The organism is Pseudomonas sp. GW456-E7, assembly GCF_059424105.1.
The window spans coordinates 1-43,334 of sequence record NZ_JBWKZB010000025.1; the positions used below are offsets into that span (position 1 = coordinate 1).

At 59.7% G+C, this 43,334-nt stretch carries 40 protein-coding genes, 1 pseudogene and 1 riboswitch; of the genes and pseudogenes, 18 read left to right on the forward strand and 23 right to left on the reverse strand.

What is annotated here, in order from left to right; translation table 11 throughout:
• Nucleotides 1–73: 73 nt before the first annotated feature.
• Nucleotides 74–1,210 (reverse strand): acyl-CoA dehydrogenase family protein, encoded by a 1,137-nt coding sequence (locus AC07YV_RS16940; protein ID WP_015096781.1) that lies wholly within the window; start codon nt 1,208–1,210, stop codon nt 74–76.
• Between the two features lie 221 nt (nt 1,211–1,431).
• Here AC07YV_RS16940 and AC07YV_RS16945 point away from each other — a divergent pair, with 221 nt between their 5' ends.
• From AC07YV_RS16945 to AC07YV_RS16965, 5 genes are all read left to right on the forward strand, one after another.
• A complete protein-coding gene (locus tag AC07YV_RS16945; RefSeq protein WP_172435712.1) occupies nt 1,432–2,352 on the forward strand; it encodes a GlxA family transcriptional regulator in 921 nt (306 codons plus the stop codon).
• A gap of 267 nt (nt 2,353–2,619) precedes the next feature.
• Nucleotides 2,620–4,566, forward strand: coding sequence for a flavin monoamine oxidase family protein (locus tag AC07YV_RS16950; protein WP_102701925.1), 1,947 nt, complete (start codon nt 2,620–2,622; stop codon nt 4,564–4,566).
• 207 nt (nt 4,567–4,773) lie between these two features.
• Entirely contained in the window at nt 4,774–5,661 is an 888-nt protein-coding gene (locus tag AC07YV_RS16955) for a nitrilase family protein (RefSeq protein ID WP_102701924.1), read from the forward strand.
• 16 nt (nt 5,662–5,677) lie between these two features.
• A complete protein-coding gene (locus AC07YV_RS16960; RefSeq protein WP_102701923.1) occupies nt 5,678–6,871 on the forward strand; it encodes a threonine/serine exporter family protein in 1,194 nt (397 codons plus the stop codon).
• Between the two features lie 77 nt (nt 6,872–6,948).
• Nucleotides 6,949–7,932: an asparaginase gene (locus AC07YV_RS16965; RefSeq protein ID WP_102701922.1), complete on the forward strand. Its 984-nt coding sequence runs from the start codon at nt 6,949–6,951 to the stop codon at nt 7,930–7,932.
• A 106-nt stretch (nt 7,933–8,038) separates the two neighbouring features.
• Here AC07YV_RS16965 and zapE read toward each other — a convergent pair whose 3' ends face one another.
• The 3 genes from zapE to AC07YV_RS16980 all read right to left on the reverse strand — a co-directional run bounded on the left by zapE (nt 8,039) and on the right by AC07YV_RS16980 (nt 11,233).
• A complete protein-coding gene (gene zapE / locus AC07YV_RS16970) occupies nt 8,039–9,133 on the reverse strand; it encodes a cell division protein ZapE (protein WP_033047639.1) in 1,095 nt (364 codons plus the stop codon).
• Between the two features lie 90 nt (nt 9,134–9,223).
• Entirely contained in the window at nt 9,224–10,579 is a 1,356-nt protein-coding gene (locus AC07YV_RS16975) for a tryptophan--tRNA ligase (protein WP_102701921.1), read from the reverse strand.
• Nucleotides 10,580–10,603: 24 nt separating this feature from the next.
• Nucleotides 10,604–11,233 (reverse strand): alpha/beta hydrolase, encoded by a 630-nt coding sequence (locus tag AC07YV_RS16980; protein WP_102701920.1) that lies wholly within the window; start codon nt 11,231–11,233, stop codon nt 10,604–10,606.
• Nucleotides 11,234–11,377: 144 nt separating this feature from the next.
• Here AC07YV_RS16980 and AC07YV_RS16985 point away from each other — a divergent pair, with 144 nt between their 5' ends.
• The gene (locus AC07YV_RS16985; RefSeq protein WP_102701919.1) at nt 11,378–11,812 is read left to right on the forward strand and encodes a Z-ring associated ZapG family protein; all 435 of its coding nucleotides are present in this window, start codon (nt 11,378–11,380) and stop codon (nt 11,810–11,812) included.
• Nucleotides 11,813–12,078: 266 nt separating this feature from the next.
• On the opposite strand, the gene AC07YV_RS16990 is transcribed toward AC07YV_RS16985, so the two are convergent.
• The 7 genes from AC07YV_RS16990 to AC07YV_RS17020 form a co-directional block, all read right to left on the reverse strand.
• Nucleotides 12,079–12,819, reverse strand: a complete 741-nt coding sequence (locus tag AC07YV_RS16990) for a YiaD family glycine zipper/OmpA-like lipoprotein (protein ID WP_007972558.1) — start codon at nt 12,817–12,819, stop codon at nt 12,079–12,081.
• A 102-nt stretch (nt 12,820–12,921) separates the two neighbouring features.
• Entirely contained in the window at nt 12,922–13,563 is a 642-nt protein-coding gene (locus AC07YV_RS16995) for an MBL fold metallo-hydrolase (RefSeq protein WP_007972557.1), read from the reverse strand.
• A gap of 88 nt (nt 13,564–13,651) precedes the next feature.
• Entirely contained in the window at nt 13,652–16,390 is a 2,739-nt protein-coding gene (locus AC07YV_RS17000) for a winged helix-turn-helix domain-containing protein (RefSeq protein WP_102701918.1), read from the reverse strand.
• A 176-nt stretch (nt 16,391–16,566) separates the two neighbouring features.
• Nucleotides 16,567–17,931 (reverse strand): DUF1329 domain-containing protein, encoded by a 1,365-nt coding sequence (locus AC07YV_RS17005; RefSeq protein ID WP_102701917.1) that lies wholly within the window; start codon nt 17,929–17,931, stop codon nt 16,567–16,569.
• A 28-nt stretch (nt 17,932–17,959) separates the two neighbouring features.
• Nucleotides 17,960–19,864, reverse strand: a complete 1,905-nt coding sequence (locus AC07YV_RS17010; RefSeq protein ID WP_102701916.1) for a DUF1302 domain-containing protein — start codon at nt 19,862–19,864, stop codon at nt 17,960–17,962.
• Nucleotides 19,865–20,203: 339 nt separating this feature from the next.
• On the reverse strand, nt 20,204–21,886 hold the full coding sequence (locus AC07YV_RS17015; RefSeq protein ID WP_102673408.1) for a fatty acid--CoA ligase: 1,683 nt from the start codon (nt 21,884–21,886) through the stop codon (nt 20,204–20,206).
• Between the two features lie 257 nt (nt 21,887–22,143).
• The gene (locus AC07YV_RS17020; RefSeq protein WP_007972540.1) at nt 22,144–22,773 is read right to left on the reverse strand and encodes a LysE family translocator; all 630 of its coding nucleotides are present in this window, start codon (nt 22,771–22,773) and stop codon (nt 22,144–22,146) included.
• 92 nt (nt 22,774–22,865) lie between these two features.
• On the opposite strand from AC07YV_RS17020, the gene AC07YV_RS17025 reads away from it, so the two are divergent.
• The 3 genes from AC07YV_RS17025 to AC07YV_RS17035 all read left to right on the forward strand — a co-directional run bounded on the left by AC07YV_RS17025 (nt 22,866) and on the right by AC07YV_RS17035 (nt 25,712).
• Nucleotides 22,866–23,831: a 2-hydroxyacid dehydrogenase gene (locus AC07YV_RS17025; RefSeq protein WP_102701915.1), complete on the forward strand. Its 966-nt coding sequence runs from the start codon at nt 22,866–22,868 to the stop codon at nt 23,829–23,831.
• A gap of 33 nt (nt 23,832–23,864) precedes the next feature.
• Nucleotides 23,865–24,863, forward strand: coding sequence for a methyltransferase (locus AC07YV_RS17030; RefSeq protein ID WP_007972538.1), 999 nt, complete (start codon nt 23,865–23,867; stop codon nt 24,861–24,863).
• A 50-nt stretch (nt 24,864–24,913) separates the two neighbouring features.
• Nucleotides 24,914–25,038: riboswitch (yybP-ykoY riboswitch) on the forward strand.
• Nucleotides 25,039–25,127: 89 nt separating this feature from the next.
• Nucleotides 25,128–25,712, forward strand: a complete 585-nt coding sequence (locus tag AC07YV_RS17035; protein WP_007972537.1) for a TMEM165/GDT1 family protein — start codon at nt 25,128–25,130, stop codon at nt 25,710–25,712.
• Nucleotides 25,713–25,835: 123 nt separating this feature from the next.
• Here the strand turns inward: AC07YV_RS17035 and AC07YV_RS17040 are convergent, their stop codons facing one another.
• Complete coding sequence (locus AC07YV_RS17040; RefSeq protein ID WP_102701914.1) at nt 25,836–26,654, reverse strand: M48 family metallopeptidase; 819 nt, start codon at nt 26,652–26,654, stop codon at nt 25,836–25,838.
• A 1,361-nt stretch (nt 26,655–28,015) separates the two neighbouring features.
• Between AC07YV_RS17040 and AC07YV_RS17045 the strand changes: the two are divergent.
• Nucleotides 28,016–28,213 (forward strand): annotated as a pseudogene (locus AC07YV_RS17045) (HAMP domain-containing protein); the annotation flags it as partial.
• Between the two features lie 111 nt (nt 28,214–28,324).
• Nucleotides 28,325–29,068, forward strand: a complete 744-nt coding sequence (locus AC07YV_RS17050) for a methyl-accepting chemotaxis protein (RefSeq protein WP_371317821.1) — start codon at nt 28,325–28,327, stop codon at nt 29,066–29,068.
• A 113-nt stretch (nt 29,069–29,181) separates the two neighbouring features.
• Here the strand turns inward: AC07YV_RS17050 and AC07YV_RS17055 are convergent, their stop codons facing one another.
• From AC07YV_RS17055 to AC07YV_RS17065, 3 genes are read right to left on the reverse strand one after another with little or no spacing between them, the layout of a single operon-like run.
• On the reverse strand, nt 29,182–29,805 hold the full coding sequence (locus tag AC07YV_RS17055) for an SOS response-associated peptidase (RefSeq protein ID WP_102701912.1): 624 nt from the start codon (nt 29,803–29,805) through the stop codon (nt 29,182–29,184).
• Between the two features lie 35 nt (nt 29,806–29,840).
• Nucleotides 29,841–30,101, reverse strand: coding sequence for a putative signal transducing protein (locus AC07YV_RS17060; protein WP_007979315.1), 261 nt, complete (start codon nt 30,099–30,101; stop codon nt 29,841–29,843).
• Nucleotides 30,102–30,110: 9 nt separating this feature from the next.
• On the reverse strand, nt 30,111–30,293 hold the full coding sequence (locus AC07YV_RS17065) for a CPXCG motif-containing cysteine-rich protein (protein WP_053159662.1): 183 nt from the start codon (nt 30,291–30,293) through the stop codon (nt 30,111–30,113).
• 142 nt (nt 30,294–30,435) lie between these two features.
• On the opposite strand from AC07YV_RS17065, the gene AC07YV_RS17070 reads away from it, so the two are divergent.
• On the forward strand, nt 30,436–31,599 hold the full coding sequence (locus AC07YV_RS17070) for a 1-acyl-sn-glycerol-3-phosphate acyltransferase (RefSeq protein WP_173900855.1): 1,164 nt from the start codon (nt 30,436–30,438) through the stop codon (nt 31,597–31,599).
• Nucleotides 31,600–31,700: 101 nt separating this feature from the next.
• Here the strand turns inward: AC07YV_RS17070 and AC07YV_RS17075 are convergent, their stop codons facing one another.
• Nucleotides 31,701–31,979 carry a hypothetical protein gene (locus tag AC07YV_RS17075; RefSeq protein WP_007979321.1) on the reverse strand — a complete coding sequence of 93 codons (279 nt, stop codon included), beginning with the start codon at nt 31,977–31,979 and terminating at the stop codon, nt 31,701–31,703.
• A 190-nt stretch (nt 31,980–32,169) separates the two neighbouring features.
• On the opposite strand from AC07YV_RS17075, the gene AC07YV_RS17080 reads away from it, so the two are divergent.
• Nucleotides 32,170–32,376 carry a hypothetical protein gene (locus tag AC07YV_RS17080; RefSeq protein WP_033052291.1) on the forward strand — a complete coding sequence of 69 codons (207 nt, stop codon included), beginning with the start codon at nt 32,170–32,172 and terminating at the stop codon, nt 32,374–32,376.
• A 158-nt stretch (nt 32,377–32,534) separates the two neighbouring features.
• Here the strand turns inward: AC07YV_RS17080 and AC07YV_RS17085 are convergent, their stop codons facing one another.
• Nucleotides 32,535–33,119 (reverse strand): YajG family lipoprotein, encoded by a 585-nt coding sequence (locus AC07YV_RS17085; RefSeq protein WP_102701910.1) that lies wholly within the window; start codon nt 33,117–33,119, stop codon nt 32,535–32,537.
• A gap of 204 nt (nt 33,120–33,323) precedes the next feature.
• On the opposite strand from AC07YV_RS17085, the gene AC07YV_RS17090 reads away from it, so the two are divergent.
• Nucleotides 33,324–33,563, forward strand: a complete 240-nt coding sequence (locus AC07YV_RS17090) for a hypothetical protein (RefSeq protein ID WP_102701909.1) — start codon at nt 33,324–33,326, stop codon at nt 33,561–33,563.
• A 741-nt stretch (nt 33,564–34,304) separates the two neighbouring features.
• Entirely contained in the window at nt 34,305–35,813 is a 1,509-nt protein-coding gene (mqo, locus tag AC07YV_RS17095) for a malate dehydrogenase (quinone) (RefSeq protein ID WP_102701908.1), read from the forward strand.
• 118 nt (nt 35,814–35,931) lie between these two features.
• Here mqo and AC07YV_RS17100 read toward each other — a convergent pair whose 3' ends face one another.
• The 4 genes from AC07YV_RS17100 to AC07YV_RS17115 all read right to left on the reverse strand — a co-directional run bounded on the left by AC07YV_RS17100 (nt 35,932) and on the right by AC07YV_RS17115 (nt 37,971).
• Nucleotides 35,932–36,219, reverse strand: coding sequence for a PA4642 family protein (locus AC07YV_RS17100; RefSeq protein WP_007973850.1), 288 nt, complete (start codon nt 36,217–36,219; stop codon nt 35,932–35,934).
• Nucleotides 36,220–36,281: 62 nt separating this feature from the next.
• On the reverse strand, nt 36,282–36,767 hold the full coding sequence (locus AC07YV_RS17105; RefSeq protein ID WP_102701907.1) for a hypothetical protein: 486 nt from the start codon (nt 36,765–36,767) through the stop codon (nt 36,282–36,284).
• Between the two features lie 169 nt (nt 36,768–36,936).
• The gene (locus AC07YV_RS17110; RefSeq protein WP_102701906.1) at nt 36,937–37,410 is read right to left on the reverse strand and encodes a WbuC family cupin fold metalloprotein; all 474 of its coding nucleotides are present in this window, start codon (nt 37,408–37,410) and stop codon (nt 36,937–36,939) included.
• A gap of 3 nt (nt 37,411–37,413) precedes the next feature.
• Nucleotides 37,414–37,971, reverse strand: a complete 558-nt coding sequence (locus AC07YV_RS17115) for a hypoxanthine-guanine phosphoribosyltransferase (RefSeq protein ID WP_008016649.1) — start codon at nt 37,969–37,971, stop codon at nt 37,414–37,416.
• Nucleotides 37,972–38,136: 165 nt separating this feature from the next.
• On the opposite strand from AC07YV_RS17115, the gene upp reads away from it, so the two are divergent.
• Both upp and AC07YV_RS17125 read left to right on the forward strand, forming a co-directional pair.
• A complete protein-coding gene (upp, locus tag AC07YV_RS17120) occupies nt 38,137–38,775 on the forward strand; it encodes a uracil phosphoribosyltransferase (RefSeq protein WP_007973856.1) in 639 nt (212 codons plus the stop codon).
• A gap of 2 nt (nt 38,776–38,777) precedes the next feature.
• On the forward strand, nt 38,778–40,052 hold the full coding sequence (locus AC07YV_RS17125; RefSeq protein WP_007973857.1) for a uracil-xanthine permease family protein: 1,275 nt from the start codon (nt 38,778–38,780) through the stop codon (nt 40,050–40,052).
• A 103-nt stretch (nt 40,053–40,155) separates the two neighbouring features.
• Here AC07YV_RS17125 and hemH read toward each other — a convergent pair whose 3' ends face one another.
• Both hemH and AC07YV_RS17135 read right to left on the reverse strand, forming a co-directional pair.
• The gene (gene hemH, locus AC07YV_RS17130; protein WP_102701905.1) at nt 40,156–41,178 is read right to left on the reverse strand and encodes a ferrochelatase; all 1,023 of its coding nucleotides are present in this window, start codon (nt 41,176–41,178) and stop codon (nt 40,156–40,158) included.
• A gap of 13 nt (nt 41,179–41,191) precedes the next feature.
• Nucleotides 41,192–42,094: a TIGR01777 family oxidoreductase gene (locus tag AC07YV_RS17135; RefSeq protein WP_102701904.1), complete on the reverse strand. Its 903-nt coding sequence runs from the start codon at nt 42,092–42,094 to the stop codon at nt 41,192–41,194.
• A gap of 196 nt (nt 42,095–42,290) precedes the next feature.
• Here AC07YV_RS17135 and AC07YV_RS17140 point away from each other — a divergent pair, with 196 nt between their 5' ends.
• Nucleotides 42,291–43,277, forward strand: coding sequence for an NAD(P)/FAD-dependent oxidoreductase (locus AC07YV_RS17140; protein ID WP_008016642.1), 987 nt, complete (start codon nt 42,291–42,293; stop codon nt 43,275–43,277).
• Nucleotides 43,278–43,334 lie beyond the last annotated feature (57 nt).

Genomic DNA, 43,334 nt, shown 5'->3' on the forward strand with positions numbered 1-43,334 from the left:
CTCCTACAGGGTTTACGCCAAACCCATGTAGGAGCTGCCGCAGGCTGCGATCTTTTCAGCCATCAAAAATGAATCAAAGCGACCGCGCAATGATCTCCTTCATGATCTCGTTCGTCCCGGCATAGATCCGCTGCACGCGCGCATCCGCCCATGCCCGCGCGATCGGGTATTCCCACATGAACCCGTAGCCACCGTGCAACTGCACACACTCGTCGAGCACCTTGCACTGCAGGTCGGTGCCCCAGTACTTGGCCATTGCCGCCGTCGGCACGTCGAGCTTGCCTTGCAGGTGCAGCTCCAGGCAGCGGTCGACGAAGACACGGCCGATCTGGATTTCCGTGGCCATCTCCGCCAGTTTGAACCGGGTATTCTGGAAATCCGCGATCGACTTGCCGAACGCCTTGCGCTCGCGGGTGTAGTCCAGCGTCCATTGCAGCGCCGCTTCGGCCGAGGCCAGCCCGCCAACGGCCACCGTGAGGCGCTCCTGAGGCAATTCCTGCATCAGGTAGGCAAAGCCCATCCCGGCCTGGCCCAGCAGGTTTTCCTTGGGCACACGCACGTCCTGGAAGAACAGCTCCGAGGTGTCCTGGGCTTTCATCCCAACTTTTTCCAGGCGCTTGCCCTTGTCGAAGCCCGGCGTATCGGCTTCCACCAGAAACAGACTGGTGCCCTTCGCGCCGGCCTTCGGATCGGTCTTGGCGACAACGATCACCAGATCGGCCAGGTAGCCGTTGGTGATGAAAGTCTTGGAGCCGTTGATCACATACTCATCGCCATCGAGCACGGCCGTGGTTTTCACGCCCTGCAGATCGGAACCGGCGCCCGGTTCGGTCATGGCGATCGCGGTCACCATCTCGCCGGACACCAGTTTCGGCAGGTACTTCTGCTTCAGCGCCTCACTGCCGTAATGCAGGATATACGGCGCCACGATGTCCGAGTGCAGGGAGAAACCGATGCCCGTCAGGCCAAGCCGGCCTACTTCTTCGATTACCACCGCGCTGTAGAGAAAGTCCGCCCCCAGGCCACCGTACTCTTCCGGCAGGTGTGAGCAGAGCATCCCCGCCTCCCCTGCCTTGTTCCACAGCTTGCGGTCGATATAGCCTTGTTTTTCCCATTGCCCATGGAAGGGCACCGCCTCCTTTTCGAGAAACGTCCGCACGCTGTCGCGGAAAAGCTCGTGCTCGGAACTGAACAAGGTTCTGGGGATCATGCGGCACCTTTTCTTTGTTTTTAGAAGGAGTTGACCTTCAGAGACTATGCCTCGCTTCCGATACAGGACACTGGACACATCCGACAAAAAATAAGACGATCCAGCCGTCTGGTGACCACTTCCCCCTATAAAAATAAAGTTGAATTATGTCTAACCAAGCCTCCACGCCCCTGCGGCGCGTCAGCATCCTGGCCATCGACCGGGTTTTCGCTTCCACCCTCATGCAAGCCAAGGATTTCTTCCACCTCGCCAGCCTGCGCTACGGCAAACAGCTGGGCCAGGGCCTGACACCGGCGTTCGAAACCCGCCTGGTCAGCCCCGATGGCAAACCGGTCAACACCTTCAGCGATGTGATGATTCCGGTGGACGGCGGGCTGGAAAACGCCGACATCATCATTCTTCCCGCGTTCTGGGACGATTTTGAAAGCCTCTGCAAACGTTACCCGCAAGTCCTGCCCTGGTTGCGCCAACAGCATGCGCGCGGCGCCGTGCTGTGCGGCGAGGCCACCGGTGTGTTCTGGCTGGCCGAAGCCGGGCTGCTCAACGGCAAGGAAGCGACCACCTACTGGCGCTTCTTCAATGCCTTCGCCGAACGCTTCCCACAGGTCCAGCTCAATCAGGACAAACACCTGACCGACGCCGACAACCTGTACTGCGCCGGCGGCACCACCTCGGCGTGCGACCTGTACATTTACCTGATCGAGCGTTTCTGTGGCGCCAATGTGTCCCAGGCCGTAGCGCGGGACATTCTGTATGAGGTGCAGCGCAGCTACTCGCCGGGACGCATCGGTTTTGGCGGCCAGAAGCTGCACCAGGACGTGATCATCCTGCAGATCCAGCACTGGCTCGAAGAACACTTCGCCGACAAGTTCCGCTTCGAAGACGTCGCCCGCGAACACGGCATGAGCATCCGCAACTTCATGCGCCGCTTCCAGACCGCCACCGGTGACAAGCCACTGCATTATCTGCAGCGCCTGCGCATCGAAACCGCCAAGGGTTTGTTGTCCGGCAGCCGCAAGAGCATCAAGACCATCAGCTATGAGGTGGGCTATGACGATGCGAGCTTCTTTGCACGGCTGTTCCGCCAGCACACGGAGCTGTCGCCGAACCAGTATCGGCAGCAGTTTCAGCAGGCTGCATAAAATCCCGCAAACTTGCTCTGGCTGCATTTCCACGTTCACGTGCGAATGCAGCCAGAGACGCTCTGCGTTCCGCTTTGACATGCGATAAAAAAGGTCATGGCGTGCATTCCCACGCTGGGCGCGGAAACGCCAGTGACCTCCATACAGCGTCTTTTCTTACGATAAAAAACGAATATAGAGCATCAACGCATCTCGTCCGACTAATGTACGCAGGCCATCCAGAGCTTCAACATCTTCCCCTTCAAACACCATCAGGGAAGATCAAAGGTGACTATCGGATCAAGCTACAACTACCCTTCATACATCGCCAAAGAGGCCGCCCGAACAAAGCGTTCGGCTAAAAACAAATGGGCAGCTCGCTTTCCCAATCCGCCGGATTTGTGCTTTGACTATCGTGCACTGGTAGAACAGGAAAACGGCATCGCCAGGGCAACTGACCCGCAACATAAAATCTGCATCATCGGCGCCGGCGTCACAGGCCTGACCGCCGCCAGAGAACTCTATCGCTGCGGTTTTACCCATATCACTCTCATCGAACAATCCAGACGCATCGGCGGCAGGCATCTGACCGTTCCCGGTAGCCGAAACTCAGCAACAAGTCATACACCGTTTGAAATGGGTGCCATGCGCATGCCCTTCTTCAACCGGGCGGATGAGTCGCCGACAGAAGGTCGGTCGCTGATGGCTTACTACGCCAATCAATTTGAATTGGCGTTTTCAGACTTCGCCAACCCCGGTAGCCAATGGGTTAGCTCGACAGGCATCTATCTCCGGGAGGGCAGCATGGGCGGCGGATCGGCGCCGCAAATGTTGATATGGAAAAACGAAGACGGCGAAACACCGCCTCCCGGCGATGAATTGCAAAAGGTTTATTCCAAGTGGAAAACCTTTGCCGATCGCATGACCCGCCACGTTGCGGAGCTTTATGCGAGCCAGGAATGGGAGAACACATGGGCTTCTATCGTCGAAAAATACGAGAGTATCTCGTTCCGTGACCTGGTCAGCATGCCAGCACTGGAAGCTTGGGATGGCCGCTCACCCGGAGATTTCGGCGGAATGGGAATGACTGCGCAAGAGTCCGCAATTTTTTACGCGATAGGTATCGGTGACGGTAGCTGGGGAGCTTTTTACGACGTGTGCTGCCTCTACCCCCTGCGTACCGCGATTTTCGGTTTCAGCAGCCAATTGCAACTAATCCATGGTCGAGTGGACTCAAACGGCGATCCACTGGATTCGCCCTACCTGAATAGCAAAGCCGTTTTTGACTCAATGGGGCAGAGTTTCGACAAGCCCCGCTACATCGGCCTCGCCGCGTTGGACGAATGCCTGCTGTTTGTGAAAACCGACGAAACCGGAAGGTCCATCTACGAACATAGCCTCGAAAGAAGCAATGGGCTTCTCACCGACTCATCCGTCACAAAACTGGAAAAGCTGACCAATCAAAAAATACGCGTCTATTACAACTGGAAACACAGTCAACCCGAGCACATCCAGGAGCAATTTGATGACTATGACTCGGTCATCATGACACTACCCTCCTGGCTGATTGAAACTCGAATCAAGCTCGAAAACTTCACCCGGGAGATGCTGCCTTTCGAGACGATTAACGCTTACAAAACCGCACACTGGGAAACTAGCTGCAAAGTGTTTGCACCGCTGAAGAAATCATTTCTCTCGAAAAACAAAAACATCCCGCAAGCCATCGTAACCGACAGTTTTATCCACGATGTCTATACCTACCGCTACAACGACAACTACAGCTATGACTGCATCCTGCTGAGTTATACCTGGGAAGATGATGCAACCAAGCTTGCCTCATTCAGCGATAAGGAATTGGTATCAAAATGCGCCGAAGAGCTGGATCGCATACTCATGAACTCTACCAATATCCAAGAGAGAATTTCTCCCTACATCGGCATTGATCAAGCGGTGGTTCAGCGTTGGATCACCGATAAAAATGCTCTGGGCTGTGCCAAGCTTTACCGACCGGGCACCTACTACGATGCCGTCGGCCTGATGAAGTACAACCGGGACCTCGCCCATGTATCAGGCTTGTATTTGTCTGGTGAATCATTTTCTGTCGATGCCGGTTGGACGGAGCCATGTTTTCGCGGTGCTGTCGATGCAGTGATTCATATCTGCAACAAAACCGCCGCGACCTTCAATGGCGGATTTTCCTTGAGCGACTACCCGCACTACCAACTCAAAACCTGATCACATCCCCGCTCCAGAGCCATGCACGCAATACATGGCTCTACCTCTCGTGCCTGCCACCCACTGCCATCAAACATCACGCTGATCCATTTTCGGACAAGGACTACGACCTAAACGGAAGTAGCTGACTTACACCCCATTCCTGATTCCCCTCTTATACACACGCCATTTAACAGCTTGAAAAACAATAAAAAGAGGAACGACGGAATGTCTGAGCCAACAAGCCCTGCTCGTGTAGCAGTCGTGCAATTCGATCCACAAGTCGGCATCGAGAAATGTGCAGGTAATCTGCGTCGCAGCCTGGAATTGGCGCTTGAAGCGGTAAACGGCGGGGCGAATCTCATCGTTCTGCCCGAGCTTTCCAATACCGGCTATTTCTTCAGCAATCGACAGGATGCCTTCGCCCATGCCGAAGCGGTTCCCGACGGACCAAGCGTGCAGTGCTGGATCGACTTCGCCCGCGAACACAACGTTTACCTCGTGGCCGGTCTGGCCGAACGCGACGGCATGCGACTCTTCAACACCGGTGTTCTGGTGGGACCAGACGGTTTTATCGGCAAGTACCGCAAAGCCCATTTGTGGAATCTGGAGAAGCTCTGGTTCACCCCCGGCGACCTGGGTTTCCCGGTTTTCGACACACCGATCGGCCGCATCGGGCTGTTGATTTGCTGGGACATCTGGTTCCCGGAAGTGCCACGGATCCTCGCCCAGCAAGGCGCGGATATCATTTGCAGCCTGAACAACTGGGTCTGGACACCGCCGCCGCTATTCGACGATGCCGGTAAGTGCATGGCGTCTTATCTGACAATGACCGCCGCTCACGTCAACAATGTGTTTATCGCTGCTGCCAGCCGGATCGGCGAGGAGCGCGGCGCGCGCTATCTGGGTTGCTCGTTGATTGCCGGAACCAACGGCTGGCCGATTGGCACCGTGGCTTCGGCAGACAGGCAGGAAATCCTGTTTGCCGATGTCGACCTGACCAGCTCCCGTAGTGCGCCCATCTGGAACAACCTGAACGATCTGCATCGCGATCGCCGATCCGATCTTTACGATCAGATGCTCGGCTACACCCAACACCCTTGCCTCCCACGTTGATCAGGAGGCCTATCGCATGGAAGTTACAACCGACAAAAACCAACCATCGCGCAAATCACCAATTGATACAGCCGTCGTCCTGCTAATAATCGGCGCGACACTGCTGATCGTCTGGCTTTCTTTCAGCAACCGTACTTTCTGGGGAGCGCATTGGCCCGGCTACGGCGACATGGTATCGCTGCTACCCGAACCGAGTGCCTGGTTGCGCTGGGTGTTAGGTGACATCAGCGAGGTGGCTTTCTACAAGCACGAGTTCGCCTCGATCGGGCTGCTGGCGGGCGCTTATCTGGCTTACTGGGCGAATCGAACGGGGAAATCCTGGCAAGGATTTGCCATCTCCTATGGAACGGGGCTTTGGCCCTGGCTGGTCACCAGCTCGTTGCTCGGGCTGCTGCTGAGCAATCTGCTATGGGGCTGGACGGTGACAGCCACAACCTGGCAACCCACATTCGTAGCATTCGTCTCGCTGCCAGCAGCGATGGTGTTGATGTTTGGCGGAGGCTGGAAGGTCACGATCAACGGCGCACTCATGGGCGCCGTACTCGTTACACCGATGTGCCTGCTGATCGTCAATTACGTGTGCCAACCGCTGGCACTGCCTGCGGTAATTGGCAATGTACTGGGCATGGCGATTGCCAGCGTCCTGGCGTTTCTGTTCTGCCGCTATTGGCCGAACCTGGTGAAATCCAGGTCTTCGGAAGCGCCCCCCGCCTTGATCGCCACCGCCAAGGCGCCCGACTATGGCGTCATCTGGAGCCTGCGCCGGATTCTGGCGGACTTTTCCGAAGCACCATTCTTCGGCAATGAGCTGGCCAGCCTTGGCCTGATACTGGGTGCATTGCTGGCGTACAGCTTGAACCCTTCAAGCCCCGCGTACGGATCGGGCCTGTTACTGCACATCATTGGTGCGCAGGCATTGGCCTCGGCCATCGGCGTGCTGATCTGGCGTCGACAATGGATGTTGCGCGGCTGGTATCCCACTTACATCCCGTTGGTTTCAGTGGTGCCCGCGGCGATTCTGGCCTATGGCGGCAGCTGGCAGATTATCGTCTCAAGTGCACTGCTGGGGGCATTGCTCGCACCACCGCTGGCTTGTGTGATTGCCAAAAAATTACCGGCCGACATGCACGCCTACATCGCCAATGTACTGTCGATGGCCATCAGCACACTGCTGATCGTGCCGCTGATCGGCTCTCTGATCGCTGATTAATGTCCCAGCCATTCGGCTATATCGCGGCCTCAAAAGCGAATACAGCCACTTTTCATTACAAACAAGCGAGGTATCCCATGGACCTGCCCAAACTGTCCATCGCGGCACTTGGCGGCACGGTAAGCATGCAAGCGAGCAATGCCGGTGAAGGCGTCATCCCGACCGTCAGCGGCGAAGCCCTGCTGACCTCCATACCGGAACTGACGACGCTGGCCGGAGTCACCGTTGAGACCCTCGGCCTGCTGCCCAGTGCATCCCTGGATTTCGAGTTTTTGCTGGACGTATTGTCCTGGGCTGAGTTTCAGGTCAAAAAGGGCGCTACTGGGGTCGTGATAACCCAAGGCACCGACACCCTCGAAGAGGCCGCAGTGTTTTTGGATTACCTGTGGCCCTACGACACCCCCTTGGTGCTGACCGGCGCCATGCGTTCCGCAGCGCAGCCAGGTGCCGATGGACCGGCCAATCTGCTGGATGCATGTCGCGTTGCCCTGGCGCAGATCAGCCGGCAGCGCGGCGTCCAGGTCGTGATGAACGGACAGATTCATCAAGCGTGCAGCGTTCGCAAAACCGATTCGCTGGCATTGCAGGCGTTTTCCTCTCCGGTTGTGGGGCCCGCAGGCCTGCTGCTGGAAGACCGTGTTCGCTACCTGCGCCCGCCGGGGCCACGCACGGTGTTGCCTTTGCCGCAACAGACCACACAGAAAGTTGCGCTGCTTGAAGCCTCACTTTCGGCCGACACCCTGCTACTGGAGAATATTTTCGCACTCGGTTACGACGGGCTGGTGATCAGCGGTTTTGGCGCCGGCCACATCTCGCAGCGCTGGGCGACAAGGATTGAGCATATTGCCGAACGAATCCCCGTGATCATTGCGACCCGAACCGGTTCCGGCTCCACCGCACGTGCCTCTTACGGTTTTGACGGCGGGGAGATGGACCTGATCCGCAAGGGTGCATCGATGGCGGGTTTTCTATGTCCGCGAAAGGCCCGGATTCTGCTTTGGCTGCTACTCGGTTGCCAACGGCAGCACGAGCTTGAGCGGTATCTCAACGAAGGCATTTGACTTCAAAACAATGTACAAACCTGTGGGAGGGCGATTTTCGCTGACAAAAAAGGCCTGCATTTGCAGGCCTCTTTCATTTTCCGAATCGCTCGACCGATTTAAACGCTTACGGCTTGTGCGCCCGGGCCAGGAATTCGTGGGATTGCATTTCCAGCAGACGGCTCAGGGTACGCTGGAACTCGAAGTTCAAGCGCCCGCCGGTGTACAGATCCTTGAGTTCGACTTCGGCAGAAATGATCAGCTTCACGTTACGGTCGTAGAACTCGTCGACCATGTTGATGAAGCGCCGGGCGATGTCGTCGGTGGTGACGCTCATCTGCTCGACATCGCTGAGCAGCACGGCGTGGAAGATCTTGCCCAGTTCGATGTAGTCGTTCTGGCTGCGCGGGCCGTCGCACAGTTCACGGAAGTTGAACCAGGCCACGTCATCGCAGGTGCGCAGGGCACGAATTTCACGGTTTTCGATCATCAGCACGTCATTTTCGACCGCTGCCGTGCATTCCGGCGTCAGCGCACGGAAGCTCTTGCGCAGGCTTTCGTTGGCGGCTTCGTCGAGCGGATAGTGGAACAGCTCGGCTTGTTCGAGGTGACGCAGACGATAGTCGACGCCGCTGTCGACGTTGACGATCTCGGTATTCTGCTTGATCAGCGCAATGGCCGGCAGGAAGCGTGCGCGTTGCAGGCCGTCCTTGTACAGGCCGTCCGGCACGATGTTCGACGTCGCGACCAGGGTCACGCCGTTCTTGAACAGTTCTTCCATCAAGGTGCCAAGGATCATGGCGTCGGTGATGTCGGAAACGAAGAACTCATCGAAGCAGATGACCCGGGCTTCGGTGGCGAAACGCTTGGCGATGATGGTCAGCGGGTTTTTCTCGCCGCCCAGGGTTTTCATCTCTTCGTGCACGCGCTTCATGAAGCGGTGGAAGTGGGTACGGGACTTTTCCTTGAACGGTAGCGCTTCGAAGAAGGTGTCCACCAGGTAAGTCTTGCCGCGACCTACGCCGCCCCAGAAATACAGACCCTTGACCGGGGTCTGATCCTTCTTGCCAAACAACTTGCCCAGCAGGCCCGGCTTGTTTTGCTCAGCCGCGACCAGATCGTCGTACAGGCGCTGCAAATGACGCACGGCAGTTTCCTGCGCGGCATCATGGAAGAATTCCGGGCGTTTCAGATCAGCTTGATATCGTTCTAGGGGCGTCATAATTCGTTAGCAAGGCAACAAAAACGGGCCGACACTGTAGCGACGGCCCCGAGGAATGGCAATCGGCCCTTGGTCGGGCCGGACCGTTGTTTATTCCTGAACCGGCGTCAGGGCGATGCGCAAAGCCTCGACGGCAGCATCACGCGCAGCACTGTCGACAAAGGCCGGGCTGTCGGCAACGCACTCGCCCTCAAGCCAGACGCTGAAATTCAGCTCTTCACTGCGTACGTCCAGTGGCTGACCCGATTGCAGTTGCTTGGTCACCTGACCGGCGGTCTTGCCGTCGACGAAGTTGCGCGACAGCAGCAGTTGCTCTCCATCGGCCGCCAGCAGACGGAAACGGAAGCTGCCGTCGTCTTCGCGGAAGCTGACAAAACGTGCGGCTTTCGCGGCCTTCTTCTTGGTGGTCGCCGCCACCTGGGTCTGAGCAACGAAGGAGCGCAGGCCCACCGCTTCACGCAGTTCATTGAGGAAGGGTGTCGCTACCGCACGGGCCTTTTTCGCACCGTGTTGCAGGATGTCTTCCAGATCCGCCGGACGCTCGATCAACTGGTTGTAGCGCTCGCGGGATTCACCCAATTCGTTGTCGAGCAGCTGGAACAGGCGATTCTTCGCCTCGCCCCAACCCAGGCCCTGCAACAATTCGCTGCGGAACTCGTCGGCCTGCGCCGGGGTGGCGAACGCCTGGAACAAGGTGAACAGGTGCGAATTGTCCGGGTCCTTGGCTTCGCCCGGTGCGCGGGAGTCGGTGACGATCCGCGAAATCGCGTCCTTCATTTCCTTGGCGCTTGAGAACAGCGGAATGGTGTTGTCGTAGCTCTTCGACATCTTGCGGCCATCCAGGCCCGGCAACGTGGCGACGCTCTCTTCGATCAACGCCTCGGGCATGGTGAAGAACTCTTTGCCCTGGCCAAACAGGTGGTTGAAGCGCTGGCCGATGTCCCGCGCCATTTCCACGTGCTGGATCTGGTCGCGACCGACCGGCACCTTGTGCGCGTTGAACATCAGGATGTCCGCCGCCATCAGCACCGGGTAGCTGTACAGGCCCATGGTGATGCCAGCGTCCGGGTCTTCGCCGGTCTCGACGTTCTTGTCCACGGAAGCCTTGTAGGCGTGAGCGCGATTGAGCAGGCCCTTGGCGGCGACGCAGGTCAGCAGCCAGGTCAGCTCGGGGATTTCCGGGATGTCGGACTGGCGGTAGAAGGTCACGCGATCGACATCCAGGCCACCGGCCAGCCAGGTCGCGGCGATTTCCAGACGCGAGCGCTGGATGCGCAGCGGGTCATCGCACTTGATCAGGGCGTGATAGTCGGCCAGGAAGTAGAACGAATCGGCATTGCTGTCACGGCTGGCGACGATCGCCGGGCGGATGGCGCCAGCGTAGTTGCCCAGGTGCGGCGTGCCGGTGGTGGTGATGCCGGTGAGGATACGGGTACGGGTCGTCATGGGTAATCGCTTGTCAGACTGCAATCAATTCGAGAGACGCGGCAGGATCAGATCCTTGAGATCGGTCAGCTTGCCATGAAAAAAGTGTCCGCATTCTGCCACTTTCAGCAGCTCATGGGGACGTTCGAGCTTCTCGGACCATTGGTAAACGACTTGTGGATCGATCACTTCGTCGGTTTCCGGCTGGATCAAGGTCAACTCGCCGCGCTGCGGCAACGGATCCTGGTCCCCCAGGCGCATGACCGCCGGCGCGACCATGAACAGGTGCTTGAGCTGCTCGCCCTTGGCCTCAAGACGTCCGCCGAGACTTGCTGCAACAAATCCACCGAAGGAGAAACCGAACAGGGTCAGTGGCAACTCCGGGTGTTTGCTGCGAAACCATTCGGCGACAGCCTGGGCATCATCAACTTCACCGGTGCCCATGTCGTGGGAGCCCTGGCTGGCACCGACGCCACGATAGTTGAAGCGCAGGGTGACCAGCCCGGCGTCACGCGCAGTGCGCTGCAGGGTCGAAACCACTTTGTTGAGCATGGTGCCGCCCTGTACCGGGTTCGGATGGCAGATCAGCGCCAGGCCGCGAGGCTGCTCGTTGTCCAGGTAAAGGGCTTCCAGTTGACCCACCGGGCCATCAATCACTACAGGGGTTTCGCGCATAAGCAAGGAAGGAACTCCGTGACCTCGAATCGGGTCGACTCGTCTAGCAAATTGTCTGTGGCTGTCTATTGCGAGTGAATCGCGGTATACAGCGCAGGTTCGAGCCGTTAACGTAAAGCAAAGCCGTTTATAGAGGAAGGACTCGTGGAACACTCGCTCTTAGTTTGGTTGCTACCGACTCTTGCCCTGGTTGTGGGTGTCGCCATTGGGTTCCTGATCGCTCGCCTTGCGCCGAATGCCGCGCCTAGCAGCACGCAACGTCAGCTGGACGATATTCAGGAACGTTTCGACAGTTATCAGAACGAAGTGGTGACCCACTTCAACAGCACTGCGACATTGGTCAAGAAACTGACTGCGAGCTATCAGGAAGTGCAGGACCATCTCGCCGAGGGCGCCAACCGCCTGGCCCTGGACGAACAGACTCGCCAACGCCTGCTGGCCTCCCTGCACGCCGATGCAGCGCAGGCACCCCGTGAACGCCTGACGCCACCGCGCGATCAGGAGCCGCCGCGCGACTACGCACCGAAAGCCCCGAACGCGCCCGGCATGCTCGATGAGCATTACGGCCTGAAGAAGTAATCAGGCTGCAGGTGTGAAAAAGCCCCCGGACGAGTGATTGTCCGGGGGCTTTTTCGTTTCTGGATTCTTCATTGATGTGGATATGGATGGTTTCTTGTAGGAGCTGTCGAGTGCAACGAGGCTGCGATCTTTTGATTTTCAGAAGCAAGATCAAAAGATCGCAGCCTCCGGCAGCTCCTACAGATAAGAGATAAGCGCGCACAAAAAAACCGCCCGATCTGATGAGGATCGGGCGGTTTATTTACGCCTGGGGTTCAATCAGGCGATCAAGGGTACTGCTGAACCTGACCTTGCTGCTGACCACCATACTGCTGGCCCGGAATCGCCTTGAGGTTAACCTCTACACGACGGTTCTGCGCCCGGCCATTGGCGTCGCCGTTGCTGGCAACCGGGCTATCCGGCCCCGCGCCACGAGCGCTCAGGTTGGCACCGCTGACCCCTTGCGAGGTCAGGTAGGTGGCCACGCTTTGTGCACGACGCTGGGACAGGTCCATGTTGTGCTGGCGGCTGCCGGTGCTGTCGGTGTAGCCCACGATTTCGATCTGGTTCTGGTTGAACTCTTTCAGCGAGCCCGCCAGGTTGTTCAGCGGCTGATAGAAACTTGGGGCAATGTTGGCCGAATCGGTAGCGAACGTGATGTTGCCCGGCATGATCAGCTTGATCTGGTCGCCCTGGCGCTGAACTTCAACACCGGTATTGGCCATGCTGGCGCGCAGTTTTTTCTCTTGCTGGTCGGCGTAGTAGCCGTAACCGGCCGCCGAAGCACCGACCACTGCCGCACCGATCAGCGCGCCCTTGCCACGGTTATCGTGGTTGATCGCAGCACCGGCCAGCGCACCGGCCAGAGCGCCGAGACCACCGTACTTCGCGGTCTTGCTCATGCCTTCGGAGCCGCTGTCCGCCTGCCCCTGAGCCTGGCCTTGACCGCCGTAAGGGTTGGGCGAGGCACAACCGGACAAAACGGCCACAGCCGTAGCGACAATAATCAAACGACGCGTGGTGAACATGTATAGCTCCTACTTTTTTGCATTCTGTGGTGCAACGGACCAAGGCACAGCCTTTGCGGGTGTTGGATCACTTCCGGGAACAAAAATTCCGCTCGTTACAAATCAGGCCCGTACAAAGGGGTTTTCGCGCATTTCATCGCCCAGACGGGTGTCCGGACCATGCCCGGCCACCACCGTCGCCTCTTCGTCGAGGGTGTACAAACGCTGCTTGATCGAACGCACGATGGTCGCCTGGTCGCCGCCCCACAAATCCGTGCGCCCTACCCCACGCTTGAACAACGTGTCACCGGCAATCAGCAGCTTGGCATCGGCAAACCAGAAACTCATCGACCCCGGTGTGTGCCCAGGCGTGTGAAGCGCCACGCCACAACCGCAGGCCAGCTCTTCATCATCGGCCAGCCAGCGGTCCGGGGACGGCACCGGGGTGTAGGGCACACCGAACATCTGGCACTGCATTTCCAGGTTGTCCCAGAGAAACTGGTCTTCCTTGTGCAGATGCAGGGTTGCGCCGGTTTTCTCCTTGAGTTGACCGGAAGCCAGGAAATGATCGAGGTGCGCGTGGGTGTGAATGATGCTGACCACTTTCAGCCCCAGGGCATCGAGACGCGCCAGGATCAGCTCATGATTGCCACCCGGATCGACAACGATGGCCTTTTTCGTCACCGGATCGCCGATGATCGTGCAGTTGCACTGCAAAGGGCCGACGGGGAAGGTTTCGCGGATGAGGGTGGGATGCTGGGACATCGGGGGCCTGCTCGATAAACGGGGGACGGGCGATTTTCGCACAATTGAGTATCCAGCCAATGGCCGCGATGTGTAACGTGAAAAATCCTTAACCCAGCACCCCCAATTCCTTCGCCCGCGCCACGGCCTGGGTACGCCGCTCGACCCCGAGTTTGCTGTTGATGTGGCTGGCGTGGGTCTTGACCGTGTGTAAGGAAATAAACAGCTGATCGCTGATTTCCTGGTTCGAACAGCCCTGGGCGATCAATCGCAGAACCGCCAATTCCCGCGTGCTGAGTTGCTCCGCAGTCGCGCAGGATTCCGGTCCTGGGCGGGCAGTCAATGCCGGAAGTTTTTCACTAAGGCTCAGGGAAACAGGGGTTGGCGAACACTGTTGAAGCTGCCCACGCAGCCAGTCCGGGTGCTCGGCCAGCAAGCCCTCGAAGGGTTGCAGCACGCCTCCGCCAGCGGCGTCCAGCGCCTGGACCAGTGCCTTGCGTGCTTCCGGCTCCCGTCCGCTGCCCAGCAACAACGCCACTTTCTGGGTCAGTGCCATGGCACTGAGCATCTGCCGACCGCTTTGCTGGCCATGTTCGAGCAGCGCATTCAAACGCCCTTCGGCCAGCATCGGCTGGCCCTGGATGACGTCCAGCAAAGCTTGCTGCAATTCGATATGCAGCGGCAATTGCGGATGGAACTCCGGCGGTGCCGCCGCGTTTTCGCCGTTGTAAGTCTGCCCCAGGCGCGCCAGCCAGGCTTCGGCCAGATCGGTACGCCCCTGGGCCAGCCAGAGCTCACATTTGACCAGGGTGATCATGGCCAGATAGTAGATCGGCGGCACGTCCCAGATGTGCATGAGCCGCTCGGCTTCGGCCAGTTCGGCAAAGGCTTTGGCGAACTCTCCGCTGCTGCCTTCCAGCCTGGCAATCACGCAGTGGCCGATAAGCACGCTGATGTCACGACAGGCGCGCGCCTCGCTCAGGCCGGCCTGCAAGCGCACCCGCGCCAATTGCGGCTGCATGCGCAGGGCCAGCAAAAAGCCTTCGTACAAGGTCAGCCGGGCACGAACCGCATACAGCCGCTGTGCAGACAAACTCTGCAGGCGTTGCAGGCCCTGACGGACCTCTTCCAGTGCCCGACAGATTTCCCCGCGCGCTTGCAGCACCCGTGCGCGGTCGTAGTGCGCCAGCGCTTCGAACAACGGGTTGCCGACACGTTGCGCCAGTTCCAGCGATTCGCGGTTCAGCCCCCGCGCCCGCCATAAATCACCATCGGCAATGGCCAGGTTGGACAAGGTCGAGAGACACATCAGGCGCTGGCCGTAACGCTTGGCCGGAAGACTTTCCAATGCCTCGCGGCAGTACTGCAGCGTCAGTTCGCGATTGCCGCGCCCACGGGCAATGATGCCACTCAACGCCAGCCATTGAGCCAGCATGGACTTCTGGGCGGTGGCCGACGGCGCGGGCAGGAAGCGGCTCAAATGGCTGGCCAGCTCTTCGGCAGCATCCAGCTGGCAAGCCAAGCCCAGCGCCCAGCTATACAGCACAATCAGGCGCGGCGTGCTGATCAGCAAGCTGTCGGGCAAGTCCATTTTCCAGCGCAGCAACATGCCGACATTCTGCTCGGCCAGCAGCTGCTCTTCGGAGAGGTTCTGCACCAGGTTCGCCGCCACGTCCAGGTGACCGGCACGCAAAGCTTGCTCCACCGCCTCATCGAGCAGTCCCTGGGCATTGAACCAGCGGCAGGCACGCAGGTGCAGGCTCGCGGCCGGCACCATCGACTGGGACGTCGGCCGCGTGCGCAACAGATCGGAAAACAGATGGTGATAACGATACCAATGACCATGTTCGTCCAGTGGCACCAGGAACACTTGATGGGCCAGCAGGAAGCGCAGGATCTCTCCGCTGTCATGGGCATCGCGAACGGCATCGCACAGTTCGCTGCAGAAACGCTCCTGGGGCGCCGTGTCATAAAGGAACGACTGGACCTCGGCGGGCAGGCAATCGATGACTTCTTCGAGCAGATAATCGCGGATCAGCCCTTCCCCGCCATGCAACGATTGCGGCAGCGCACCATCGGTGCCCGCCTCCGAAGCCGCCAGCAGCCAGAAGCGTAACCCTGCAACCCAGCCCTCGCTGCGCTGGATCAGGTTTTCCAGTGCCTCACCGCGCAAGGAGCTGCTGTGCCGGTCGAGCAGGCTCAAGGCCTCGTCGTGGGTCAGGCGCAGATCCTGTTCATGCAGCTCAAGCAGCTGCCGCGATAGCCGCAGCCGCGCCAGGTGCCAGTCGGGACGTTGGCGGCTGGTGACCATCACCAGCAAACCATCGGGAAGATGATTGAGGAAAAACTGCAGGCAACGGTCCAGCACCGGCCCCTGAGCCAGGTGGTAATCATCCAGCACCAGCAGCAAGGGCGTCGCCGTGGACAGGTGTACGGCCAGTTCGTCGAGCAAGCCGTCGAGCCATTCTTCGAATGCGAACGGCTGATGGCGCTGGCGCATTTTCAACAGCCCGAGGGATTGCCTGCCCAGCTGCGGGAAATAGTCCTGAAGGCCTTCCAACAACCGCTCGAGAAAGCGTCCCGGGTCACTGTCTCGCGGGCTCAACCCCAGCCAGAGACTTTGCCAGTGCGCCGGCAATCCCTGACAAAACTCCACCGCCAGCGAACTCTTGCCGAACCCTGCCGGGGCACTGACCAGCAATAACCTCCCTGCAAGCCCGGCACTCAGACGCTCGCACAAACGTGGACGCAGCACATGGCCGTCGGGCAACGGCGGACGGAAAAACCGCCCGTCGAATGTCGCGACGGCAACCTGTGCAGAACCTGGGGGTGTAGACAAATCAGTCATAGCCGGCTCTTGTTTGAATTGCGGGTGGCGGCGTTGCAGATGTCCGCAGACTAGCCGTAAACGGATAGGGAATGAAGGTAATTGCTACAAATGGCTACAAAAAGTCTACAAGCAAAAAAAAACGCCCCGAACCAGTCGGGGCGTTTCCAGAGGGTGCGGCCTCGTTTCGGCGCTCGTTAGCGAATACCGTCCTGACGCAATGCCGCCGGGGTGAAGTCGCTGGTAGTGGCAGTGAAGCCGAAGTCATACGACGACTTCTCTTCGTTCTTCATACCCAGCGCCAGGTAACGGCCAGATTGCAGGTCGTACAATGCTTCCAGGGCGTACCACGGCACTTGCTTGTCGTAGTAATCCTCGGCATGTGCCTCGGCGACGCGCCACAGTTGACCACGACCGTCGTAGTGATCGACCACCGCCGCTTGCCAGGTATCTTCGTCGATGTAGATGTCACGCTTGGCGTAGATGTGGCGCTGACCTTCCTTCAAGGTGGCAACCACATGCCATACCCGGCGCAGCTCGTAACGAGCCAGGTCCTGGTTGATGTGACCGGCCTTGATGATATCGGAGTACTTGAGCTTCGGATCGTCGAGCTTGTAGCTGTCGGAGGCGATGTACATCTCTTTCTTGCCTTCGAGTTTCCAGTCGTAGCGATCCGGTGCACCGTTGAACATGTCCAGGTTATCGGAAGTACGCAGGCCGTCGGCTGCGGTACCCGGGCCGTCATAGGACACTTGTGGTGCACGACGCACTCGACGTTGGCCGGCGTTGTAGACCCACGCCGAACGTGGTTCCTTCACCTGGTCGAGGGTTTCGTGCACCAGCAGCACACCACCGGCCAGACGTGCCGGGGCGAGCACTTTCTGCTTGTAGTAGAACAGGATGTTGCCCGGGTTCGCCGGATCGTAGTCCTTCATCTTGTCACGGAACACGAACTGGTCCTGGAAGTACACCAGGCTGAACGAGCCGTTCGGCTGTGGCGTGGCCTGGGCCACCAGACGGGTCACGCTACCACCCCGATAGCGGGTGATGTGGTTCCAGATGACTTCAACGCCGCTTTTTGGAATCGGGAACGGAATGGCGGTTTCAAAGTTTTCCAGGCCGTTGCCGCCGGACACCAGCTTGGTGTTGGTGGCGTTTTTCTTGATGGCGGCGAACACCTCATCCGGCACGGTAGAACCGCGATGAGACGGGTATACCGGCATCTTGTAGGTTTCCGGGTAGCGCTTGAACATCGCGTACTGACCCGGTGCGAGCTTGTCCTTGTACTGGTCGACGTTCTGCGCCGTGATGGTGAACAGCGGTTTTTCGCTGGCGTACGGATTGGACAGGAAACCTTTGCTGTCGACCGTACCGGCGTTCTTCGCCAGCGGCTTCCAGGCCGGGATCGAACCGTCGGCGTTACCCGCCATTTCGGCGCCCATTGGGGTCAGGCTCTTGCCCAGTTTGTCGGCCTCGGCCTGGGGAACCGCTGCGATGACGCTGGTCGCCAGCAGCGAAAGACCCAGAACACCGGCGTGGAACAGACTCTTTGTTATTTTCATATGTTTGTTCGTCCTGAAAATTCAGTGCTTAGAAGTTCACGCCGACGCTGAGCGCAACGAAGTCGCGGTCATCCACGGTGGTGTACTTGCCGTCGAAGAAGTTGGTGTAGGCCAGGCTCGCGGTGTAGGTGTTCTGGTACTCGGCATCGACACCGAGGCTCACCGCCTTGCGGCCTTCCTCGAAGTTGCCGCCAGGGCCAGGGGAGTAACCTTCCACGTCATGGGACCAGGCAACGTTCGGCTTGAGGTTCACACCGGCAAACACGTCGTTGTATTCCCAGATGGCACGACCGCGGTAGCCCCACGAAGTCGCGGTGGTGAAGCCTTCGTCGTTGCAGTTGCGGCTGCGGTTGTTGGTCGGCGTACCCGGGCCGGCACCGTTGATGGTGCTGGTGTTGAGCGCCACGCAGGTATCGAGCGCGCCAGAAGGCGGCAACTCACCCGGGCCGTAGACCGGATCGCGGCCATAACGAACATCGGAAGTGCTTTCCAGGCCGCCGACGTGGGTCACGCCCACTTCGCCCACCAGGGTCAGGCGGCTGGCGCCCATGACCTGGTCGAAGAAGTGCGTCAGGGTGGTCTGGAACTGGGTGATTTCCTTACGACGATACCCGTGCAGGTCCTGACCCGGCACGCCGGTCAGCAGCGATGCATTGGTCAACGGGTTGTTCGGGTTGTTATTGCCTATAGGACGGACACCGGAGAACAGGATGTCGGTGGAGTTGAGCTGCACCGGAGCGTTCGGACGGTAGCTGATCTCACCGCTCCACGCCGTACCGGTAGGCAGGGTGGTGGAGAAGCTCAAGCCATACAGGCGAATGTCTTCCGGGTATTCGATGAAGTACTGCGAATTACCCGCCACCAGCAATGGTGCCAGTGCGGCGAACGGGCCACCCTGGAGGGCCGCTGCAGTGTTGTAGACCGACTGCGGCGCGCCTGTTGCACTGAAGATCGGCGCGCGGCTGTGGTAGTTCATGAAGTAGGCGCCGAACTCGGTGTCCAGCGGTTCGAACATGTACTTGAGGGACGCGCCCCACTGACCGCCGTCGCGAGCATCACGATCGGGGCCACGACGCACCAGAACGCCCTCATTGTTGACGTCAACGCCGTTGGCGGCCAAAGGCCCCAGGGCAATGGCCGGAATCTGCGAGCGCTTGGCCAGTACCCGCAGGTTGTCGTTACAGCCGTCGGCAACGATGTCCGGCTGGGAGAAGAACGTGCCGCAGTTGTCGACGACGGTCTGGTCCCATTCAATTTGATAGAACGCTTCGGCCGAGAGGTTTTCGGTCAGGCTCTGGGACACATAGAACATGTTGACCGGGATCAGGCCTTCCTTGATCTCGGCACCCGGACGACGGAACGCGGACACGTCGATCGGGTTGATCGAGTTGATGCCGCCACCGATGAAGGTACTTTCACCCCAGCTCACCACCTGCTTGCCCAGACGTACGGAGCCTGGTTGATCGGCAATCGAGTAGTTGTGGTAGACGAAGGCGTCGAGGATCTGGCCGCCGGCGGACTTGGCGCCTTCCTTGCGGCCCGCGTCGCTAATGTCCTTGAACGGACGGCTTTCGTCCTTCAGTTCAAAGTCGTACCAGTATTTGCCACGGACAAAAACACCGGTATCGCCGTATTTCAGTTCAAGGTCATGGATGCCCTTGAAGATCTTCGAGAAGGTTTCCCCGCTCTTGAAGTTCAGGTGACCGTCATCAGAAGTCTGGGACAGACCCTTGCCGCCGTTGTTGACACCGATGAGGTTCTTGTTGGCACTTTCGGTAGACCAACTGGCACCGAGCGACAGGGATGAGTCGAACTGACCTTCGATTTCACCGACGTTGAAACTGACGCCGAATGCTGGCCCGGCGAGCGTAGAGGCAAGACTGACAGCCAGGGGCAGCTTCGCCCGGCGCCAGAACTGGTTTACTGATGTCATCGACGCTACTCCATGTGCATTTTATTTTTATGGCATTGAGCACTTCTAAAAACGCTGTGGATAACCGGGAGCCATGGCATCCCAAAGTCATTCCAAAGTTGCATCGCCCCGGTTCGTGCGGTTGCCCCGTTCTTAAAAATCCTTGAGCGGACTATAGCCAGCAGGTAGTAGTGCTTGATCCCTCTAAAGTGTGATTTGCAGTTGCCAGCCACTCTGGAACAGTCCTTTCGCCAGTCCGACACCCGTCGGCACGGCAAGGATGGCTGAAAATTTCGATTTGACAAGCCAAGCGCTTGCTTGGTGGGGCTGGCGTGCCCTTTCGGGCACGCCGAGAGGTGCTTAAAGCGTCGAAAGGAAGGTGCTGTTGGTGGCCTGCCATTCGCTGATGTCGACACGAATACGCTTCTTGTCGAGTTTGCCGACGCTGGTCTTGGGAATTTCAGTAACAAGGGCGATCTGGCTCGGAATCGCCCACTTGCTCAGGTGCCCCAGCTCCACAAAAGGCTTGAGGTGTTCCTTGAGTTCCCTAGCCCCGATGACGTGACCCTCACGGACTACGAGCAGGGCAAACGGCCGCTCTCCCCACTGCGGATCCGGGATCCCCACCACTGCTACTTCACGTACCGCCACATGACGACTGATCAGGTCTTCCAGGTCCAGGGACGAGATCCACTCGCCACCGGTCTTGATCACGTCCTTGATGCGGTCACGAATGTCGATCACCCCCATGCTGTCCAGGGTCGCCACGTCGCCGGTGTGCAGCCAGCCTCCTGCCCAGAGCTCGGCGCCCTTCTGCGGCTCGTTGAAATAACCCTCGGTCAGCCAGGGTGCGCGCAGCACCAGTTCGCCCTGGGTTTCGCCGTCGGCGGGCAGGAAATTGCCCTCGGTGTCGACGATCGCCGCCTCCACCAGCGGCCCGGGCACGCCGGCCTTGATCCGGTAGGTGGTGCGTTCGTCTTCGGTGCCGGCCATCAATTCATCGTTCAAGTGCGCGCACGAGACCAGTGGCCCGGTTTCCGACATGCCGTAGGCGGCGGTCAACTGAATGCCCTTGGCCTTGGCCGCTTCGTACAGCGTGCGGTTCAGGGCGCTGCCGCCGATGACGATTTTCCAGCCGCCGAAGTCGACGTTCTGCGCGGCCTTGGCATTGAGGACCATCTGCAAAATGGTCGGTACGCAATGGGAGAACGTGACCTTCTCCTTGCGCCACAACTCCACCAGGTACTCCGGGTCATAGCGGCCGGGGTACACCTGCTTGAGTCCGAGCATGGTCGCCACATACGGCAAGCCCCAGGCGTGCACGTGGAACATCGGGGTGATCGGCATGTACACGTCGCTGGTACCCAGCAGGCGCACGCTGTCGATCGCGCCCATGATGGTCGACACGCCCATGGTGTGCAGCACCAGTTGCCGATGGGTGAAGTACACGCCCTTGGGATTGCCGGTGGTGCCGGTGGTGTAGAACGTGGTCGCGACCGAGTTTTCGTCGAAATCCTGGAAATCGTACTGCGGGCTCGCCGCGGCCAGCAGTTGTTCGTATTCGCCGACGAGGTTCGGCAGGTCCGCGGTTTTTTCCGGCAGATCAGTCAGCAACAGGGTTTTGTCGACCGTGGTCAGATGCCCTTCGATGGCCTTGTAGAGGCCGACGAACTCACTGTTGACCAGCACAAAGCGGTCCTCGGCGTGGTTCATGGTGTAGAGGATCTGTTCCGGAGACAGGCGCACGTTGATGGTGTGGATCACCGCACCAATCATCGGGATGGCGAACATGCATTCCAGGTAACGATGGCTGTCCCAGTCCATCACACCCACGGCATCCCCGGGCTTGACCCCGGCCGCTGTCAGCACGTTGGCCAGGCGGGCCACCCGTTCGATCAGGGTCGGGTAGCTGTAGCGCAACTTGTCGCGGTAGATGATCTCGCGGGTTTTCTCATAACGGGCACCGGACATCAGCAGCCGCTTGATCAGCAGCGGGTATTGGTAAGCGCCTTCGGCCGGGGGGATAACGCGAGTCTGCAACATAAGAATCCCTTTTTCTGACTGCACGGACGTGACTGAAAGTACGCACTGTAGTGCCCCTGATCGTCAGCCAAATCAGCCAAAGGAATGATTTGCAGAACCCCTCAAATACTAGCATTGCGCCAGTATCAGCCATTTACTACGCACTGCAGGAGCTGCCGCAGGCTGCGATCTTTTGATCTTGTTCTCCAGCAACTCCAGAACTGTCAAAGATCAAAAGATCGCAGCCTGCGGCAGCTCCTACAGGGAATCACCTTTGATCAATGCATCTCGGTAAAAGCGAGCTTCACGCCAATCGCAATCAGCACCGCGCCCATGGTCCGGTCGAACCAGTGCCCCATGCGCGCGAAACCGGCGCGTACGCGCTGCTGGCTGAACAACATCGCCACCAGGCAGAACCAGGTCGCTGTGGCGGCTGCCAGGTAAACCCCGTAACCGGCCTGCACGGCCAGTGGCGTGTGCGGGTTGATCACCACGGTGAACAGCGAGAGGAAGAACAGTGTGGCTTTCGGGTTGAGACCGTTGGTGACGAAACCCGAGGTAAAGGCACCACGGGCCGTGCGCTCCCCGGCTTCCTTGTGCAGATCGTCCGCCACAGGCTTGGCCGGTTGCGCGCGCAGCGCCTTGTAACCGATGTACAGCAGGTAAGCGGCGGCGGCCCATTTCAAGGCATTGAACAGCACGATCGACTGGGACACGATCAGGCCGATACCCAACAGCGAGTAACCCACATGCAGGAAAATCGCCGTCCCCACACCCAGCGCGGTCCAGGTGCCCGCGCGGCGACCGTGGGTAACACTTTCACGTACCACCACGGCAAAGTCCGGGCCGGGGCTGGCCACGGCCAGCAAGTGAATCAGGGCAACGGTCAAGAACTCTGTCCAGTACATGTGGGGCTCCTTCAGGCCAAGCGTAACTATTTATTTCATCTGGTAGGCTCGGCAGATTACGCCTTCAGTTCAATGCACAAAAGGTACAGTTGATGACGAACACTCGCCGCGCCGTTTTCCTCGACCACCCGTCCCTGGACCTCGGCGACCTTGACCTCAACCCGCTGCGCAGTTGTTTCAGCGAATTGCAGCTATTCACCCAGACCTTGCCCGATCAAGTCATCGAACACCTCAAGGGCGCCACCGTCGCCATCAGCAACAAGATCCTGATCGACGCCGCCGCCATGGCCGCCAGCCCTGACCTCAAGCTGATCCTGATCACCGCCACCGGCACCAACAACGTCGACCTCGCTGCCGCCCGCGCCCACGGGATAACCGTGTGCAACTGCCAGGGCTATGGCACGCCGTCGGTGGCGCAGCACACGATCATGCTGCTGCTCAACCTGGCCACGCGCCTGGCCGATTATCAGAAGGCCGTCGGCGCAGGCCGCTGGCAACAGGCCAAACAGTTCTGCTTGCTGGACTACCCGATTGTCGAACTCGAAGGCAAAACCCTTGGCCTGCTGGGTCACGGCGAATTGGGCGGCGCAGTCGCACGGCTGGCTGAAGCCTTCGGCATGCGCGTGCTGCTGGGGCAGATTCCAGGACGCCCTGCCCGGCCGGACCGCCTGCCACTGGATGAACTGCTACCGCAAGTCGATGCCCTGACCCTGCACTGCCCGCTCAACGAACATACCCGCCACTTCATCGGCGCCCGCGAACTGGCCTCGATGAAACCCGAAGCGTTCCTGGTCAACACCGCCCGCGGTGGCCTGATCGACGAACAGGCGCTGGCCGATGCCTTGCGCAACGGTCATCTGGGCGGCGCCGCCACTGACGTGCTGAGCGTTGAGCCTCCCGTCAACGGCAATCCACTGCTGGCCCACGACATCCCGCGCCTGATCGTCACCCCGCACAACGCCTGGGGCAGCCGTGAAGCGCGCCAGCGGATCGTCGGCCAGGTGACCGAAAACGCACTGGGATACTTCAGCGGTAAGGCGCTGCGGGTCGTCAGTTGATAAACTGCGGCACTTTTTTCCACGGGAGCAGTTATGGATCCGCGCAGTGAAGTACTGCTTCGCCAGGCCGAGTTATTCCAGGGTTCGGTGCTGTTGGCCGGTTTGCCCGCCGACGACCTGCTGGGCCGCCTGCCCGATGCCCATGGCTGGTGCTGGCACGCCGGCGATCAGGCCGCGCTGGACGCCCGCTTCGACGGGCGCAGCCACTTTGGCGTGAACGCACCGGAGCGCGGGTTCGATAGCGCCGTGGTCTTTCTGCCCAAGGCCAAGGACCTGACCGACTACATCCTCAACGCCCTCGCCTCGCGGCTGGCCGGCCGCGAGCTGTACCTGGTCGGCGAGAAAAAAAGCGGCATCGAAGGTGCCGCCAAACAACTCAACCCGTTCGGCAAGCCACGCAAACTCGACAGCGCGCGCCACTGCCAGCTCTGGCAGGTCACCGTGGCCAACGCGCCTGAAGCCAAGCCGCTGGAAAGCCTGGCACAGACCTACGAACTGCCGCTGGCCGAAGGCCCGTTGAAGGTCATCAGCCTGCCGGGGGTGTTCAGTCATGGTCGCCTCGATCGCGGCAGCGCGCTGCTGCTGGATCACCTGGACAAACTGCCCAGCGGACACCTGCTCGATTTCGGTTGCGGCGCAGGGGTCTTGGGCGCGGCGGTGAAACGTCGTTACCCGCATAACCAGGTCACGATGCTGGATGTGGATGCCTTTGCCGCTGCCAGCAGTCGCCTGACCCTGGCAGCCAATGGTCTGGAAGCCGAGGTGATTACCGGTGACGGAATCGATGCCGCGCCGATGGGTTTGAGTGCGATCCTGAGCAATCCGCCATTCCATGTCGGCGTGCACACCGACTATTTCGCAACCGAGAACTTGTTGCGAAAAGCGGCCAAACATCTGAAAAACGGCGGCGAACTTCGCCTGGTAGCGAACAGCTTCCTGAAGTATCAACCGCTGATCGAAGAGCACCTTGGCGTGTGCGCGATCAAGGCCGAAGGACAGGGCTTCAGAATCTACCGGGCAAAACGCGGCTGAGATTTTTCTGAAAAAGAAGGCTTGCCGAATGGGTTTTGCAAAGGCAGAATCCGCTCCGTCCTAGGGGAGTAGTCTCCCACGAGCGCCACGCTCGTCCGGCATGCGTCAACATACTTGGTCCTCAGACCATGGCGCATGCGACCCAAGCATCCACATCAGATGGATCGCAGGGTTTGACAAGACCTATGACACGAACACCTTACCCGGGGCGGGAAGGCTGTACGTGTCATAGCCGTGTCGACCCGCCCCTTAGGAAAACCCCTGATGCTGGATTCACTACTCGTACCCACCGCAATCGTTGCCTTGGCCGAAATCGGCGACAAGACGCAACTGCTCGCGCTCATTCTCGCCGCCCGCTTCCGCAAGCCCTGGCCGATCATCGCCGGTATCGTCGCCGCGACCCTGGCCAACCACGCGGCCGCCGGTGCAGTCGGTGCCTGGGTGGGCAGTTTCTTCTCGGATACGATGCTGCACTGGATCCTTGCCGCGAGCTTCGCCGCGACCGCCCTGTGGACCCTGGTGCCGGACAAGATGGATGACGACGAGGCCAGCACCGCCCGCAAGTTCGGGCCGTTCCTGACCACGCTGATCGCGTTCTTCCTGGCGGAAATCGGCGACAAGACCCAGATCGCGACCGTGATGCTGGCTGCGCAATATCCGGAGTTGTGGCTGGTGATCATTGGCACCACTGCCGGCATGCTGATTGCCAACGTACCGGTGGTTCTGGCGGGTAACTTTGCCGCAGACAAGCTGCCTTTGACCCTGATCCGTCGACTGGCGGCGTCGGCGTTCTTCATCCTGGCGATTGTCGCGGTGTACAAGGCGATGCAGAGCAGTGGGTGGGTTTGACCCAATAGGTCGTTAGACCGCGTTATCGTTCTTCGCGAGCAGGCTCGCTCCCACATTCGGGATGCATTCCCCTGTGGGAGCGAGCCTGCTCGCGATGAGGGCCTTATCGACGAAGAATTAACATCAGGACTTCTTGGCCTGCTCATACAACGGCATAACTTTCGGAATCGCCGCCTGCAACGCCGCAGTCCGGCTGCTCGAAGACGGGTGCGTGCTGAGGAACTCCGGCGGGGCACCTTCGCTGGCCTTGCTCATCTTGTTCCACAGGGTGATCGCGGCGTTCGGGTTGTAGCCGGCGCGGGCAGCCAGTTCCAGGCCGATCAGGTCCGCCTCGTTTTCATTGCCACGGCTGTTGGGCAAGGTCATGCCATAGTTGGCTACAGCGTCCGCCAGGGCCAGGCTGTCCTGGCCCAACCCGAGCAACGCACCGGCGCCCTGCTTGGCCATTTCGATACCGTATGCCTTGGACATCGCCTCACGACTGTGCTCGCGCAAGGCGTGGGCGATTTCGTGACCAATGACCGCGGCAAGTTCATCGTCAGTGAGTTGAAGACTGTCGATCAGCCCGGTGTAGACAAAGATCTTGCCGCCAGGTCCACAGTTGGCATTGAGCTCTTTGCTCTTGATCAGGTTCACTTCCCATTTCCACTGGGCCGCGTCCGGACGAAAGTTCGGCGCCTGGGCAATCAGCCGGTCAGCAATGACCCGAACACGCCTGGCATCGCTGCTGGTCTTGTCCAGCACGCCTTTGCTGCTCGCCTCACTCACAGTCTTTGTATAGGACTGGGCGTACATCTGGTCGACCTCTTGCGAGGACAACATGCTGAACATGTACTGCTTGCGCTCAACGCCCACAGCACCACCACTGGTGGTATTGACCGACTGGCAGCCGGCGAGCAGCAGGCCTGCGCTCAGCGCACATAGAGCCAATGTCTTGTTCATCGAAAAACTCCCTTGAAACATGCCGGGTATCCTAGGCGTGGAATGGTATCGACGCCAGATACAATAGACATAAGACGCGCAATTCAGGCAAAGCTCTCATCAATGCAGAAAAAAATTCACACCTCGGGGCAAGCCGCAGCCCGTCACGCCGCGCATTGATTCATTTGCGACATCCGCCACGCAAAAACAGCCATTTCGACGGCTCGCGCTCATGCCCGCCCGACACCCTGCCGATACACCTCCGCAGACGTCCTTTCGCGTGTGGAGCCTCCATGAAATTCAAGTCGATCCAGTTTTCCGTGGCGGCCCTTGCCGGCGCCATTGTCCTTAGTGTCGTGGCTGCGCTGGTGGTGTACGCGCTGTTTTCCGGGGCCCGGACGCAGGACATGGTCCAGGAACGGACCCAGGCCCAGTTCGAGCAAGTCATCGAACAACGCCTGACGTCCCTGGCGCAGACCCAGGTCAGCCAGATCCAGCGTGAACTCGAAGCACCGCTGCTGATCGCCGGCGGACTGGTGCGGGTCAACGCCCTGATCGGCACGCCGGGTGCCGATGGCCAGCCCGCCCTGAGCCTCAGCCGCGAGCAACTGATCGGCCTGATCAAGGAAAACGTGGTCAAGAACCCGAAGATCCTCGGCACCTACATCGGTTGGGAAAAAGACGCACTGGACCACAACGATGCGGCCTACGTCGGCACCCAGGTGGTCGGGGTCGACGCCAGCAACGGTCGCTTCCTGCCCTGGTGGTTCCGCAACGACGACGGCACCCTGGGCCTGGACAAACTGGTGGACGTCGACGACCAGAAAACCCTGTCCACCGGCGTGCGCGCCAGCGAGTACTACCTGTGCTCGAAAGAAACCGGAAAATCCTGCGTAATCGATCCTGCGCCTTACAAGGTCGGCGACAAAATCGTCATGCTCGCCTCCTTTATTGAACCGATCATGCTCAATGGTGCTTTCCAGGGCATCGTCGGCGCCGACCTGTCGGTGAACTTCATTCAGGAAATGCTCCTGGGCGCCAACCAGAAACTCTACAGCGGCGCCGGGGAAATGGCCCTGATCGGCGGCAATGGCCGCATCGTTGCCTACACCAAGGATCCGAGCAAATTCGGCGAAAAAGTCAGCGATATCCTCGACAGCAAGCAGATTGCCAACATGGCCAATCTCAAGCGCGGCGAAGTCACCTACACCGTCGACAAGGCCCAGGGCCGGATCGAGTTGTACCTGCCGTTCGGCATTGGCCAGACCGATGCGCGCTGGACCCTGATGCTGCAATTGCCGCTGAACGCGGTCATGGCCGACCTGCAAAAACTCCAGGCAGACCTGGATGCGCAGCGTAAATCCGACACCTTCGGCATGGCGATGGTCGGCCTGGTGATTGCCGGTATCGGCTTGTTGGTGATCTGGCTGGTGGGCCACGGCATCGCCCGTCCGCTCAAGCAGATGGTGGCCATGCTCGACGATATCGCCCAGGGCGAAGGCGACCTGACCCGGCGCCTGACCAGCGACCGCGCCGATGAACTGGGTTCGATCGCCAAAGGCTTCAACACCTTCCTGGCCAAGTTGCAGGCGATGATCACCCAGGTGGTGACATCGGTGCAGAGCGTCAGCGATTCGTCGGAACACACCGCCGACATCGCCATCCGCACCAACACCGGCGTACACAAGCAAATGGCCGAGATCGACCAGGTGGCCACCGCCGTACAGGAAATGACCGCCACCGCCCAGGATGTGGCACGCAATGCGACCCAGGCCGCACAGGCCGCCAGCCATGCCGATCAAGCCGCCAGCCAAGGCATGCAAATCGTGCGCGACACCTCGAACTCGATTGGCGCCCTCGCCGTAGAGATCGGTCGGGCCGTCGGCGTGGTGCAGACCCTGGCCAAGGACAGCGAAAACATCAACGCCATCCTCACCGCCATTCGCGGGATCGCCGAGCAGACCAACCTGCTGGCCCTGAACGCAGCCATCGAAGCGGCCCGCGCCGGTGAACAGGGCCGAGGTTTTGCCGTGGTGGCCGACGAGGTGCGCAACCTGGCGCAGAAGACTCAAAAGGCCACCGAAGAAATCCAGGCCATGATCCAGCAACTGCAGCAAGGCACGCGGGATGTGGTGCGAGTCATGGAGGACAGCCAGAACCGCACGGACGAAAGCGTACTGCACGCATCGAAGGCCGCCGAAGCACTGGAGACCATTACTCAGGCAGTGTCGGTGATCAACGACATGAACACCCAGATCGCCAGCGCGGCCGAGGAGCAAAGTGCGGTGGCGGACGACATCAACCGCAACGTGATCAACATCGGCCAGGTGGCCAATGAAGTGGCCGGCGGTGCGGATGAGTCGAGTGCGGCCAGTGCGGATTTGACCAAGCTGGCGGAACAGCAGCGACGGTTGATCAATCAGTTCAGGGTTTAAATGTTGCCGGAAGGTCCTGCGGACCTTATCGCGAGCAGGCTCGCTCCCACATTGGAATGCATTTCAACTGTGGGAGCGAGCCTGCTCGCGAAGGGGCCGGAACTGGCGCCGGACTAACCCGGCGTCAAACACTCCGGCCCATTCAATTTCGGATCATTCACCATGTTGGCCAGCACCCGTTCGCGCAACGCGGCAGGCTCGCTGGCCAGCAAGGCTTGCAAAGCATGCAACGGCGTCTCGGGATCGAGCCACGCGGCCTGCCCCGCCTCATCAAGAATCAACGGCCGCCGCTGACTCGCCGCTGGCTGGGTAATCACGGCGGTACTCAGCCACACCTGCTCCTGTACCGGATACGCCTCCCAGATCGCCGCAAAAAACAATGACGAGCCCTCCCCCGGTGTCAGCCAGTAAGGGCGCTTGCGCGTCGTCCCGCGCCATTCGTAGAAACCATTGGCCGGCAACAGGCAGCGGCGCTCGCGCAAGGCCTGGCGAAACATTGGCTGCTCGGCAACGGTTTCGGCGCGGGCGTGGGCCGGGGTGCGGGACAGATCGGTCAGCCAGGGGGGCGTCAGGCCCCAGCGGGCGCGGGCAAGCGAGCGCTGACCGTCAGGCTCGGCCCGCAGCATCAACACCGAATCATTCGGGGAAATGTTCCACTGCGCCTTCTGGTCGGCGGGAAAACCGGGCAGGGCCGCGAAGGCAGGGTTCCAGCGAAACAGGGCATAACGTCCACACATGGGGCAACACGGCTCTTGATCAAACGAACGCCAGCCTAACAGACCAGCGTGCCGGGAAAGCTGTCCGGTTCATCGCCGGACAGCGGCAGCGCTGCATTGTACGCGGTGATCAGCTCGCGAGCGTATTCGGCCTGATCGTTCTCGACCGACAGCCCGAGCAGGCCATAGATCGGCAACTCCCCGGAGCCGCCGAGCAAATCACGGCCCACCAGATGCGCCTCGATACCCTCGCTGGCGAGCATGCCTTGCAGCAACTCGCCTTCCATCAGGTTTTCCGGATCGTAGATGCGCTGCATACACGCTCCTCATTCGTTTTCACTGAACACTTCGAGATGCCATTCCTCTTCATGAACCTGCAACACAAAGGTTATCGGCCGGCAGCACACCTGACAGTCCTCGATGTAGGTCTGATCGCCACCGGACAAATCCAGAGTAGTCTCTACCTCCTCACCACAATACGGACATTCATACTGCGCAGTTTCCAGCATCGCGGTCTCCCAGGTGACTTGTGCGTATAATCGCCGGTCTATTTGCAGGGCTCTTTTTGTCTGGCTACTTTTTCAGACCGTGCCCCGTCGGTTTTCGAACAAAACCTTTACTTACCCTAGCCGTTTCTAACAAGAGAGCATGATGGGCGAATTCGATGCCATCCGACCTTACGACGACAGCGAAGTCCCAGCGGTGCTGGACCGGCTGCTCGGCGACAAGGCGTTTCTAGATATCCTCACCCACTTCCGCTTCCCGCGTTTTGCCGGCGCCTTAGGCTGGGCGCTCAAACCTCTTATAGCCCATCGGCTGCGCCGTGAGTTTGCCGGCGTGACCTGTGTGGCCACGTTACAGGACAAAGTCGAGGTTTACGTCGACCACACCATCGAGCGCGCCACCGACGGTGTCACTTATACCGGGGTGGAGCAATTCAAGTCCGGCAGCGCCTACCTGTTTATCGCCAACCACCGCGATATCGTGATGGACCCGGCCTTCGTCAACTACGCCGTGTACCACGCCGGCCTGCCGACCCCGCGCATCGCCATTGGCGACAACCTGCTGCAAAAGCCTTTCGTCAGCGACCTGATGCGCCTGAACAAGAGCTTCATCGTGCACCGCTCGATCAGCGGTCGCCGGGAGAAAATGGCGGCCTATCAATTGCTTTCGGCGTACATCAACCATTCGATCCGCAACGATTGCGCCTCGATCTGGATCGCCCAGGCCGAGGGCCGCGCCAAGGACGGTGACGACCGTACCGAATCGGCGATTCTCAAGATGTTCCACATGAGCCGCAAGGATGAGCCGTTCGGCGAAGTCATTCAGTCGTTGAACCTGACCCCGGTGTCGATCAGCTACGAGTACGACCCCTGCGATCAGGCCAAGGCCCGCGAGCTTTACATCCGCGCCACCACCGGCAGCTACACCAAGGTGCCGGGCGAGGATGACGTGAGCATCGCCAAGGGCATCACCGGCTACAAGGGCCGGGTGCATGTGAACTTTGCCGCGCCGATCACCGAACTGTTCGAAGACACCAAGCAACTGGCAGTCGAGATGGACAAGCAAATCCTCAGCGGTTATCGCTTGTTCCCGGTGCACTACCTGGCTTACGCGCAGTGGAAAGACGCTGATCCGCAGTTGCAGGTGCCGAAGGCCGCCGAGGTGTTCCCGGCCGAAGAACTGGCCAAGGCCCAGGAAGAATGGCAACGCCGCCTGGACGCTTGCCCGCCAGAGCATCGTCCATACCTGGTGCTGCAATATGCGACGCCGGTGCGCAATCAGTACCGGGTGAAGGCAGGGTTGCCGCTGTAAGCGTTCAAGATCAAAAGATCGCAGCCTTCGGCAGCTCCTGCACGGGATTGATGTACACCTGTAGGAGCTGCCGAAGGCTGCGATCTTTTACTTGAAAAGGTTCAGACCTGAGTGCTGATCCACGACACCAGCAGCGCCATCCCCATGCAGGCAAAACCGAAGATGTAGAAAAACCGGTTCATGCGCAAGGTCGCCCAATCCAGCGTGGGCTCTACGTTCGGGCTGCTCTGGCGCTGCGCCTGCAAACTGGCCATCGCACGCAGTTCGCGGCGACGGGTGGCGTGCAGTAACCAGCCGCCCGGGAAGGCGAAGAGCAAGGCCAGCAGATTGATCAGTTTGGCGGGATGGGCGGTAAACAGCGTCATCAAGTGCAGCGACATTACGAACCTCAGGTCAATCAGGTAGCAGGTGCCGGACGGGCGACCGCGGCGCGGATTCTACCGAAAGCCTGCGCCCCTGCCCTTTGTTTCCGACAAATAACGAAGCTTTTGATCAATGACTGTCCTGAGTCACGGCTTCGTCATCTGTATCGGCGAACATGCGCGTCCCGAAACCGACAAGGATCACGTCATGCTCCACGCCGAAAACCAGGATCGTCTCTACCTCATCACCCCCAGCGAAGAACAACAAGCCCTCGTCGGCAGCCTCGCCTTCAACGTTCAGGATCGTCATTGGCTGGTGTATTGCGCCCTGGGTGGGCATCAGCATGCGGATTTGCCGGAGGCGGACTTGCTGACGGGTGTGAGTGTGCTGGATTTTTACTCGCAGGCTGCCTGATGACGTCGTCCTCCTGACGACATCTTTCTGACGGCACCGTCCTGTAGGAGCTGCCGCAGGCTGCGATCTTTTGATTTTATTTTTTGAGGCTTGAGCCGCCGAAGATCAAGATCAAGATCAAAAGATCGCAGCCTTCGGCAGCTCCTACGGGGCTCGCATTACTCGCCCAGAATCTGCCCTACGGTCGGGTCCTTGAACAGGCGGGTCAACGCATCGCTCAGCACATCGCTGACCAGCTTGGTGTTGGTTTCCTGGTTCGGCGCCATGCCGAAGCGCTGGTCCAGGGACGAACCATAACGGCCGCTGTAGCGACGGTTGGCGTTCTGCACATCCGAGCGGAACGTCGCGCCGATGGTGGCTTCAGTCACGTACATGCCTTCCTTGGGCGACTGGTACTTCAACTCCGCCAGGGTCACGGTCAGTTGCGGCGCATTCATGGCGTTGGTCGTCGGGGTAAAGCCCAACAGACGCACGGCGGCTTCAGCCTGGGCCTGCAGCTTCGGCAGGATCTGCGCGCCCTGCACGGTGATCGCGCTGGTCTCCGGGTACAGGCCACCACGGGTGCCCAGCGTCGGCGACGGGCGACCGTCCACGACACGCACCACGACGGGCTGGCCATGGCCGACCGGGGCCAACTGGGCGGTCAGCTTGGGTTCCGGGCTCAGTTGTTGCGGGCTGTGGGCGCAGCCAACCAGGGTCAAACTGGTCACAGTGATCAAACCGAACAACAGGCGTTGCAACATGCTCTTCTCTCCAGAATCAGGCACAAACAGGCCGGCAGTATAGCGGTGCGCCACTGCGGGGAACCAGCACCTCACAGTGTTTGATGAAATCTCTGACAACCCCTGGGGATTGCGGTTCATGTCACACAGATGTCACCACTCCTACACTTGCACGTAATGGCCTACGGGCAACCTTCTCGGCAATCACCCACACGGTACTTCACCATGCGCCATCTGATCTCTCTGTTCGCGCCACGCCCGTTGCACCGTTGCTTCGCCCTGCTCGACCGCAACGGCCACTGCCAGGCCTTCAAGCAGTGCAGCTTGCAACCCATGGGAGATGGCTGGGTTGAAATCGAGGAAATCCGCCTGAACTGGCTGAATCAGCCGCTGCCGGCCGGTGCCCGCGTCGTTTCGCAACCGCGCCAGCCACGCTCGCGTGCACAGCAACTGCTGACGACCTGACCAAACACCTAATAAAAGTCATAAAACACGACCATTTCCCTGCGTTTCTTAGATACAATCTCCCCCCGATTATAAGGACGTCTCCTGATCGGGCCTCGCAGCATCGTCAATGCGCTTGTGTTGACACCCCGCTCCGCCCACAGAGAGCCGCCCACACAGATCGAGTGAAGCTGGCGCGCTTGCTGTTTTGTTGAGCAAAACCTCCACTTTTCGCGAATCTGCAGAGCTGTCATTACGCTCGGTCACTGAGCTGTTTGCCCGTTTTGCCTGCCCTGTATCCCATGGCGGCAATCCACCCGGGCACGGTGCCAGGCTGGGACAGCCCTTTTTGAGGTTCACGTCTTCAAAAGAGCGTGAAAAAAACGGGTTTTCACAACTTCACAAGAGTGTGGCGAGCAAATGAATAGTTTTGCGTCTGAACATGCACCATTAGCGTCTACAACAGCCCAACGACACAGGACCGAGTATTCCTCGAACACCGGAGCCTGAAGCCTGTCCGCTACGGATTTGGTTGCACAAACGGATGTATCGACCATAAGTCGAATTGCCAGTCGCACGTTGAAATGAGTTCATAGAGCTCTTATTAGGCCCGGCAGGTAGCGTCCGTCGAAGTTGCGATAAATTGCGAAGATTCGGACATGGCGATACTGCCATGGATACCTAGGGGCCACACTGACACGCCCCGGAACACCTGGCAGCCATGCCGACAATTTGGTGCTGCAGATTTTGGAGACGCGTTAAATGGCGCATAACGAAGCAGTCGACGTAGTACTGGTTGGGGCCGGCATCATGAGTGCCACCCTTGCAGTGCTGCTCAAAGAGCTCGACCCCGCGATCAAGCTGGAAGTCGTCGAGCTGATGGATTCCGGTGCCGCGGAGAGTTCCAACCCATGGAACAACGCCGGTACCGGTCACGCCGGGCTGTGTGAGCTCAACTACACGCCGCAGGCAGCCGATGGCGCCGTCGACATCAAGAAAGCCGTGCACATCAACACCCAGTTCGAGGTGTCGAAGCAGTTCTGGTCGTACCTGACCAAAAAAGGCACGTTCGGCTCGTGCAAATCGTTTATCAGCCCGGTGCCACACCTGAGTTTCGTGCAGGGCGACAGCGGCGTGTCCTTCCTCAAGGAACGCTTCAAGGTGCTGAGCAAGCACCACGCCTTCGCCGACATGGAATACACCGAAGACAAGGCGACAATGGCAGAGTGGATGCCATTGATGATGCCTGGGCGCGACCCCGGCGAAACCCTTGCCGCCACCCGCGTGATCAATGGTACCGACGTCAACTTCGGCGCCTTGACCAACCAGTTGCTCAAGCACCTGACCAGCGCACCCGATGCCCAGGTCAAGTACTGCAAGCGCGTCACCGGTCTCAAGCGCAGCAACGGCGGCTGGACCGTCAGCATCAAGGACGTCAACAGCGGCAACACCCGTGAAGTCGACGCCAAATTCGTCTTCCTCGGCGCTGGCGGCGCGGCACTGCCGCTGCTGCAAGCCTCGGGCATCGAAGAGAGCAAAGGCTTCGGCGGCTTCCCGATCAGCGGCCAGTGGCTGCGCTGCGACAACCCGGAAGTGGTCAAGCACCACCAGGCCAAGGTGTACAGCCAGGCTGCCGTAGGTTCACCGCCAATGTCCGTGCCGCACCTGGACACCCGCGTGGTCGATGGCAAGAAGTCCCTGCTGTTCGGACCATACGCCGGCTTCACCACCAAGTTCCTCAAGCACGGCTCCTTCATGGACCTGCCGCTGTCGGTTCGTGCCGGCAACATTGGCCCGATGCTGGCCGTGGCGAAAAACAACATGGACCTGACCAAGTACCTGGTCAGCGAAGTGATGCAGTCGATGGAGCAGCGCCTGGAGTCCCTGCGTCGCTTCTACCCGGAGGCGAAGGCCGAAGATTGGCGCCTGGAAGTGGCCGGCCAACGGGTACAGATCATCAAGAAAGACCCGAAAAAAGGCGGCATCCTGCAATTCGGTACCGAACTGGTCGCGGCCAAGGACGGTTCCCTGGCGGCACTGCTCGGCGCTTCGCCAGGTGCATCGGTGACTGTTTCGATCATGCTCGAACTGATCGAGAAATGCTTCCCGAGCAAAGCCAAGGGCGAATGGGCTGGCAAACTGGCAGAAATCTTCCCGGCCCGGGAGAAGGTTCTGGAAACCGACGCTGCGCTGTATCGCAAGATCAACACGCAGAACAACGTTGCCCTGGAACTGGTTGAAGCCAGCAGCGAGACCGAAAGCTACGCTTGATTCGGCGCAATGAAAAACGCCCCGCTCTCACTGAGAGCGGGGCGTTTTTTTATGCATTTGAAAGATCGCAGCCTCGCTTCGCTCGACAGCTCCTACAGGAACACGCGATCTCTGGATCTTAACCGCGAACCTTTTCAATCAACTCGATGTAGTCCGGTGCATTACGCTGATCCTTGATCAGGGCAACGAAATCATTGCCGTGCTCATCCTTGCCATTCACGTCGTAACCGGCTTCGACGAAAAACGTCAGGAAACGCTCGAAATCGTCGATGCGCAGGCCACGGTAGGCCTTGACCAGCTTGTGCAGGGACGGAGAAGTCGCGTCGACCGGTTCGAAATCGAGGAACAACTTGATCTGCTCATCGCCGATCTCGTCACCAATCACTTGTTTTTTATCTTTACGCATTGCCGACTCCAGCTCGCAGACATTCACGGGGCGGGCAGTTTACCCCCGCGCAGGCACAGGGCTCAACGCACACGATTGCTGCCGGTATGCAGATCGGCCCAGACATGGCCATTGGCGTAGCTGAGAAACTGGCAATACACCGTGTCGTTGCGCAGCAAGTCGATCACCACCCGGTATTGCGCCAGCGGGTAATAAAGGGTCAGGGTCTTGCTCGGCTCGTCGTAAACCGGCTTCTTCAGGCTTTTGCTTTCACCATCGAAATTGACCAGCACCTGACTGATGGTAGCGCCCTTGTTCAGGGATTTGCCCTTGAGACGAATCAGCAACGGCGAAGTGACCGGAATCGGCTGTTGACTGGATTGACGCTGAGCGCCGACCACCACCGAATAATCGGTGACCTGCATCAGTTGCTGCTGCTCGGGATCAGCAGCGCGCAGAGTGAGATCGTCCGGCGGCAGGAATTGACTGTGCATGGGCGCCGGGGCGGCGGCCAAGGGCAGGCTGAGGGTCAGCAGCAGGGCGGCGCAGCTGCGGATAAAAGGGCTCATGGCAGGCTCCGGAATCGGGGCCGGGCACTCTAGCATGAGCGAGCGGACGTGGGGCTATGAACACGACACCCTGTGGGAGCGGGCTTGCTCGCGAAAGCGGTGTGTCAGTCGCCTTGATGTTGAATGACACGCCCTCTTCGCGAGCAAGCCCGCTCCCACAGGAAGAAAATCAATCGAACTGAGCGCGCATCCAGGCCTGATACTCGGCAACACCGGGCTCGCCTTCGCGCGGCGCCCAATGCGCCAGCTCACCTTCACCGACAGGACGGTAAGGACCAGCCTTGCATTCGAACATCAGGCTATCGGCTTCCAGCACCACCAAGCCGTGGAATACGCCAGTTGGCAGATCCACGCCCACACAGTCGCCACCGGCCTGCAGAACTGTCTTGCTCAGCACGGCGCCGGCTTCGTCGAAAATCAACACGCCGAGGCGGCCTTTGAGGACCAGCAAGGTTTCGGCCTTGTTTTCCCCCAGATGTCGATGAGGCGGAATGTAGGTGGACGGCTGCAACCCCACCGCCATGCGATGGCAAGCGTCTTCCATCTGATGGAAGTTGTGATGCTGGCGCCCGCGAGGATTGGCCGCGGCTTTCCCGGCCAGCTCGGCGAACAAGGTCTGATCCAGAAAACGCGGCGTATCCATGTCTTACATTCCTTTAACGGCGAAAATCCCGTTGGCGTTACGCCAGTAGCCTTTGTAGTCCATACCGTAACCGAAGATGTAGCGGTCGACGCACGGCAGACCGACGAAATCGGCCTTGAGGTCCGGACGGGCCTTGCGGTCGTGGTCTTTATCGATCAGCACGGCGGTATGCACTTTACGTGCGCCGGCGTGTTTACAGAAGTCGATGATCGCGCCCAAGGTGTGACCTTCGTCGAGGATGTCGTCGATGATCAACACATCACGGTCGATGAAGGACACTTCCGGCTTGGCCTTCCAGAACAGGTCGCCGCCGCTCGTTTCGTTGCGATAGCGGGTAGCGTGCAGGTAGGACGCTTCCAGCGGGAACTGCAGATAGGTCAGCAGCTTGCCGGAGAAAATCAGTCCGCCGTTCATCACGCAGAACACCACCGGGTTGCTGTCGGCCATTTGTTCGTTGATTTGTGCACCGACGCGGGCGATGGCCGCCTCGACTTCAGCTTCGGTGTACAGGCAGTCAGCCTCTCGCATGATTTGACGGATATGCTCGAGATCAGCGGACATGGTGCTCTCCAGGGGATGGCGGATTCAGGAAAAGCGGGCAAAGGTACGCATCAAGCGAGGCCAGATCAAGCGTTTGTGGACTAACGTACTGTATGTCTATAGGACAACACCCTCGGATAGATTAATCTAGGCCGGTTTTTTTGCCCGCCGCCGGAGCCTTTCCCCATGCCCATCCATGAGATCCGCCACCCGCTGATCCGTCATAAACTTGGCCTTATGCGCCGCGCAGACATCAGCACCAAGAATTTCCGTGAGCTCGCTCAGGAAGTCGGCGCCCTGTTGACCTATGAAGCCACCAAAGACCTGCCGCTGGAATCCTACGATATCGATGGCTGGTGCGGCACTGTGTCGGTCGAGAAAATCGCCGGCAAGAAAATTACCGTGGTGCCGATCCTGCGTGCCGGCATCGGCATGCTCGAAGGCGTGCTCAGCCTGATCCCGGGCGCCAAAGTCAGCGCCGTGGGCGTGGCCCGCAACGAGGAAACCCTCGAGGCCCACACCTACCTCGAGAAGCTGGTGCCGGAAATCGACGAACGCCTGGCCATGATCATCGACCCGATGCTCGCTACCGGCGGCTCGATGGTTGCAACCATCGACCTGCTGAAAAAAGCCGGCTGCAAGGACATCCGCGCCATGGTGCTGGTCGCTGCGCCAGAAGGCATTGCCGTGGTCGAGAAGGCTCACCCGGACGTGATCATCTACACCGCGTCCATTGATCAAAAACTGAACGAACACGGCTACATCATCCCGGGGCTGGGCGATGCCGGTGACAAGATCTTCGGCACCAAGCAGAAGGACGCGTGACCATGCAGCAAGAGTTCAACGATCCGCTCTGGCGCACGGTGCTGTCGGGTGCACAGATGCTGTTCGTGGCCTTTGGCGCCCTGGTGTTGATGCCGCTGATCACCGGTCTCGACCCGAACGTGGCGCTGTTCACGGCCGGCCTGGGGACGATCCTGTTCCAGATCGTCACCGGGCGCCAGGTGCCGGTGTTCCTGGCATCGAGCTTTGCCTTCATCACCCCGATCATTCTCGCCAAGGGCCAGTTCGGCCTGGCCGCGACCATGGGCGGCGTGATGGCCGCGGGTTTCGTCTATACCTTCCTCGGCCTCGCGGTGAAGATCAAAGGCACCGGTTTCATCGATCGCCTGCTGCCGCCGGTGGTGATCGGGCCGGTGATCATTTCGATTGGCCTGGCGATGGCACCGATTGCCGCCAACATGGCCATGGGCAAGGCCGGTGACGGCAGTGAATTGATTCATTACCAGACGGCGATGATGATCTCGATGCCTGCGCTGCTGACCACGCTGATCGTTGCGGTTTTCGGCAAGGGCATCTTCCGCCTTGTGCCGATCATCTCCGGCGTGCTGGTGGGCTTTGGCATGTCGTTCTACTTCGGCGTGGTCGATACCGCGAAGATCGCTGCAGCACCCTGGTTCGCCATCCCGCACTTCACCGCGCCGGAATTCAACTGGCAGGCGATCCTGTTCATCGTTCCGGTGGCTTTGGCTCCGGCCATCGAACACATCGGCGGCGTGATTGCCGTGGGTAGCGTGACCGGTCGCGATTACCTGAAGAAGCCCGGCCTGCACCGCACTCTGCTCGGCGACGGCATTGCCACTACGGCGGCCGGTCTGTTCGGCGGCCCGCCCAACACCACCTACGCCGAAGTGACCGGCGCGGTCATGCTGACCAAGAACTACAACCCGAAAATCATGACCTGGGCGGCGATCTTCGCCATCAGCCTGGCGTTCATCGGCAAGTTCGGTGCGCTGCTGCAAAGCATTCCGGTACCGGTGATGGGCGGGATTCTGTGCCTGTTGTTCGGTTCGATCGCGGCGGTGGGGATGAACACACTGATCCGCCACAAGATCGATCTGGGCGAAGCGCGCAATCTGGTGATTGTTTCGGTGACCCTGGTGTTCGGGATCGGCGGCGTGCTGATCGGCACCGGCACCGGGCCGGACGACTTCGGCCTGAAAGGCATCGCGCTGTGCGCGGTGGTGGCGATTGGCTTGAACCTGATCCTGCCGGGCAATGACAGCTGGAAGCACAAGAAGGCGAATGAGCCGCTGCTGTAGTGTTCCAAGCGCTTTGTTGTTAATGAAATAGCTTTCGCGAGCAGACTCGCTCCCACAGTCTGGAATGCATTTCCCTGTGGGAGCGGGCTTGCTCGCGAAGCTTTTAAAGCGCCATCGGCGCCCTTTCGCACAACGCACTCAACGCCTGCGCCCAATGCGGGTCATCGTTGAGGCACGGTACCAGCACCAACTCCTCGCCCCCCGCCTCGCGGAATTGTTCCTTGCCGCGATCACCGATCTCTTCCAGTGTCTCGATGCAATCGGCAACGAACGCCGGGCACATCACCAGAATTTTTTTCGCGCCGCTTTTAGCCAACTCATCGAGACGCGCCTCGGTGTAGGGTTCGATCCACTTGGCGCGCCCCAGGCGCGACTGGAACGACACCGACCACTTGCCCTCCGGCAGCCCCATGCGCTTGGCGACCTCTGCCGCCGTCCGCAGGCATTGGCCGCGATAACAGGTGGCTACCACCTCCGGTGGCGCTCCAGCGCAACAATCACCACCACCCTCGAAGCTGTGACCGGGGTTGAGTTTCTTCAGATGCCGTTCCGGCAAGCCGTGAAAGCTCATCAGCAAGTGATCGAAATCCTGCTCCAGATAGGGCTTGGTCGTGGCCGCCAGCGCATCGAGGTACTCGGGTTGATCGTAGAACGGCTGGAGCACCGACAACTGCACGTCGAGGTTTTTCTCACGCACCACGCGCCTGGCCTCTTCGATGACCGTAGTCGTGGTGCTGTCGGCGAACTGTGGATATAGCGGCGCCAGGGTGATTCGCTTGTGCCCCGCCGCGACCATCCGAACCAGCGTCGATTCTATCGACGGCTCTCCGTAGCGCATCGCCAGCTCGACCGGACCGTGCTGCCACTGGGCAGTCATGGCTTGTTGCAGGCGACGGCTGAGCACCACCAGCGGCGAGCCCTCGTCCCACCAGATCGAAGCATAGGCATGGGCCGACTGCTCGGGACGCTTGATCAGGATCAGCGACACCAGCAAGCGCCGAACCGGCCATGGCAGGTCGATCACGTACGGGTCCATCAGAAATTGATTGAGGTAGCTGCGCACATCCGCCACCGAGGTGGAGGCAGGTGAACCCAGGTTGACCAGAAGCAACGCGTGATCGGTCATGCAACATCCTATTTCAAAGGCGAGCGGACAGATCATCCAGAGCCGCGCGCAAATCCGTGAACTGAAAAGTGAAACCCGCCTGTAACAAGCGAACCGGCGTGGCCCGTTGGCCGCCCAGCAACAGCAAGGACAACTCGCCCAACCCGACCTTCAAGGCGAAGGCCGGCATCGGCATGAATGCCGGGCGATGCAGCACGCTGCCCAACGTCTTGGCAAACTCGCGGTTGCGCACCGGTTTGGGTGCGCACGCATTATAGGGACCGCTGGCCTCGTTACGATGCAGAAGAAAATCAATCAGAGCGATTTGATCGTCGATATGAATCCATGGCATCCATTGCCGGCCGTTGCCGATCGGCCCTCCCAGCCCCAGCTTGAAGGGCAGTAACAGCCGCGACAAAAAGCCGCCCTCGGCCGACAGCACCAACCCGGTTCGAATGAGGATGACGCGAATGCCCAGCGCTTCAGCCCGTTGCGCGGTCTCCTCCCAGGCGATGCATAACTGGCTGGCGAAGTCTTCGCTGACCGGCCCCGAGTCCTCGGTCAGTTCGCGCTCGCCACCGTCGCCATACCAGCCGACAGCCGAACCGGAAATCAACACCCGGGGTTTCTGCTCGCGACTTTCAAGCCACGCCAGCAGGGTTTCAGTCAGCGTGATCCGGCTGCTCCACAACAGGGCTTTACGCTTGTGGGTCCAGGGCCGGTCGGCAATCGGCGCGCCGGCAAGATTGACGATCGCATCCACCGGTTCCTGCCCCAGATCCTCCAACCGGGCAATTCCACGCACTTGGGCACCACAGGTTTTCGCGACTTTTTCAGGCTTGCGACTCCAGACTGTCAGGCGATGGCCCTGCCCGGACCAGTGCCGGCAGAGCTGACGTCCTATCAAACCAGTACCGCCGGTCAGCAATATGTGCATGACTTCTTCCTCGCGTGGCGTTTTACCCTGTCCACTAGTCTATTTTTATAAGCAGGGATCTTTGGTATCGAGCAGGCTCTATGGTTAACAATAGGCCAAGCTGTCAGAACGAGAACGCTAAAAGTTATACCAAAAAACAATATTGTACAGGTTTGAACCCCGGCGTAGTCTGTACAGAAAGGTAAACGAGGCCCCTATGACTGTACCTATCGCAATCATTGGCACCGGCATTGCCGGACTCTCCGCCGCCCAGGCCCTGACGGACCTCGGGCACGTGGTTCAACTTTTCGATAAAAGCCGCGGCAGCGGCGGGCGCATGTCGAGCAAGCGCAGCGATGCGGGCGCTCTGGATATGGGCGCGCAATATTTCACCGCCCGCGACCGCCGCTTTGTCACGGAAGTCCAGCGCTGGCAGGCCAGAGGCTGGGTCGCCGAGTGGACGCCGCAGCTGTACACCTACCATGGCGGTCAGCTCAACCTGTCGCCGGACGAGCAGACCCGCTGGGTCGGCACGCCGCGCATGAGTGCCATCACCCGCGCCCTGCTCGGTGATCTTGAAGTGCATTTCGCCTGCCGGATCACCGAGGTCTATCGCGGGGAAGAACACTGGCATCTGCAGGACGCCGAGGGCTTCACCCACGGACCGTTCAGCCACGTCGTCATCGCCACGCCAGCGCCGCAGGCCACGGCTCTGCTGGCATCGGCGCCGAAACTCGCGGGGGCCGCCGCCGGGGTGAAAATGGACCCGACCTGGGCCATCGCCCTCGCCTTCGAAACGCCGCTGGAAACGCCCATGGAAGGCTGCTTCGTACAGGACAGCCCACTCGACTGGCTGGCCCGCAACCGCAGTAAACCCGGGCGCGACAACACCCTCGACACCTGGGTGCTGCACGCCACGAGTGCCTGGAGCCGGCAACACATCGACCTGCCCAAGGAAGCGGTGATCGAGCAGTTGCACGGCGCGTTTGCCGAACTGCTGCACGATTCCATGCCCGCGCCGAGCTTCAGCCTCGCCCACCGCTGGCTCTACGCCCGCCCCGCCAGCAGTCACGAATGGGGCACCCTGGCCGATGCTGACCTGGGGCTGTACGCCTGTGGCGACTGGTGCCTGTCCGGACGTGTCGAAGGCGCCTGGCTAAGCGGTCAGGAAGCCGCCCGCCGCTTGCATGAACACCTGCAATGAACCGTAGGAGCTGCCGAAGGCTGCGATCTTTTGATTTTGTTTTTCAAGATCAAAAAA

What these genes read in the sequence shown, in the direction of transcription:
- AC07YV_RS16955 (WP_102701924.1), top strand. Translation starts at nt 4,774, where the DNA reads ATGTCTGAGCCAACAAGCCCTGCTCGTGTAGCAGTCGTGCAATTCGAT.
- AC07YV_RS16960 (WP_102701923.1), top strand. Translation starts at nt 5,678, where the DNA reads ATGGAAGTTACAACCGACAAAAACCAACCATCGCGCAAATCACCAATT.
- AC07YV_RS17115 (WP_008016649.1), bottom strand. Translation starts at nt 37,971, where the DNA reads ATGTCCGCTGATCTCGAGCATATCCGTCAAATCATGCGAGAGGCTGAC.
- AC07YV_RS17090 (WP_102701909.1), top strand. Translation starts at nt 33,324, where the DNA reads ATGCGCCATCTGATCTCTCTGTTCGCGCCACGCCCGTTGCACCGTTGC.
- AC07YV_RS17060 (WP_007979315.1), bottom strand. Translation starts at nt 30,101, where the DNA reads ATGCAGCGCATCTACGATCCGGAAAACCTGATGGAAGGCGAGTTGCTG.
- AC07YV_RS17080 (WP_033052291.1), top strand. Translation starts at nt 32,170, where the DNA reads ATGCTCCACGCCGAAAACCAGGATCGTCTCTACCTCATCACCCCCAGC.
- AC07YV_RS17075 (WP_007979321.1), bottom strand. Translation starts at nt 31,979, where the DNA reads ATGTCGCTGCACTTGATGACGCTGTTTACCGCCCATCCCGCCAAACTG.
- AC07YV_RS17050 (WP_371317821.1), top strand. Translation starts at nt 28,325, where the DNA reads ATGGCCGAGATCGACCAGGTGGCCACCGCCGTACAGGAAATGACCGCC.
- AC07YV_RS17040 (WP_102701914.1), bottom strand. Translation starts at nt 26,654, where the DNA reads ATGAACAAGACATTGGCTCTATGTGCGCTGAGCGCAGGCCTGCTGCTC.
- AC07YV_RS17015 (WP_102673408.1), bottom strand. Translation starts at nt 21,886, where the DNA reads ATGTTGCAGACTCGCGTTATCCCCCCGGCCGAAGGCGCTTACCAATAC.
- upp (WP_007973856.1), top strand. Translation starts at nt 38,137, where the DNA reads ATGCCCATCCATGAGATCCGCCACCCGCTGATCCGTCATAAACTTGGC.
- AC07YV_RS17020 (WP_007972540.1), bottom strand. Translation starts at nt 22,773, where the DNA reads ATGTACTGGACAGAGTTCTTGACCGTTGCCCTGATTCACTTGCTGGCC.
- AC07YV_RS17035 (WP_007972537.1), top strand. Translation starts at nt 25,128, where the DNA reads ATGCTGGATTCACTACTCGTACCCACCGCAATCGTTGCCTTGGCCGAA.
- hemH (WP_102701905.1), bottom strand. Translation starts at nt 41,178, where the DNA reads ATGACCGATCACGCGTTGCTTCTGGTCAACCTGGGTTCACCTGCCTCC.
- zapE (WP_033047639.1), bottom strand. Translation starts at nt 9,133, where the DNA reads ATGACGCCCCTAGAACGATATCAAGCTGATCTGAAACGCCCGGAATTC.
- AC07YV_RS17140 (WP_008016642.1), top strand. Translation starts at nt 42,291, where the DNA reads ATGACTGTACCTATCGCAATCATTGGCACCGGCATTGCCGGACTCTCC.
- AC07YV_RS16995 (WP_007972557.1), bottom strand. Translation starts at nt 13,563, where the DNA reads ATGTCCCAGCATCCCACCCTCATCCGCGAAACCTTCCCCGTCGGCCCT.
- AC07YV_RS17065 (WP_053159662.1), bottom strand. Translation starts at nt 30,293, where the DNA reads ATGCTGGAAACTGCGCAGTATGAATGTCCGTATTGTGGTGAGGAGGTA.
- AC07YV_RS17000 (WP_102701918.1), bottom strand. Translation starts at nt 16,390, where the DNA reads ATGACTGATTTGTCTACACCCCCAGGTTCTGCACAGGTTGCCGTCGCG.
- AC07YV_RS16945 (WP_172435712.1), top strand. Translation starts at nt 1,432, where the DNA reads ATGCAAGCCAAGGATTTCTTCCACCTCGCCAGCCTGCGCTACGGCAAA.
- AC07YV_RS17010 (WP_102701916.1), bottom strand. Translation starts at nt 19,864, where the DNA reads ATGACATCAGTAAACCAGTTCTGGCGCCGGGCGAAGCTGCCCCTGGCT.
- AC07YV_RS16990 (WP_007972558.1), bottom strand. Translation starts at nt 12,819, where the DNA reads ATGTTCACCACGCGTCGTTTGATTATTGTCGCTACGGCTGTGGCCGTT.
- AC07YV_RS17025 (WP_102701915.1), top strand. Translation starts at nt 22,866, where the DNA reads ATGACGAACACTCGCCGCGCCGTTTTCCTCGACCACCCGTCCCTGGAC.
- AC07YV_RS17030 (WP_007972538.1), top strand. Translation starts at nt 23,865, where the DNA reads ATGGATCCGCGCAGTGAAGTACTGCTTCGCCAGGCCGAGTTATTCCAG.
- AC07YV_RS16940 (WP_015096781.1), bottom strand. Translation starts at nt 1,210, where the DNA reads ATGATCCCCAGAACCTTGTTCAGTTCCGAGCACGAGCTTTTCCGCGAC.
- AC07YV_RS17135 (WP_102701904.1), bottom strand. Translation starts at nt 42,094, where the DNA reads ATGCACATATTGCTGACCGGCGGTACTGGTTTGATAGGACGTCAGCTC.
- AC07YV_RS17085 (WP_102701910.1), bottom strand. Translation starts at nt 33,119, where the DNA reads ATGTTGCAACGCCTGTTGTTCGGTTTGATCACTGTGACCAGTTTGACC.
- AC07YV_RS17100 (WP_007973850.1), bottom strand. Translation starts at nt 36,219, where the DNA reads ATGCGTAAAGATAAAAAACAAGTGATTGGTGACGAGATCGGCGATGAG.
- mqo (WP_102701908.1), top strand. Translation starts at nt 34,305, where the DNA reads ATGGCGCATAACGAAGCAGTCGACGTAGTACTGGTTGGGGCCGGCATC.
- AC07YV_RS17125 (WP_007973857.1), top strand. Translation starts at nt 38,778, where the DNA reads ATGCAGCAAGAGTTCAACGATCCGCTCTGGCGCACGGTGCTGTCGGGT.
- AC07YV_RS17110 (WP_102701906.1), bottom strand. Translation starts at nt 37,410, where the DNA reads ATGGATACGCCGCGTTTTCTGGATCAGACCTTGTTCGCCGAGCTGGCC.
- AC07YV_RS16975 (WP_102701921.1), bottom strand. Translation starts at nt 10,579, where the DNA reads ATGACGACCCGTACCCGTATCCTCACCGGCATCACCACCACCGGCACG.
- AC07YV_RS17055 (WP_102701912.1), bottom strand. Translation starts at nt 29,805, where the DNA reads ATGTGTGGACGTTATGCCCTGTTTCGCTGGAACCCTGCCTTCGCGGCC.
- AC07YV_RS17070 (WP_173900855.1), top strand. Translation starts at nt 30,436, where the DNA reads ATGGGCGAATTCGATGCCATCCGACCTTACGACGACAGCGAAGTCCCA.
- AC07YV_RS17105 (WP_102701907.1), bottom strand. Translation starts at nt 36,767, where the DNA reads ATGAGCCCTTTTATCCGCAGCTGCGCCGCCCTGCTGCTGACCCTCAGC.
- AC07YV_RS17005 (WP_102701917.1), bottom strand. Translation starts at nt 17,931, where the DNA reads ATGAAAATAACAAAGAGTCTGTTCCACGCCGGTGTTCTGGGTCTTTCG.
- AC07YV_RS16980 (WP_102701920.1), bottom strand. Translation starts at nt 11,233, where the DNA reads ATGCGCGAAACCCCTGTAGTGATTGATGGCCCGGTGGGTCAACTGGAA.
- AC07YV_RS16965 (WP_102701922.1), top strand. Translation starts at nt 6,949, where the DNA reads ATGGACCTGCCCAAACTGTCCATCGCGGCACTTGGCGGCACGGTAAGC.